The 55,702-nt window shown below is 69.7% G+C and carries 59 protein-coding genes, 1 other RNA gene and 2 pseudogenes (1 of these 62 cut by a window edge); 26 read left to right on the top strand and 36 right to left on the bottom strand.

Going from position 1 to position 55,702, the window contains the following annotated elements; translation table 11 throughout:
- On the bottom strand, positions 1-1,017 hold the 5' portion of the coding sequence (glnA, locus tag HC031_RS07925) for a type I glutamate--ammonia ligase (RefSeq protein WP_167924563.1). 336 nt of this gene lie to the left of the window's left edge; 1,017 of the gene's 1,353 nt are visible here — the first part of the coding sequence; its start codon is at positions 1,015-1,017; its stop codon lies beyond the left edge, outside the window.
- Positions 1,018-1,174: 157 nt separating this feature from the next.
- Here glnA and HC031_RS07920 point away from each other — a divergent pair, with 157 nt between their 5' ends.
- Complete coding sequence (locus HC031_RS07920) at positions 1,175-2,929, top strand: NAD+ synthase (protein WP_167924562.1); 1,755 nt, start codon at positions 1,175-1,177, stop codon at positions 2,927-2,929.
- 115 nt (positions 2,930-3,044) lie between these two features.
- The gene (panB, locus tag HC031_RS07915; RefSeq protein ID WP_167924561.1) at positions 3,045-3,884 is read left to right on the top strand and encodes a 3-methyl-2-oxobutanoate hydroxymethyltransferase; all 840 of its coding nucleotides are present in this window, start codon (positions 3,045-3,047) and stop codon (positions 3,882-3,884) included.
- Positions 3,885-3,945: 61 nt separating this feature from the next.
- Here panB and HC031_RS07910 read toward each other — a convergent pair whose 3' ends face one another.
- The 6 genes from HC031_RS07910 to HC031_RS32460 all read right to left on the bottom strand — a co-directional run bounded on the left by HC031_RS07910 (position 3,946) and on the right by HC031_RS32460 (position 10,996).
- Positions 3,946-5,139 (bottom strand): cytochrome P450, encoded by a 1,194-nt coding sequence (locus HC031_RS07910; RefSeq protein WP_167924560.1) that lies wholly within the window; start codon positions 5,137-5,139, stop codon positions 3,946-3,948.
- Positions 5,136-5,900, bottom strand: a complete 765-nt coding sequence (locus HC031_RS07905) for a helical backbone metal receptor (protein WP_167924559.1) — start codon at positions 5,898-5,900, stop codon at positions 5,136-5,138. Before HC031_RS07905 ends, HC031_RS07910 begins: the two co-directional genes overlap by 4 nt.
- On the bottom strand, positions 5,897-6,604 hold the full coding sequence (npdG, locus tag HC031_RS07900) for an NADPH-dependent F420 reductase (protein ID WP_167924558.1): 708 nt from the start codon (positions 6,602-6,604) through the stop codon (positions 5,897-5,899). The genes HC031_RS07905 and npdG overlap by 4 nt, the downstream gene beginning before the upstream one ends.
- Before the next feature lie 52 nt (positions 6,605-6,656).
- Positions 6,657-8,435 carry an AMP-binding protein gene (locus HC031_RS07895; protein WP_167924557.1) on the bottom strand — a complete coding sequence of 593 codons (1,779 nt, stop codon included), beginning with the start codon at positions 8,433-8,435 and terminating at the stop codon, positions 6,657-6,659.
- Positions 8,436-8,503: 68 nt separating this feature from the next.
- Positions 8,504-9,901, bottom strand: coding sequence for an RNB domain-containing ribonuclease (locus HC031_RS07890; RefSeq protein ID WP_167924556.1), 1,398 nt, complete (start codon positions 9,899-9,901; stop codon positions 8,504-8,506).
- Positions 9,902-9,970: 69 nt separating this feature from the next.
- Positions 9,971-10,996 carry a hypothetical protein gene (locus tag HC031_RS32460; RefSeq protein ID WP_205862445.1) on the bottom strand — a complete coding sequence of 342 codons (1,026 nt, stop codon included), beginning with the start codon at positions 10,994-10,996 and terminating at the stop codon, positions 9,971-9,973.
- Between HC031_RS32460 and HC031_RS32455 the strand changes: the two genes are divergently transcribed.
- Entirely contained in the window at positions 10,956-11,801 is an 846-nt protein-coding gene (locus HC031_RS32455; protein WP_205862444.1) for a hypothetical protein, read from the top strand. The genes HC031_RS32460 and HC031_RS32455 overlap by 41 nt on opposite strands.
- Positions 11,802-12,224: 423 nt before the next feature.
- Here HC031_RS32455 and HC031_RS07880 read toward each other — a convergent pair whose 3' ends face one another.
- The 9 genes from HC031_RS07880 to HC031_RS07840 all read right to left on the bottom strand — a co-directional run bounded on the left by HC031_RS07880 (position 12,225) and on the right by HC031_RS07840 (position 16,976).
- A complete protein-coding gene (locus tag HC031_RS07880; RefSeq protein WP_167924555.1) occupies positions 12,225-12,494 on the bottom strand; it encodes a DUF2795 domain-containing protein in 270 nt (89 codons plus the stop codon).
- Between the two features lie 84 nt (positions 12,495-12,578).
- Positions 12,579-13,037 (bottom strand): hypothetical protein, encoded by a 459-nt coding sequence (locus HC031_RS07875; protein ID WP_338090534.1) that lies wholly within the window; start codon positions 13,035-13,037, stop codon positions 12,579-12,581.
- Between the two features lie 15 nt (positions 13,038-13,052).
- The gene (locus tag HC031_RS34295) at positions 13,053-13,652 is read right to left on the bottom strand and encodes an HAD-IA family hydrolase (protein WP_205862443.1); all 600 of its coding nucleotides are present in this window, start codon (positions 13,650-13,652) and stop codon (positions 13,053-13,055) included.
- Between the two features lie 254 nt (positions 13,653-13,906).
- Complete coding sequence (gene trxA, locus HC031_RS07865) at positions 13,907-14,254, bottom strand: thioredoxin (RefSeq protein WP_167924553.1); 348 nt, start codon at positions 14,252-14,254, stop codon at positions 13,907-13,909.
- Complete coding sequence (locus HC031_RS07860; RefSeq protein WP_167924552.1) at positions 14,224-14,616, bottom strand: MerR family transcriptional regulator; 393 nt, start codon at positions 14,614-14,616, stop codon at positions 14,224-14,226. Before HC031_RS07860 ends, trxA begins: the two co-directional genes overlap by 31 nt.
- A 32-nt stretch (positions 14,617-14,648) precedes the next feature.
- Entirely contained in the window at positions 14,649-15,452 is an 804-nt protein-coding gene (locus HC031_RS34290) for a CPBP family glutamic-type intramembrane protease (RefSeq protein WP_167924551.1), read from the bottom strand.
- Between the two features lie 348 nt (positions 15,453-15,800).
- Positions 15,801-16,274, bottom strand: coding sequence for a DUF5946 family protein (locus HC031_RS07850; RefSeq protein WP_205862442.1), 474 nt, complete (start codon positions 16,272-16,274; stop codon positions 15,801-15,803).
- Between the two features lie 24 nt (positions 16,275-16,298).
- Entirely contained in the window at positions 16,299-16,442 is a 144-nt protein-coding gene (locus HC031_RS07845) for a hypothetical protein (protein WP_167924550.1), read from the bottom strand.
- 186 nt (positions 16,443-16,628) lie between these two features.
- Positions 16,629-16,976, bottom strand: a complete 348-nt coding sequence (locus HC031_RS07840; RefSeq protein WP_167924549.1) for a VOC family protein — start codon at positions 16,974-16,976, stop codon at positions 16,629-16,631.
- Between the two features lie 163 nt (positions 16,977-17,139).
- On the opposite strand from HC031_RS07840, the gene HC031_RS07835 reads away from it, so the two are divergent.
- Positions 17,140-17,382: a hypothetical protein gene (locus tag HC031_RS07835; RefSeq protein WP_167924548.1), complete on the top strand. Its 243-nt coding sequence runs from the start codon at positions 17,140-17,142 to the stop codon at positions 17,380-17,382.
- A 136-nt stretch (positions 17,383-17,518) separates the two neighbouring features.
- Here HC031_RS07835 and HC031_RS07830 read toward each other — a convergent pair whose 3' ends face one another.
- Both HC031_RS07830 and rnpB read right to left on the bottom strand, forming a co-directional pair.
- Positions 17,519-18,040: a pyridoxamine 5'-phosphate oxidase family protein gene (locus HC031_RS07830; protein WP_167924547.1), complete on the bottom strand. Its 522-nt coding sequence runs from the start codon at positions 18,038-18,040 to the stop codon at positions 17,519-17,521.
- Positions 18,041-18,107: 67 nt separating this feature from the next.
- Positions 18,108-18,514: RNase P RNA component class A (gene rnpB / locus HC031_RS07825), an RNA gene on the bottom strand.
- A gap of 104 nt (positions 18,515-18,618) precedes the next feature.
- On the opposite strand from rnpB, the gene HC031_RS07820 reads away from it, so the two are divergent.
- A complete protein-coding gene (locus HC031_RS07820) occupies positions 18,619-19,407 on the top strand; it encodes a sulfite exporter TauE/SafE family protein (RefSeq protein ID WP_167924546.1) in 789 nt (262 codons plus the stop codon).
- 81 nt (positions 19,408-19,488) lie between these two features.
- Here HC031_RS07820 and mctP read toward each other — a convergent pair whose 3' ends face one another.
- Together mctP and HC031_RS07810 are read right to left on the bottom strand one after the other, a co-directional pair.
- Positions 19,489-21,123, bottom strand: a complete 1,635-nt coding sequence (gene mctP / locus HC031_RS07815; RefSeq protein WP_167924545.1) for a monocarboxylate uptake permease MctP — start codon at positions 21,121-21,123, stop codon at positions 19,489-19,491.
- Positions 21,124-21,129: 6 nt separating this feature from the next.
- Positions 21,130-21,354 carry a DUF3311 domain-containing protein gene (locus HC031_RS07810; RefSeq protein WP_167924544.1) on the bottom strand — a complete coding sequence of 75 codons (225 nt, stop codon included), beginning with the start codon at positions 21,352-21,354 and terminating at the stop codon, positions 21,130-21,132.
- Positions 21,355-21,483: 129 nt separating this feature from the next.
- Between HC031_RS07810 and HC031_RS07805 the strand changes: the two genes are divergently transcribed.
- Complete coding sequence (locus HC031_RS07805; RefSeq protein WP_167924543.1) at positions 21,484-22,725, top strand: SLC13 family permease; 1,242 nt, start codon at positions 21,484-21,486, stop codon at positions 22,723-22,725.
- On the top strand, positions 22,722-23,363 hold the full coding sequence (locus HC031_RS07800; RefSeq protein WP_205862441.1) for a universal stress protein: 642 nt from the start codon (positions 22,722-22,724) through the stop codon (positions 23,361-23,363). Before HC031_RS07805 ends, HC031_RS07800 begins: the two co-directional genes overlap by 4 nt.
- 53 nt (positions 23,364-23,416) lie before the next feature.
- Here HC031_RS07800 and HC031_RS07795 read toward each other — a convergent pair whose 3' ends face one another.
- From HC031_RS07795 to HC031_RS07770, 6 genes are all read right to left on the bottom strand, one after another.
- Positions 23,417-24,508, bottom strand: coding sequence for a bifunctional RNase H/acid phosphatase (locus HC031_RS07795; RefSeq protein WP_420813611.1), 1,092 nt, complete (start codon positions 24,506-24,508; stop codon positions 23,417-23,419).
- A complete protein-coding gene (locus HC031_RS32935; RefSeq protein WP_167924542.1) occupies positions 24,505-25,242 on the bottom strand; it encodes a zinc ribbon domain-containing protein in 738 nt (245 codons plus the stop codon). Before HC031_RS32935 ends, HC031_RS07795 begins: the two co-directional genes overlap by 4 nt.
- Positions 25,239-26,087 carry a Nif3-like dinuclear metal center hexameric protein gene (locus HC031_RS07785; RefSeq protein ID WP_167924541.1) on the bottom strand — a complete coding sequence of 283 codons (849 nt, stop codon included), beginning with the start codon at positions 26,085-26,087 and terminating at the stop codon, positions 25,239-25,241. The genes HC031_RS32935 and HC031_RS07785 overlap by 4 nt, the downstream gene beginning before the upstream one ends.
- Positions 26,088-26,133: 46 nt before the next feature.
- Positions 26,134-27,363: a helix-turn-helix domain-containing protein gene (locus HC031_RS07780; protein WP_167924540.1), complete on the bottom strand. Its 1,230-nt coding sequence runs from the start codon at positions 27,361-27,363 to the stop codon at positions 26,134-26,136.
- A gap of 221 nt (positions 27,364-27,584) precedes the next feature.
- Positions 27,585-28,826, bottom strand: a complete 1,242-nt coding sequence (locus tag HC031_RS07775) for an AI-2E family transporter (RefSeq protein ID WP_167924539.1) — start codon at positions 28,824-28,826, stop codon at positions 27,585-27,587.
- A 67-nt stretch (positions 28,827-28,893) separates the two neighbouring features.
- The gene (locus tag HC031_RS07770) at positions 28,894-29,052 is read right to left on the bottom strand and encodes a hypothetical protein (RefSeq protein ID WP_167924538.1); all 159 of its coding nucleotides are present in this window, start codon (positions 29,050-29,052) and stop codon (positions 28,894-28,896) included.
- Positions 29,053-29,328: 276 nt separating this feature from the next.
- On the opposite strand from HC031_RS07770, the gene HC031_RS07765 reads away from it, so the two are divergent.
- The 4 genes and pseudogenes from HC031_RS07765 to HC031_RS34710 form a co-directional block, all read left to right on the top strand.
- The gene (locus HC031_RS07765) at positions 29,329-33,177 is read left to right on the top strand and encodes a SpoIIE family protein phosphatase (RefSeq protein ID WP_167924537.1); all 3,849 of its coding nucleotides are present in this window, start codon (positions 29,329-29,331) and stop codon (positions 33,175-33,177) included.
- 258 nt (positions 33,178-33,435) lie between these two features.
- The gene (locus HC031_RS07760; RefSeq protein WP_167924536.1) at positions 33,436-34,185 is read left to right on the top strand and encodes a SemiSWEET transporter; all 750 of its coding nucleotides are present in this window, start codon (positions 33,436-33,438) and stop codon (positions 34,183-34,185) included.
- Positions 34,186-34,241: 56 nt separating this feature from the next.
- Positions 34,242-35,627, top strand: a complete 1,386-nt coding sequence (locus tag HC031_RS07755; protein WP_167924535.1) for a histidine-type phosphatase — start codon at positions 34,242-34,244, stop codon at positions 35,625-35,627.
- 53 nt (positions 35,628-35,680) lie between these two features.
- Positions 35,681-36,430, top strand: a pseudogene (locus tag HC031_RS34710) (alpha/beta hydrolase-fold protein); the annotation flags it as partial.
- 285 nt (positions 36,431-36,715) lie between these two features.
- Here HC031_RS34710 and HC031_RS34705 read toward each other — a convergent pair.
- The 3 genes from HC031_RS34705 to HC031_RS33825 all read right to left on the bottom strand — a co-directional run bounded on the left by HC031_RS34705 (position 36,716) and on the right by HC031_RS33825 (position 38,669).
- Entirely contained in the window at positions 36,716-37,060 is a 345-nt protein-coding gene (locus HC031_RS34705) for a GNAT family N-acetyltransferase (RefSeq protein WP_420813623.1), read from the bottom strand.
- Between the two features lie 334 nt (positions 37,061-37,394).
- Positions 37,395-37,997, bottom strand: a complete 603-nt coding sequence (locus HC031_RS07745) for a hypothetical protein (protein ID WP_167924534.1) — start codon at positions 37,995-37,997, stop codon at positions 37,395-37,397.
- Between the two features lie 537 nt (positions 37,998-38,534).
- Positions 38,535-38,669 carry a hypothetical protein gene (locus HC031_RS33825; RefSeq protein WP_277349651.1) on the bottom strand — a complete coding sequence of 45 codons (135 nt, stop codon included), beginning with the start codon at positions 38,667-38,669 and terminating at the stop codon, positions 38,535-38,537.
- 426 nt (positions 38,670-39,095) lie between these two features.
- On the opposite strand from HC031_RS33825, the gene HC031_RS07740 reads away from it, so the two are divergent.
- From HC031_RS07740 to HC031_RS07700, 9 genes are all read left to right on the top strand, one after another.
- Positions 39,096-39,653, top strand: a complete 558-nt coding sequence (locus HC031_RS07740; protein WP_167924533.1) for a SigE family RNA polymerase sigma factor — start codon at positions 39,096-39,098, stop codon at positions 39,651-39,653.
- Positions 39,646-40,464, top strand: a complete 819-nt coding sequence (locus tag HC031_RS07735) for a DUF4232 domain-containing protein (protein ID WP_167924532.1) — start codon at positions 39,646-39,648, stop codon at positions 40,462-40,464. Before HC031_RS07740 ends, HC031_RS07735 begins: the two co-directional genes overlap by 8 nt.
- A 106-nt stretch (positions 40,465-40,570) precedes the next feature.
- Positions 40,571-41,521, top strand: a complete 951-nt coding sequence (locus HC031_RS07730) for a restriction endonuclease (RefSeq protein ID WP_205862439.1) — start codon at positions 40,571-40,573, stop codon at positions 41,519-41,521.
- Between the two features lie 285 nt (positions 41,522-41,806).
- On the top strand, positions 41,807-42,238 hold the full coding sequence (locus HC031_RS07725) for an uL11 family ribosomal protein (RefSeq protein WP_167924531.1): 432 nt from the start codon (positions 41,807-41,809) through the stop codon (positions 42,236-42,238).
- Between the two features lie 587 nt (positions 42,239-42,825).
- A complete protein-coding gene (locus HC031_RS07720; RefSeq protein ID WP_167924530.1) occupies positions 42,826-43,143 on the top strand; it encodes an SAV_915 family protein in 318 nt (105 codons plus the stop codon).
- A complete protein-coding gene (locus tag HC031_RS07715) occupies positions 43,140-43,439 on the top strand; it encodes a DUF6317 family protein (protein ID WP_167924529.1) in 300 nt (99 codons plus the stop codon). Before HC031_RS07720 ends, HC031_RS07715 begins: the two co-directional genes overlap by 4 nt.
- A gap of 23 nt (positions 43,440-43,462) precedes the next feature.
- Entirely contained in the window at positions 43,463-44,719 is a 1,257-nt protein-coding gene (locus HC031_RS07710) for a WXG100 family type VII secretion target (protein ID WP_167924528.1), read from the top strand.
- The gene (locus tag HC031_RS07705; protein ID WP_167924527.1) at positions 44,719-45,237 is read left to right on the top strand and encodes a hypothetical protein; all 519 of its coding nucleotides are present in this window, start codon (positions 44,719-44,721) and stop codon (positions 45,235-45,237) included. Before HC031_RS07710 ends, HC031_RS07705 begins: the two co-directional genes overlap by 1 nt.
- Positions 45,238-45,489: 252 nt before the next feature.
- Positions 45,490-45,810 (top strand): GYD domain-containing protein, encoded by a 321-nt coding sequence (locus HC031_RS07700; RefSeq protein WP_167924526.1) that lies wholly within the window; start codon positions 45,490-45,492, stop codon positions 45,808-45,810.
- Positions 45,811-46,082: 272 nt separating this feature from the next.
- Here the strand turns inward: HC031_RS07700 and HC031_RS07695 are convergent, their stop codons facing one another.
- A complete protein-coding gene (locus HC031_RS07695; protein WP_167924525.1) occupies positions 46,083-46,583 on the bottom strand; it encodes a hypothetical protein in 501 nt (166 codons plus the stop codon).
- A gap of 239 nt (positions 46,584-46,822) precedes the next feature.
- On the opposite strand from HC031_RS07695, the gene HC031_RS07690 reads away from it, so the two are divergent.
- Positions 46,823-47,062: a hypothetical protein gene (locus tag HC031_RS07690; protein WP_167924524.1), complete on the top strand. Its 240-nt coding sequence runs from the start codon at positions 46,823-46,825 to the stop codon at positions 47,060-47,062.
- A gap of 382 nt (positions 47,063-47,444) precedes the next feature.
- On the opposite strand, the gene HC031_RS07685 is transcribed toward HC031_RS07690, so the two are convergent.
- Positions 47,445-47,798, bottom strand: coding sequence for a VOC family protein (locus HC031_RS07685; protein WP_167924523.1), 354 nt, complete (start codon positions 47,796-47,798; stop codon positions 47,445-47,447).
- Positions 47,799-47,904: 106 nt separating this feature from the next.
- On the opposite strand from HC031_RS07685, the gene HC031_RS07680 reads away from it, so the two are divergent.
- The gene (locus tag HC031_RS07680) at positions 47,905-48,084 is read left to right on the top strand and encodes a hypothetical protein (protein WP_205862438.1); all 180 of its coding nucleotides are present in this window, start codon (positions 47,905-47,907) and stop codon (positions 48,082-48,084) included.
- A gap of 25 nt (positions 48,085-48,109) precedes the next feature.
- On the opposite strand, the gene HC031_RS07675 is transcribed toward HC031_RS07680, so the two are convergent.
- The 4 genes from HC031_RS07675 to HC031_RS07660 form a co-directional block, all read right to left on the bottom strand.
- Positions 48,110-48,490 (bottom strand): VOC family protein, encoded by a 381-nt coding sequence (locus HC031_RS07675; protein WP_167924522.1) that lies wholly within the window; start codon positions 48,488-48,490, stop codon positions 48,110-48,112.
- A 171-nt stretch (positions 48,491-48,661) separates the two neighbouring features.
- Entirely contained in the window at positions 48,662-49,081 is a 420-nt protein-coding gene (locus HC031_RS07670; RefSeq protein ID WP_205862437.1) for a hypothetical protein, read from the bottom strand.
- A 685-nt stretch (positions 49,082-49,766) separates the two neighbouring features.
- Positions 49,767-50,135: a hypothetical protein gene (locus tag HC031_RS07665; RefSeq protein WP_167924521.1), complete on the bottom strand. Its 369-nt coding sequence runs from the start codon at positions 50,133-50,135 to the stop codon at positions 49,767-49,769.
- A gap of 177 nt (positions 50,136-50,312) precedes the next feature.
- The gene (locus HC031_RS07660) at positions 50,313-50,660 is read right to left on the bottom strand and encodes a hypothetical protein (protein WP_167924520.1); all 348 of its coding nucleotides are present in this window, start codon (positions 50,658-50,660) and stop codon (positions 50,313-50,315) included.
- Positions 50,661-51,320: 660 nt separating this feature from the next.
- Here HC031_RS07660 and HC031_RS07655 point away from each other — a divergent pair.
- The 4 genes from HC031_RS07655 (at position 51,321) to HC031_RS07640 (ending at position 55,334) form a co-directional block, all read left to right on the top strand.
- Positions 51,321-51,659 (top strand): hypothetical protein, encoded by a 339-nt coding sequence (locus HC031_RS07655; protein WP_167924519.1) that lies wholly within the window; start codon positions 51,321-51,323, stop codon positions 51,657-51,659.
- Between the two features lie 744 nt (positions 51,660-52,403).
- Entirely contained in the window at positions 52,404-53,264 is an 861-nt protein-coding gene (locus tag HC031_RS07650; protein WP_167924518.1) for a PhzF family phenazine biosynthesis protein, read from the top strand.
- A 667-nt stretch (positions 53,265-53,931) separates the two neighbouring features.
- Positions 53,932-54,252 (top strand): GYD domain-containing protein, encoded by a 321-nt coding sequence (locus HC031_RS07645; protein ID WP_167924844.1) that lies wholly within the window; start codon positions 53,932-53,934, stop codon positions 54,250-54,252.
- A gap of 407 nt (positions 54,253-54,659) precedes the next feature.
- Positions 54,660-55,334, top strand: coding sequence for a class I SAM-dependent methyltransferase (locus HC031_RS07640; protein ID WP_205862436.1), 675 nt, complete (start codon positions 54,660-54,662; stop codon positions 55,332-55,334).
- Between the two features lie 179 nt (positions 55,335-55,513).
- Here the strand turns inward: HC031_RS07640 and HC031_RS32445 are convergent.
- Positions 55,514-55,702: pseudogene (locus HC031_RS32445) on the bottom strand (hypothetical protein); the annotation flags it as partial.

Raw genomic sequence — 55,702 nt, 5'->3', positions numbered from 1 at the left:
CTCGACCCGCGCGGAGTTGGGCTTGCCGTAGGCCGGCACCCGGACCAGGGCGCTGCGGTTGAGGTGCCCCCAGCACACGTACGCCGGCGACTCGGTGATCCGGTCGGGCAGGACCTGCGGGAACAGCCGCTTGTACGAGTTGACCCACTGGTTGGTGATCGCCGTGTACTCGCGGGCGTGTGTGAGCAGGCCGGCGATGAACCCCCGCCCCACCTTCGACAGCTTCATCGGGTCGCCCGGGTCGTGGAACACGTTCCGCTCGCCCTCGAACAGCGACAGGTGGGTGTGCATCCCGCTGCCCGGCTGGTCGGAGAACGGCTTGGGCATGAAGGTCGCGTGCACCCCGTGCGAGATCGCGACCTCTTTGATCACGTGGCGGAACGTCATGATGTTGTCGGCCGTGGCGAGGGCGTCGGCGTAGCGCAGGTCGATCTCCTGCTGACCGGGCGCGACCTCGTGGTGGCTGAACTCGACCGAGATGCCGATCCGCTCCAGCGACAGCACCGCCTGGCGGCGGAAGTCCCGCGCGGCGGCGTGGGTGGTGTTGTCGAAGTAGCCGCCGGTGTCGACCGGCCGCGGCACGCTGCCGTCGGCGGGCACGTTCTCCAGCAGGAAGAACTCGATCTCCGGGTGGGTGTAGAAGGTGAAGCCCTTCTCCGCGGCGCGCGACAGCGCCCGGCGCAGCACGTGCCGCGGGTCGGCCCACGCCGGCGAGCCGTCGGGGAGCAGGATGTCGCAGAACATCCGGGCGCTCTCGCCGCTGATCCCGCCCTCGAACGGGAAGACCTGGAACGTGGTTGGGTCGGGCATGGCCACCATGTCCGACTCGTGCACCCGGGCGAAGCCCTCGATGGCCGAGCCGTCGAAGCCGATCCCCTCCTCGAACGCCGCCTCGAGCTCGGCCGGCGCCACCGAGACGCTCTTGAGCGTGCCCAGCACGTCGGTAAACCACAGGCGCACGAACCGGATGTCGCGCTCCTCGAGGGTGCGCAAGACGAACTCCTGCTGACGGTCCATGGTGTTTCCCCTGGTCGAGTCGGCCATTCCGGGCAAAGTCTTGCCCGCCCTTGTTACGACCACGTTACGGCCACGCCTCGAGCCGCAGTATTCGCCCGGTATCGCCAGCGGGGAGGGGATCTCGCAGGCCCGTTACCGGCTGCGCGAAGATGGATAGATGCCGCAGCTCCGCATCGCTCTAGCCCAGGTGGACCCGACCGTCGGAGACTTCTCCGGAAACGCCGCGATCGTGCGGGAGCACACCCGCCGGGCCGCCGACACGGGCGCCCAGCTCGTCGCGTTCCCGGAGATGATGCTCACCGGGTACCCGGTCGAGGACCTGGTGTTCCGGGAGTCGTTCGTGGCCGCGTCCAGGACCGCCCTGCACCGGCTCGCCGCCGACCTCGCCGCCGACGGCCTCGGCGACGTCGCGGTGGTGGTCGGCTACCTCGACGCGGACGGGCCGGCGAAGCTCGGCGCCGACGCCGACCCCGGCCGGGGCCCGCGCAACGCGCTCGCCCTGCTGCACGGCGGGCAGGTCGTCACCACGTACTTCAAGCACCACCTGCCCAACTACGGCGTCTTCGACGAGGACCGGTACTTCATCCCCGGCGACACCCTGAAGATCGTGCGCATCGCCGGGGTGGACGTCGCGCTCACGGTCTGCGAAGACATCTGGCAGCCGGGCGGGCCGTTCGCGGTCGCCGGGCAGGCCGGCGTCGGGCTGGTCGTCAACATCAACAGCTCGCCGTACGAGCTGAACAAGGACGACGTCCGGCTGCCGCTGGTGCGGCGCCGGGCGGCCGAGGCGGACTCGGTCGTCGCGTACGTCAACGTGATCGGCGGCCAGGACGAGCTGGTCTTCGACGGCGACTCGATGGTCGTCGCGGCCGACGGCACGCTGCTGGCGCGGGCGCCCCAGTTCGCCGAGCACCTGCTCGTCCTCGATCTGGACCTGCCGGCGGCCACCAGCGACGCCGTGGGTGACTTCGGCGAGATGGCCGTCGAGCGCCTCGAACTGGCCGGCGACCTGCGGGCGCCGTCGGGCGCGCTGCTGCCGCCGACGGTCACCGAGCGACTGACCGACGAAGCCGAGGTGTGGCAGGCGCTCGTGCTCGGCCTGCGCGACTACGTCCGCAAGAACCGGTTCCCGTCGGTGGTGCTCGGGCTGTCCGGCGGCATCGACTCGTCGGTCGTCGCAGCGATCGCCTGCGACGCGATCGGCGCGGACAACGTCGCCGGAGTGTCGCTGCCCAGCACGTACTCCTCGGAGCACTCCCGCGACGACGCCGCCGACCTGGCCAAGCGCACCGGGCTGGACTACCGGGTCGTGCCGATCCAGCCGATGGTGGACGCGTTCAAGGCCAACATGTCGCTGTCGGGCGTGGCGGTGGAGAACCTCCAGGCGCGGGTACGCGGGGTGATCCTGATGGCGCTGTCCAACCAGGAAGGCCACCTGGTGCTCACCACCGGCAACAAGAGCGAGCTGGCGGTGGGGTACTCGACGCTCTACGGCGACTCGGTCGGCGGCTTCAACCCGATCAAGGACGTGTGGAAGACGATGGTGTGGCGGTTGGCGCAGTGGCGCAACGCCGAAGCGGCCCGGCGTGGCGAGACCCCGCCGATCCCGGAGAACTCCATCACCAAGCCGCCGAGCGCGGAGCTTCGCCCCGGCCAGCTCGACACCGACTCGCTGCCGGACTACGCCGTGCTCGACGCGATCCTGGCCGGCTACATCGACGGCGACCTCGGCCGTGACGGCCTGGTCCGGGCCGGCCACGACCCGGCGCTGGTCGACCGGGTCCTGCGCATGGTGGACCTGGCCGAGTACAAGCGCCGGCAGTCGGCGCCCGGACCGAAGATCAGCATCAAGGCGTTCGGCCGGGACCGGCGCCTGCCGATCACCAACCGCTTCCGGGAGGGAGCCAGCTGACGCCGCTGTGAAATTCCGCATCGGGCGTACGCGCGTGGACGGCATCGGTGCGACGATCGACCCGATAGCCCGGGGACCCGGCAAGCGGGCCTCGAGGAGCGTGAGGGAGACGACGATGTCCCAGCCTGAGGTGGCGTCGCTCTACGGCGGAGTCACCAACCGACGGGTACGCACGCGCGACCTGATCACCGCGAAGGACCGTGGCGAGAAGTGGGCCATGCTCACCAGCTACGACCAGTACACCGCTTCGATCTTCGACGAGGCCGGCATCCCGGTCCTGCTGGTCGGCGACTCCGCGGCCAACAACGTGTTCGGTTACGAGAGCACCCTGCCGATCACCGTCGACGAGATGCTCCCGCTCGTACGCGCGGTCGTCCGCGCCACGAAGCGCGCCCTCGTCGTCGCCGACCTGCCGTTCGGCTCGTACGAGGAGGGCCCGGCGCAGGCCCTGCGCACGGCGGTGCGGTTCATGAAGGAGGGCGGCGCCCACGCCGTCAAGCTCGAGGGCGGCCGCCGCTGCGCCGCGCAGATCGCCGCGCTGACCGGCGCGGGCATCCCGGTCATGGCGCACATCGGCTTCACCCCGCAGAGCGAGCACACCCTCGGCGGGTACCGGGTGCAGGGTCGCGGCGACGCCGGCGCCGACGTGCTGGCCGACGCGCACGCGGTGGCCGAGGCGGGCGCGTTCTCGGTGGTCCTGGAGATGGTGCCCGGCGAGGTCGCCAAGGAGATCACGCACGAGCTTCCCATCCCGACGATCGGGATCGGCGCCGGTCCGGACACCGATGCCCAGGTCCTGGTCTGGCAGGACATGGCGGGGCTGCGCACCGGCAAGGGTCCCCGCTTCGTCAAGCGGTACGCCGACCTGGCCGGGGTGCTGACCGACGCGGCCCGCCGCTACGCCGACGAGGTACGCGACGGCGCGTTCCCGGCGGCGGAGCACACGTTCCACTAGCTCTTCTGCGCGATCTTGGACACTTGTGCGAGCCATAGGTCGCACAAGTGTCCAAGATCGGCTAAATCTCGACCGGCAGAGCCTCGAGGCCCCGGATGATGTACCCGGGCTTCCACGCCGGCTCCTCGACCAGCTTCATCGCCGGCGCCTTCGCCAGCAGCGCGCCGAACGACGCCGTCAGCTCGATGCGCGCCAACGGAGCGCCCAGGCAGTAGTGGATGCCGGCGCCGAAGCTGATGTGCGGGTTGTCGGTACGGCCGAGGTCCAGGCGGGCCGGGTCGGTGAACACGGCCGGGTCGTGGTTCGCCGACCCGAACAGCAGCGCGACCTCGCTGCCGCGCGGGATGTCGACGCCCCGCACGGTGATGTCCTCGAGCACCCAGCGCTCGAACATCTGCGCCGGGGTGTCGTAGCGCATCAGCTCCTCGATCGCCGTCGGCAACAGGTCCGGCGAAGCCCGCAGCCGCGCCAGCTCACCAGGGTTGCGCAACAGCGCCCACCAGCCGTTGCCGGTCGTGTTCACGGTGGCCTCGTGGCCGGCGTTGAGCAGCAGGACGCAGGTGCCGATCAGCTCGTCCTCGGTCAGCCCCTCGACCTGCGTCAGGGCGGTGATGAGGTCGTCGCGCGGGTCGGCGCGGCGCGCCGCCGCCAGCCCCCGCAGGTACGCGGAGAACTCCTCGCAGGCGCGCACCGCCCGGTCGGCGACCTCCCGCGACGGGTTCAGCTCGTACATCCCGCAGATGTCCGCCGACCAGGGGCGCAGCAGGTGCCGGTCGGACTCCGGTACGCCGAGCATCTCGGCTATGACGGTCACCGGCAGCGGTTCGGCGACCCGTGCGATGAGGTCTCCCCCGCCGTCGGCGACGAACTCGTCGACGAGCCGGTCGGCGATGCGCTGCACGGTCGGCCGGAGCGCCTCCACCCGGCGCGGCGTGAACGCCTGCGACACCAGCCGCCGCAGCCGGGTGTGGTCCGGCGGCTCCATGTCGAGGATGCCCGCGCGTACGACCCGCCAGAACGGGTCGAGGTACGCCGGGTCATCGGGCCGGCCCATCTCGGCGTGGCTCGCCACATGCAGGTACGTGCGCCCCAGCCGGCGGTCGCGCAGCAGCGCGTTCACGTCGGCGTACCGGGAGATCAGCCACTGGCCGGTGGGCTCGAACCAGCTGACCGGCTCGTGGTCGCGCAGGTGGGCGTACACGTCGTACGGATGGGCCACGAACTCCGGTGACCAGGGATCGAATACGGGCGTCACGCGGTGCAGCGTACCCAGGCGTGCGGTGACAGCTGCCGGGAGAGGACGGCACGGGCCTCGGCGAGCGAGGGGCCGTACCAGGTGAGGTGCCGGCCGGAGACGAGCGCGCACGGTCGGCCGGGAAACGCCTCCGGACCGTCGGTGGCGGTGAACGCGTACGGCTCGTCGGGCAGGACGACCAGGTCGGACTCCCGGATGTCGGCCAGCTTCGGGCGCGGATAGCGCTCGGCGTCGTCGGCGTAGACGTTCACGAGGCCGAACCGGGCCAGCACGTCACCGGCGAAGGTCCGGCCACCGAGGACGATCCAGGGGCGACGCCAGACCGGTACGACGACCCGGAGGGCGTACTCCGGCGGCGCGGCCCAGGCCGCCCGCGCCGCGTCGAGCCAGGCCGGCCGGGCCACACCGAGCACCGCGAGCATCCGTTCCAGCGAACCGAACGCCTCGTCCACCGTCTGCGGGAACGTCACCCACACCGGCACCCCGGCGGCCCGCAGCGCGGCGACGTCCTCGGGCCGGTTCTCCTCGGCGTTGGCGAGCACCAGGTCCGGCGTCAGGGCGAGGACGGCCTCGACCGACGGGTACTTCGACCCGCCGACCCGCGCGACCGGAAGCGACGCCGGGTGCGTGCAGTAGTCGGTCGCGCCGACCAGCAGGCCCGGCGCGCTGACCGCGACGGCCTCGGTCAGCGACGGCACGAGCGAGACCACCCGCCGGGGTGGCCCCGCCAGCGACAGTGGCTCGCCGAGGTCGTCGTTCACACGTCGGTGATGCGTACGCCGGCGTGCGCCTTGTACCGCTTGTTGATGGCGATGAGGTTGGCCGTCATCCCCTCCACCTGGGAGGCGTTGCGCAGTCGGCCGGCGTGCAGGCCGCGCATGCCGTCGATACGGCCGGCGAGCGCCTGCACCACGGCCACGGCCTCCCGGTCGTCACCGAGGACGAGCACGTCCAGGTCCATCGCGGCGACCTCGGGGGCGATCAGCAGCACGGCGCTGACGTGGTGGAACGCCGCGCACACCCGCGAGTCCGGCAGCAGGGCCGCCGCCTGCTCGGCGGCGCTGCCCTCCGGTACCGGCAGCACGTACGGGCCCTGCTTGTCGAACCCGAGCGGGTTGACGCAGTCCACGACGATCTTCCCGGCCAGGTGCTCGGCGAGGCTGGACAGCAGTTCGCCGTGGCCTTCCCACGGCACCGCGACGATGACCACGTCGGCGCCGCAGGCGTACGCGTTGTCGCCGCCGGTCACGTGCTCGCCGTTGACCAGCCCGCTGACCACGCCGGGCATCTTGGCGAGCTCAGCGGCCGCCTGCGCGCCGCGCTCGCTCGACCGGGAACCGATGCGGACCTTCTGACCGGCGCGCGCGAACCGGTACGCCAGGCCGCGCCCCTGCGGGCCGGTGCCGCCCAGAATGCCAACCGTCAGCCCGGACACGTCCGGCAACGTCGTCGGGTCGAAGCTCATGCCGTCAGTCTCGCACCGGCAGCGGCGCCGTGGATCGCGAGCGTCGCGATCATCACATGTTCCTGAGTTCCGGGAAGTCGTCCTCCCAGTACTCGTGCTCGGCGCGGCGGGTGCGGCTGTTCTCCGCCCCGCGCAGCTCCACCCGACGGATCTTGCCGGAGATCGTCTTCGGCAGCTCGGCGAACTCGATCCGGCGCACCCGCTGGTACGGCGCCAGCCGGCCACGTGCGAACCGCAGAATCTCCCGCGCCATCTCGGGCCCCGGCTCGTAGCCGTCGGCGAGCATCACGTACGCCTTGACGACCGCCAGCCGCAACGGGTCGGGCGACGGCACGACGGCCGCCTCGACCACCGCCTCGTGCTCGATCAGCGCGCTCTCCACCTCGAACGGCGAGATGCGGTAGTCCGACGCCTTGAACACGTCGTCGGTGCGTCCGACGTAGGTGATGTACCCGTCCGCCTCGCGAACCGCGACGTCCCCGGTGTGGTAGAGCCCGTCCCGCATCACGTGCGCGGTGTGCTCATCGTCGAGGTAGCCCTTCATGAGACTGACCGGACGCTCGTCGAGGTCCAGGCAGATCTCGCCCTCCACCCCGTCCGGCACCCGCTCCCCCGTCAGCACGTCCGCCAGAACGATCCGGTATCCGGGCAGCGGCCGGCCCATCGAGCCGGGCTTCAGTGGCTGGCCGGGCGGGTTGCCGATCTGGGCCGTCGTCTCGGTCTGCCCGTACCCGTCGCGCACGGTGACACCCCACGCCGCGCGTACCTGCTCGATGACCTCGGGGTTGAGCGGCTCGCCGGCCGCGACGCACTCGCGCAGCGGCACCGTCCAGGCCCCCAGGTCGGCCTGGATGAGCATCCGCCACACCGTCGGCGGCGCGCAGAACGTGGTCGCGCCGCAGCGGACGATCGCGTCCAGCAGCGCGGGCGCGTTGAAACGGGCCTGGTTGACCACCAGCACGGTCGCGCCGGCGTTCCACGGCGCGAACAGGTTGCTCCAGGCGTGCTTGGCCCAGCCCGGCGAGGAGATGTTCAGGTGCACGTCGCCGGGGCGCAGGCCCTGCCAGTACATGGTGGACAGGTGCCCGACCGGGTACGACGTGTGGGTGTGCGCCACCAGCTTCGGCTGCGCCGTCGTACCGGAGGTGAAGTACAGCAGCATCGGGTCGTCGGCCCGGCTGCGGCCCTCGATCGCTTCGTCTCCGAGGAAGTCGTACGCCTGGTCGTAGCGCAGCCAGCCGGCGACCGGCGCACCGACCGCGACGCGGGTCCACGCGCCGCCGATGTCGGCGAACTTGGCCGCGTCGACGCTGCGGGCCACCACGTGGTCGACGTTGCCCCGCTCGATCCGGTCGGCCAGGTCGTCCGGGCCGAGGAGCGTCGACGCCGGGATGACCACCGCGCCGATCCGGATGGCGGCCAGCATCACCTCCCACAGTTCGACCTGGTTGCCGAGCATCAGCAGGATCCGGTCGTACCGTCGGACACCGACGCTGCGCAGCCACGCCGCGATCTGCCTGGCGGTGGCCGACATCTCCGCGAAGGTCCGCCTGGCCTCGCTGCCGTCCTCCTCCACGACCCACAGCGCGGTCTGGTCGGGCCGCTCCGTCGCCAGCACGCCGTCGAACCAGTCCACGGCCCAGTTGAACGTGTCGAGCTTCGGCCACCGGAAGTCGCGATAGGCCATCTCGTAGTCGTCGCGGTGGTCGAGCAGGAAGTCACGGGCGGCGCGGAAGGCGCTGCCGGCGGCGGGGTCCGGGACGGAACCGTCGACCGAGATGTCGTCGTACTGCGGATCGTCGGGCACGCGGTCACCCTCCTCGTGGGTCATCGACCGGATCTCTTGTCATATCCGGTCCGGCCGCGGTCTGTCCATGCCCGCGGCGTCACCCGACCGGGTCACGGCGCGGTGTGGAACCGGACCTTCCGCTTTACGGGGTCGGCCTCGACGAGGCGGACGGGTACCCGGGCGCCGGCCACCAGGCCGTCGCCGTCGCAGCGGGCCCGCACCGGCGGCTCGTCCAGCGCGACGAGAGCGGGGTCGACGTCGAGCACCGCCGCCTCGAACACCTCACCGACCCGGCCCTGCAGCAGTACCGCCTCCAGCAGGTCGACCGCGCCCCGCTCGGCGGCGTTCGCGACCCGGTCGGTCGACGACATCACCTCCGGTAGCCGGGGCAGGGCCTGCCGCGTCCACTCCGGCGCCTCGACCCCGGCGTGCAGCGCCAGGCACACCTCGGTGGCGTACCGGTCGGCCAGGCGGCGCAGCGGCGCGGTGACGTGCGCGTACGGGGCGGCGACCGCCCCGTGTCCGGCGTCCGCCGGGGCCTCGCCGGCGAACGCCCGGTACCCGGCGCCCCGCATCAGCTCGGCCGCCTGGTCGAGGAAGGCCGCCGCCCGCGGGTCGGCCGGGTCGAGCGTCGCGATGACCGCCCCCACCTGCACCCCGTGCGGCCAGAGGACACCGAGGGCGGGCGCGGCGGCGCGCAGCCTGGCCACCGCGTCCGGTAGGGGCGCCGGCATCGTGCGCAGTAGACCCATCCGCCCGTCGATCATGATTTTCGCCGCGGCCATCCCGGTGAGGAGCGAGATCTGGGCGTTGTACTCCTCCACCACCAGCGGCGCGCGTAACCGCAGCCGCCAGCCGGCACCGTCGCGTTCGACCTCCTGCTCGGGAATCGGCAGGTTGATGGCGCCCCGGGCCAGACCGCGCTCGATGAGCAGCTTGCCGACCTCGGGCAGCAGGGCCACCGGCTCGGCGGGCTGGCCGGCATCCACGTCGGACTGCACCTGCTCGTAGTCCAGCTTCGCCCGGCTTCGTACGAGCGCGCGCTCGACCTCGACGGCCACGGTCGCCCCGTAGGCGTCCAGATCGATCGTCCAGAGCACCGCCGGCCTGTCCTGGCCGGGCAGCAGGCTCGCGGCGCCTTCGCTCAGCAGCGCCGGATGCAGTGGCACCTTCCCGTCCGGGAAGTAGACCGTCTGCCCGCGTTTCCACGTCTCGACATCCACCGCGCCACCGGGCCGTACCCAGGACGCGACGTCCGCGATGGCGTAGTACACCCGGTAGCCGCCGCTTCGGCGCTGGAGGCACATCGCCTGGTCCAGGTCGAGCGAGCCGACCGGGTCGATCGTCGCGAACGGGATGTCCGTGCGATCGACCGGCGGTCTCGGAGGGTCGGCGGCAGCCTGCTCCGCCTCCTGCTGTGCCGCCGACGGGAACCCGTCCGGCAGGTTCAGCTCACGGCGCAGTGCGCCGAAATCGAGATGGGGCGCACGTACGCGTCGAAGAGCCACAGGGTATGTCCTATCACTCTCGCGTACGGCGCCCCACCCGTCGTTACCTCAGGGAGTCCCGCAGCCGTTCTACTTGCGGAGGCTCGCCGCCTTGACGGCGCTACCGGCGGTGGCCGGCTTGCGGGTCGCCCCGTTGCCGCCGTTGGCGCCCTTGCGCTGAGCCGGGATCTTGACGCCGGCGGCGCGCGTCGCCTTGGTGGCAGCCGTCATGGTCACCTCGGTGGCCTTCACCGCGGCTGCGGTGGCCACCTTCGCGGCGGCGGCCGACGCGGCCTTCGCGGCGAGGTTCGCCGCCGACTTCGCGGTGTTGGTGGCCTTCGAGACCGCCTTCTTCGCGGTGCCGGTCGCCGACTTCGCGGTGCCGGTCGCCTTCTTGGCGGTGTCGGTCGCCTTCTTGGCGGTGTCGGTCGCCTTCTTGGCGGTGGCAGCGGCCTTGACGGTGGCGGGCTTCGTGGCAGCCGGCTTCGCCGGGGTCGTCTTGGCCGAGGTCGCCTTGGCGGCCTTGGCCGTCGCCGGGGCGGCCTTGCGGGTCGCCGCCTTCTTGACCGGCACGGCCGTACCGGTCGCGGTACCCGACGCCGGCGCCCGCTTGACCGCGGCCGGCCGGACCGGCGCCTTCTTCGCAGGCGCCGCCTTCGTGGCGGGAGCGGTCTTCTTGGCCACGGTGGCCGTCTTCTTGGCGGGAGCGGTCTTCTTGGCGGGAGCCGTCTTCTTGGCGGGAGCCGTCTTCTTGGCCGCCGTCGTCGCCTTTTTCGTAGGCGCCGCCTTCTTCGTAGGCGCCGCCTTCTTCGCCGCCGTCGTCGCCTTCTTCGCCGCCGTCGTCGCCTTCTTCGCCGGCGCCTTCGACGCGGCCGCCTTGCGGGCGGGCGCAGCCTTGGTCGCGGCGGCGGTCTTGCGAGCCGGTGCGGCCTTGGTCGCGGCAGCCGTCTTGCGAGCCGGTGGAGCCTTGGTCGCGGCAGCCGTCTTGCGAGCCGGTGCGGCCTTCGCCACCGTGGTCTTCTTCGCCACCGTGGTCTTCTTCGGCGCGGCGGTCTTCTTCGCGGCGGTGGCCGCCTTGACCGAGGTCGCCTTCTTCGGCGCGGCAGTCTTCTTCACGGCGGTGGCCGCCTTGACCGAGGTCGCCTTCTTCGGCGCGGCGGTCTTCTTCACGGCGGTGGCCGCCTTGACCGAGGTCGCCTTCTTCGGCGCGGCGGTCTTCCTCGCCACGGTGGCCGGCTTGGTCGCCGTGGTCGCCTTGGCCGTGGTCTTCTTCGGCGCAGCGGTCTTCTTCGGCGCGGTCACCTTCTTGGCCGCGGTCGCACGCGTCGCGGTGCTCTTGGCAACGGTCTTCCTCGCCGGGGCCGTCTTGGCGGTCGACTTGCTCGCCGGAGCGGTCTTGGCGGTCGACTTGGTCGCCGGCGTCGACTTGCGGGCGCTGGCCGCGCCGCGCACCGCCGTAGCCGTCGCCGCACGGCGGGTGCCGGTGGCCGCAGCCGCGACCGGCCGCTTCGCCGCGGCGGTCTTCGCCGCAGTCGTCTTCGCGGCGGTCGTCTTCGCGGCGGTCGTCTTCGCGCCGGCGCTCTTCGCCGTCGCAGCCTTGCCAGCCGCGGTCCGGGTACCCGTGCTCTTGGTCGTGCTCGTGCCAGCCGCGCGTTTGGCAGCCGGTCTGGTGGTGGCCTTGTTCGCTACGGCCATCGTGTTTTCCCCCTCGTCGGGGACGTTCGCTGATCGGTCGACGCAAGCGTCACAACAAGAGCGCTTACTCGTCCTCTCCGTTCCAGCGGGCGTCCTCCGCATCCCAAGTCTCGTTTCGTTGTCTTACTCGGTCGAGCGCTTGCTCGGCTTGCTGAGCCGACGCGTACGGTCCGAGTCGGTCCACCGCGGCGCACATGTTGTCGTTGTTCTCGACGCGGTGATGTGAAAGGCACCAGTAGTACTGGTCATCTCCGTTGTTGCTCATGTCCTCACTGCGCTCCCACAATCGGCCGTCGGTTACCGAGCCTTATAAATTTGACCAAGGGATCCACAATAGACCCGATCGAGTGACAGTCGAACACCATGGTCATGCCCGTAATCCGGCTTGCGAAACGCCGAGTGGGATACGCGGCACGTGCGGTAATTGCTTTGCGGCGAACCTGAACGGCACCTACCTGACCGCGCTGGAACAGCTGACTTGATCTCGGCGACCACGTCGCCGATACGGTGCCCGAGGAGGTCCAGAAATCGCGCCGATCATCCGGCGGGACCGTCCTGCTCGCCGGTTGTCGCGGCGCATCCGCGTACCGGTACGCCGACGGCACCAGCGCGGTGCCATCGGCGTACCGGTACGGGGGTCGCGCGGAAGCTAGCTGCTTCGCAGATACTCGGCCACCCGCTGGTGTTTGTGGTCGCGTGCCTTGACCGCCTTCTCCGCGTCGGTCTCTTCCGCGATTTCGGTCTTCGCGGAGCGGAGCACCTCGTTCTTGTTGCGGTAGTCAACCGGCGGCATACCCCGCAACGCTTTCAGCACCTGCTCCGGCGCACCAAGCTTTTCGGCCTCGCGGACGATGTCCTCCTTCATCGCCGGGAAATCCACCGTGTTGAGGTACGGCAGCACCTCGTCCCTGGTCACCATGACGGTCGCGCCTCTCGCTTCTTGACTCCTACGGCACATTGAGCACATACCCCGGCGTCTCGGAGCGAATCGCACCGAAATGCGTCAGACCGTCCCCAGCCGGTCGGCAAGGCGATCCAGCGCGCCCCGGACCAGCCGCCCGTACCCGTCGTCGCCGAGAGCGTCGACGGCGGCCCGTCCCCGCTCGAGGTGGTGGCGTGCCCGCTCGAGGTCTCCGAGCTTGCGATACGCCTCGCCCAGGTTGAGATGCAGTGACGGGTAGAAGCCGCGTACGGAGCCCGCGACCCCGGCCTGCCGCGCCCGCTCCTCGGTGATCGAATCGGCCGCTTCCAGCGCCCGCAGGTCCCAGGCCAGCTCCTCGGTCACGTCGTCCTGGGTGTCTGCCATGTGATGCGCGAGCGCGCAGCGGTGCAACGGGTCGCCGTCGGGTCCGATCTCGTCCCAGATCCGCGCGAACAGCTCACGGGCGGCAGCTCGGTCACCACGCTGGCTCAGCTCGATCCCCCGGCCGATCCGGACCATCAGTTCGTCCGGTTCGCTCACGACCCCTCCCGACGGTCACAGGCTGACGTCGATGTCCGCGATCGCCTGCTCGTTGTTCTTGAACAAAATGGCCTGCATACCCGCCTGGCGTGCGGCGTCGACGAAGGGTTCCACGTCGTCCAGGAAGATCGCCTCTTCGGGCCGTACGCCGAGCCGCCCGCACGTCAACTCGTAGATGCGCGGATCCGGCTTCGACATCCCGACCTCGTGCGAGTACACGATCAGGTCGGTGATGTCGCCGAAACCGTAACGTTCATGCTCCCGCTCACGCGCGCCGACGAAGCTGTTGCTGAGGATGGCGGTGCGGTAACGGGGGCGCAGACCCCGGAAGTACTCGCTGAGCTCGACGTTGAGGCTGCCCAGGTACTCGGTCCACACGTCGCTCATCAGGGCGTCCACCTGTGTCTCGGCCAGTCCGAGGAGGTCGCCCAGGCGCCGGTGGACGTCCGCTTCGCAGATCGCGCCGATCGAGCCGGCCCGCCACACGGGGAACGTCCGCTCGTAGAACTCGGCCGGCGACAGGCCGAGCCGGTCCGCCCACACGGTGTCCCAGCCGAGCGCCGGCGTGATCTCGAGTACTCCGCCGATGTCGAAGACGACAGCCCGTACCACCACGCTCGTCGAGGTTAGCCGCCACCGTCCACCCGCCATACATTCATCCGGCGCCTCAGCAGGTAGCGGCGGGCAGATGAAGGTCACGCGGCACGGGGATGCCCGGATGCTGCTGCTCGCCGGCGGGTGCCCTCATGGCCGCGACGGCCGGGGTGGCGACGATCGACCGCAGGCGCGCCGATCTCCTGCGGTCGCCGGGCCGCGTGAGCGCCGAGCGCCGGCGGCCGCCGACGGTGTCACAACCACCGTCGACGGTGTCACAACCCGCCATGCGCGGCCAACGCCTGCCGCAGTGAAGCCTTCGGCCGGGCCCCGACGATCGAACCGACGACCTCTCCCCCACGGAAGACAAGCAGGGTCGGCAGCGACATGACGCCGTACGTCCGGGTGGCGTTCGGATTCTCGTCAGAGTTGAGCGTGGCCACGACCATCCGGTCGCCGAACTCCTCGGCAAGCTCGGCCAGGCTGTTGGCAATCATCTTGCAGGGTCGGCACCACTCCGCCCAGAAATCGACCACCACGGGCCGGTCGCTGGTCAGCACCGTCTCGGCGAAGGTCTCGTCGCTGACAGTGATCAGGGAGCCGGTCTTCGAAGCTTGAGGCACGTTTCCTCCCGGTGCGCGATGGCGTGGGTGAGCTGGGTCTGTAGCTGCTGCCGTACCGCGCCGAGCCGGTCGATGCAGGCGTCGACCTCGGCGAGCTTGCGCCGCAGTACGGCCACCGAGTCGGGGCAGACGTCGCCGGATGTGTTGCCGGCCCGGAGGCACGCGACGAAAGGGCGGATGTCGTCGAGGCCGAAGCCTACGGCGAGCAGGGCCCGGATCTCCTGTACGACCCTCAGCTCCGCCTCGTCGTAGACGCGGTAACCGTTGGCGGAGCGCTGTGCCCGCACCAACCCGTGTGCCTCGTAGTACCGCAGCGTCCGGGTGCTTGTGCCGGCCCGCTCGGCCAGTTCGCCGATCAGCATGCGACCTCCCTCACCCGCTCATGGCAGCGACGCTAGACCTTGTCACCGGCGTCAAGGCAACGTGCGCCGGTGACAGTGGCGGTCCCCGGATCGGTCGGCGCGCTGCGGGGCGCCGGTACGAGCAGGAGCGACCGGATGTCGATGACGACGTGCAACACGATCGGTAGCAGCAGGCTGCCGGAGGCCAGATACAGGCCGGTGAGCAAGGCGCCCACCAGCGCGGTACCGACCATGCCGCCAACGCCCTGGTAGAGGTGGGCGACACCGAACAGCACGATCAGCGCCGCCGCCGCGACGTACGGGGACACGCCGAACAGCGCGACACCGGTGGCGATGAGCAGCCCCCGGAAGGCCAGTTCCTCACTGACTCCGGCCCCTACCGCGACCGCGAGGGCGTGCCACCGTTCCGCACGGGTGCGGGGCAGCATCGCCGAGAACGCCGCCTGACCGGGCACCGACCGTCCGCGACGGGCCCGGACCCGCATCGCAAGCCCCATGACGAGGATGATCACGACGAGGTACGCGGTGAACCCGGTCGCCTGCCAGCGCAGCGGACCGGCCGGCCAGGCCAGGCCGAGATGCCGTGCGTGCAGTCCCGGAGCGAGCGCGAGGCAGGCGAGCGTGACCGCCACGAAGCCGGCCTGGAAGCCCATCGTCTGGCGGAGAAACCGCAGCAGCGCATTCGGGTCGCGGTCGCGCTGCTGCTGCAGGCGTCGGTACATCCGCCTGCCCAGCAACGGCTCGCCGACCAGCAGGTAGCAGGCCAGGGCGAGAGCCAGCACCGCGGCCGGGAGGTTGAGGGCCGGGTGCAGCCACGCGAGGTCGGGATGGGTCACGTACTGCGCTCCTCTGCCAGGACAACGATGACGGGCTGCCGCGAATCCGTCCCTGAAGATCGGCACCCGGCACGGAAGAACGACGAAAACCCGCGAGAGGTACGGGCACCAGTGCTTCGGTCGCGACGGGATCGCCGTGGGCGGCCAACCACCGCTCGGCCAGGCTCCTGGCGCTTCGCGACTGCCGGTCGGGAACAGCTCGGCAACCAGATTCCGCGCGTCCGCCATCGGATCGCGATTCATCCGCGCAGCGTCGCAGGTGCCGCCCTGCCGGCAGGCGGATTACGCGGCCGGCACGGCTCCGGGGAGCCTGCCTCGGCACTGTGAGGGCGCCACCGACACACATGGTCAGGGCGCGCACGATGTCCACATCGCGACGGTGTCTTCGGCCCAGCGGCGCACCCGTTGCTCGTAACCCGGCGCGGGGAAGCTCCCGTCTGCGGCCACATCCGCGATCGTCACCTTGAGCGCCCTGGGCGCCGGACGATCCGGCATCGGCGGGCTCGAATCGAATGGCGGTCGAGCCGCGCCGCCACGGCCCCGATGTCCGCGTGAATTGCTCCGGCGAGCGGCGTCGGTCACGGCGTCGAGTGCCTGCTGCCCTCCCGCGAGGTAAGCGTGCAGGATCGCCCACCCCGGATCGTTCCTGCCGAGCGGGGCGAGCGGGTGCGCAGGGTGCTGCAGGAAGAAGCAGGTGACGGCCACGGCGTGGAGCGGGCCCCACGGTGGCCGGCGGGAATGATCCAACGCCAGCAGGCGCTCGAACAGCTCCTCGCAGGTCACCGCCTCGGTCCGCGCGCCGCACTGCGGGCAGCCCGTCACCGGCTCAGCATCCCTGTCCCGCTGTCACTGTTGAGATGAGCGTTCACGCTTCGCCCGACGCTTCCACGCGTCCTCTATGCCGCCGCGCACGGCCGCGCGGATGACCATGTAGAGGGACAGCAGGCCGAGCGCCCACCACACGATGGCTAACGCAGCACCGTCATTCATGCCGGCACCGTACACGTGATCATGTTTCGCCGCTGCCCCGATCGTCGGTTCAAAAGCCCTGCGACCAGGGCGTATCCAGGCGCGGGCGCAGCGTCGGCGGACCTGGCCGCTCCGGGGAGGGTGGACCGCGCGTGGTCCCCACGCAAACCTGGTTGGCGCCGACTGAGCGAACGGGCGTCGCCGGCGTCAGTCAGCGGCGACCTGGATGAGCGCGATCGAATTGCCTTCGAGGTCGGTCACGGTGGCCTTGCGTCCGGCGTCGCCGACCGTCTCGATAGGGCCACTGCTGATGCCCCGCGTTTCCAGGTCGGCCACCGCCTCATCCAGATCCGGCACGGAGATGGTGACCAGACTCCGGCCAGCGCGTGCGGCGTCCTTTATGACGTACAGCCACCCGGTGCCGGCAACTCGCCACATGACCTCGTGGTCGGTCACAACGACATCGGCAGCCCGGCCGAACAACCGGCCGTACCACTCAACGGCGTCGGCAAAGGCCCCAACCGCCACTCCCGCGAAGAGCAGTTCCATTTCCATGTACGCACTCTGCCAGCGCGACCGCGAGGTTGTCGATCTACTCGGCCACCTCGCCCGTCCTCTGCGGTGACGGCTCATGGATCGTGCGCTGCGCACATCGCGGTGTCGAATCCCACCCGACGCATGACGCGCGTCGCGATTGTCCGCTGTCAGGATGTCCGCGATGGCAGAGCGAGTGATGTTCGTGCAGTTGAAGACGGGCCACGACACGGACAAGGGACCAGCCTGGATCAGCCGCGTACGCTTCACCAAGAGTTGGCAGACGGCGTACTGGCTGTCGGGGCCGCACCGAGATCGCGCTGACACCCGCTACAGCAACATCCGACCGCAGATCGACGACGACGTCCGTGACCTGTACGAGGCTTTCCTCAGTGGGGCAACCCTGCCAGGTCGAGAGCGCGGCTAACCGCAGCCGCGGTCGCGCAGCTCGTCCATCATCATGTGACCCGAAAACTGATGTGCGACGCGCTCTGGACCTCCGGCCCGCCGCGCACCCGCCGGCCGGCCGCACCAGACGCCGGGACCGACTTCACGGCACTGGATCAGGGTTGGTAGCTGAGGTCGATGGCGGTCAGGAACGTGGGGCGTAGCCGTAGCCAAGCGGTGCCGCGTTCGGCCGGGTCGTCGTGTAGGTAGTCGCGGAACCGGGCGTCCCAGCAGGTCTCGTCATGGCCGAGGTAGCGGCTCAGTTTGCGTTTGCCACGCGGAACGTCGAAGGGCAGAAGCTCGGCGCGGCCGCGGGCGATGACCTGTTGCACGAGGCCGGTGGTGAGATCGCAGACGTCCACGGTGAGGGCCACCGTCGGATCGGTCTTAACTCGGCTGAACAGCTTGGTCCACGGACCGGTCAGAATCCAGAACGCTTGGTCTTCCCAGAGGTACCAGGTGGGCCGGATGGTCGGGCCGTTCGTGGCGACACGGGCGGTGAGTGGGCGGGCGAGGAATGCGTCAATGTCGAAGTCGGCACGGGTCACTGCTTGATTGTGACCATTACATCGGGCGGGCGTCCCCCCGGTGCTCGACTCGCCACGCCACGTCAAACGCCGCCCGATGACGACCAACATCGGCCAGCGACAACCGGCTATCCACCCAGCTCAGGAGCGCCGGGAGCGGCGACGACCAGGAAGGCGACGGACGAGTCGACCTGTACGCCGGGTTCTGTGACCCGCTTTGCGGCGGGCCGGCGGCCATCCATCTCGGCCTGCCGTCGCCGGCAGGCTCTAGCGGCCTACCCGCAGGCATCGGGCGGGCAGCCCTCGAACGCCTGCGCAGGTCGCCGCCGTGGGGCGGTGACCCTCTTGGCCTTGCTCCGGGTGGGGTTTACCGAGCCACCCCGGTCACCCGGGGTGCTGGTGGGCTCTTACCCCACCGTTTCACCCTTACCGCGCGGCCGAAGCCGCGAGGCGGTCTGTTTTCTGTGGCACTGTCCCGCGGGTCGCCCCGGGTTGCCGTTAGCAACCACCCTGCCCTATGGAGCCCGGACGTTCCTCGGCAACGAGGCTGAAAAGCCGCGTTGACGCGGCCGCCCGGTCGACTCGTCCGTCGCACGTCCCATCGTACTAACCCTTGCGGCCCCGACGCCCTTCCCCATGAGCTACGCCTCATACCGCCACAAATGGATTGCGGCTAGCCTGGCGGCACCATGACTGCCGCACACATCGCGCTCCTGCTGGTAGCCGGGCTCGCCGCCGGCACCGTGAACGCCATCGCCGGCGGCGGCTCGCTGGTGACGTTCCCGGCGTTGGTGGCGACGGGCCTGCCCACGATCGCGGCCAACGTGACGAACTCGATCGCGGTCTTCCCCGGGTACATCAGCAGTGTCGTCGGCAGCCGGCACGACCTGGCGGACCTCGCCGCCGAGGACCCGAAGCAGGGCCGGCGGCGCCTGCTCGCCCTCGCGCCGACCGCGATCGTCGGCACGGCCGTCGGATGCGGCCTGCTGCTGGCCACCCCGGCGAGCGCGTTCGACAAGGTGGTGCCGTTCCTGGTGCTCGGCGCGGGCGCGGTGCTCGCGTTCCAGCCCCGGCTGCGGAACATCGTCGGCCACCCGCACGACCTGCCGCCGCGCCGCCGACTGCTGTACCTGCACGGCATGGCCCTGATCGGTTCGGTGTACGGCGGGTACTTCGGCGCCGCGCTCGGCGTCATGTTCGTCGCCGCGCTGGGGCTGGTCCTCGCCACCACCCTGGCCCGTGTCAGCGCCCTCAAGAACGCCCTGTCGGCCCTGGTCGGGTTTATCACGCTGCTGGTGTTCGCGCTGTTCGGCCCGGTCGACTGGGCCGACGTGGCGATCCTCGCGCCGGCGACCATCACCGGCGGCTACGTCGGCGCCCGCCTCGCGCGGCGCCTGCCTGCGCCGGTGCTGCGCGGCATGATCGTGACGTTCGCCGGCGTGATCGGCGTGTACCTGCTGATCCGCGCATACCGCTAGCACGCAGATCTTGGACACTTGGCGGGCCTATGGCACCGCCAAGTGTCCAAGATCGCGGAGAAGCCGATCGCGGAAGTGCCGTCAGACCGGCGCCGGCTCAGCCGGCGTCGGTGTGACGCCCGGGTCGCCCGCGTCGACGTGGTAGTCGTCCTCGACGGTCGCGTCGACGCCGTCGGGCGTCTTCATCGCCCGCAGCACCAGCGTCGCGAGCACCACCACCACGAGGTTGACCAGGACCGCGAGGAACCCGGTGTACATGGTCACCTTGGTGTCGAAGCCGAGGTGGCTCAGCGCGTACGCCGATCCGCCGAAGTGCTTGTGCCTGGTGGCCGCGTTCGGCGTCACCCACAGCATCCAGAACCCGACCACCATCCCCGCGGCCCACCCGGCGATGAGCGCCCCGCGGTGGAACCACCGCGAGTACAGGCCGAGGGCGACCGCCGGCAGCGTCTGCAGGATGATGATCCCGCCGATGAGCTGCAGGTCGATGGAGAACTGCGGGTCGAGGAAGACGATGAACGCCAGCGCGCCCACCTTCACCAGCAGCGAGGCGACCTTGCTGACCTTCGCCTCCTGCGCCGGCGTGGCGTCCGGCCGCAGATACTCCTTGTAGACGTTGCGGGTGAACAGGTTGGCCGCCGCGATCGACATGATCGCCGCCGGCACGAGCGCGCCGATGCCGATGGCCGCGAACGCGATACCGGCGAACCAGCCCGGGAACATGTGCTGGAACAGCAGCGGCACGACCGTGTTGGCGTCCTTCGAACCGGCCTTGGCGCCGGGCAGCGGCACGATCTTCGCCGCGATCGCCATGTACCCGAGCAGCGCGATGAGGCCGAGCAGGAACGAGTACGCCGGAAGCGCCGACATGTTCCGCTTGATCACACCGCGGTTGCGGCTGGCGAGCACACCGGTCACGTTGTGCGGGTACAGGAAGAGCGCGAGCGCCGACCCGAACGCGAGGGTGACGTACTGCCACTGGTTGGCACTGGTCAACAGGGTTCCGCCGGCCTTCGGGTTGGCGGCGAAGTGCGCGTCGGCCGCGCCGAAGATCTTGTCCCAGCCGCCGAGCCTGGCCGGGATGTACAGCACCGCCACGATGATCACGAGGTAGATGAGGGTGTCCTTGACGAACGCGATCAGCGCCGGCGCGCGCAGCCCCGACTGGTACGTGTAGGCGGCGAGGATCGCGAACGCGACGATGATCGGCAGGTGCCGGGCGAGCATGCTGCTGCCGGTCACCCCCATCGTCTTCAGGACCGCCTCGATCCCGACGAGCTGCAGCGCGATGTACGGCATCGTGGCGACGATGCCGGTGATCGCGATGACCAGCGCGAGCGTCGGCGAGCCGAACCGGGCCCGCACGAAGTCGGCCGGCGTGACGAAGCCGTGCCGGTGCGACACCGACCACAGGCGCACCAGGACCAGGAACGCCATCGGGTAGATGATGACCGTGTACGGCAGCGCGAAGAACCCGGTCGCGCCGGCGCCGAACATCAGCGCGGGTACGGCCACGAACGTGTACGCGGTGTACAGGTCACCGCCGAGCAGGAACCAGGTGATCCACCCGCCGAAGCTGCGCCCGCCCAGCCCCCACTCGTCGAGGTGCTCGAGCGTCGCGGGCCGGCGCCAGCGGGCGGCGACGAAGCCGAGGGCGCTGACGGCGAGGAACAGGATCGTGAAGATGATGATCTCGGTGAGATGGTCCTTCCACATGGACTCTCACCCCCGCCGCTTCGTCAGCTGGTAGACCAGCGTCGTCGTGCCGACGCCGAGGATGATGAACGCGAGCTGGAGCCAGTAGAAGCGCGGGAAGCCGAACAGCCGAGGGTCATCGGCGTTGAACAGCGGTACGAGAAGCGGCACCACGACCGGGACGAGCAGCAGCCAGTACAGCGGGCTGCGGTCACCACGCGGCGGTACCGGGTCGGTATGAGGCGATGTCATCGTGATCCTCCCTGACACACGGGGTGTGGCGGAGGTAACCAGATCGCACTCAACTGAGGACACTGCGCGACGGTCCTTTGCGCCCAACGGTTCCCGCCCTGCGCCCAGCGGTCGGCGGCGCCGATACCGTTGCGTTCGATGATCCCCGTCCTCTTCCTCGTCGCGGTCCTCGGCTTCGCCGTCGCGCGGCCGTGCGGCCTGCCCGAGGCGGTCGCAGCCGTACCCGCGGCCCTGGTGGTCCTCGCGCTCGGCCTGGTGACGTGGCCCGACGCGATCCACGAGATGGCCTCACTCGGCCCCACCGTCGGGTTCCTCGCGGCCATCCTCGTACTGGCCCACCTCGCCGACGTAGAAGGCGTGTTCCGGTACGCCGGCGGGTTCGCCGCCCGGCTCAGCGGCGGGTCGCCACGGCGGCTGCTGGCGGTGGTGTTCGCGGTCGCGGCCGCCGTCACCGCCGTGCTCAGCCTCGACGCGACGGTCGTGCTGCTCACCCCGGTCGTGTTCGCCACGGCCGCCACGGTGGGTGTCCGGCCGCGCCCGCACGTGTACGCGTGCACGCACCTGGCCAACTCGGCGTCGCTGCTGCTGCCCGTGTCGAACCTGACGAACCTGCTGGCGTTCGCGGCGAGCGGGCTGTCGTTCGGCCGGTTCACCGCGCTGATGGCGGTGCCGTGGCTGGCCGCCCTGGCCGTCGAGTACGTGGTGTTCCGCCGGTTCTTCGCCGCCGACCTGTCGACCCCGCGGCACGCCGTGGCACCCGAGCCGGTCGCGGTCCCCGCGTACGCGCTCACCGTGCTGGCCGTGGTGCTCGCCGGCTTCGTCGTCCTGGAGCCGCTGGGCGTGCACCCCGCCTTCGTGGCGCTGGCCGGCGTGCTGGCGTTGACGGTACGGCACGGCGCGCTGGCCGCCCTCGGCCGGACCGGCGACCTGGTACGGGCGGCCAACCCCGCGTTCCTGGCGTTCGTGCTGGCCCTCGGCATCGTGGTGCTCGCGGTACGCCGCAGCGGGCTGGGCGCGATCGTCGCGCACCTGGTGCCGCGGCACGGCGACCTCGCGGGTCTGTTCGTCATGGCGGCCCTGGCCGCGCTGCTGGCCAACCTGCTGAACAACCTGCCCGCCACCCTGATGCTGGTCCCCCTGGTGGCGCACTCCCCCGCCCTCGTGCTGGCCGCGCTCATCGGGGTGAACATCGGGCCCAATCTGACGTACGTCGGCTCGCTGGCCACCCTGCTGTGGCGTCAGGTCCTGCACGCGCGGAACGCGCCACCGTCGACCGTCGAGTTCCTGCGGCTCGGCGCGCTCACCGTTGCGCCCTGTCTCGCGGCCGCGGTCGCGGGACTGTGGGTGGGTCTGCGACTCTGGGGGTCGTGAGGACCGTCGTCTGGATCACCGAGGGCACCTGGGAGGCGTGCGTCGACGCGGCCCGGGACTCGGCGCCGGGCCAGGTCGTACTGGTGCACGCACCGGATCCGGCGCTGGACGCGGCCATGCGGGGCGCCCGGCTGGGACTGCTCGGACGATGGCGGCACACCTCCGATCCGGAGATCGTGCTCGAACGGGCCATCACCGACGCGGTGGACGCGATGTTCGCCGCCGCGGAGCGCCGGCTCGGCCGTCCGTGCGTACACAAGACCCTGCGGGGCCGCCCCGAACGGGAGGTCGTGGCCGCGTGTGCCGGCGCGGACCTGCTCATCCTGGCCCGCGACGGCGACCACAGCCGGCTCGGTCCGGCGAGCCTCGGGCGGGAGACCCGGTTCGTCGTCGACCATGCGCCGTGCCGCGTCCTGCTGGTCTGGCCCGACGAGCCGCCCGACCTGGCGACGCTGCCGCCGCAGCCGCCCGACCAGGCCGGTCCGCACCCACCCGACCAGGCCGGTCCGCACCCACCCGACCAGGCCGGTCCGCACCCGCCCGACCATCCCCATCCGCAGCCGCCGCATCCGCCGCCGCATCCACACCCGCACCCGCCGCATCCACCGCACCCGCCCGAGCCCCCGCCGCCAAGGTGAAGGCTGCCGCGGCGCCTACAGCGAAGCGCGGCGCCTACCGCGAAGCGCGGCACCTACAGCGAAGCGAGGTGGGCGGTCTCGTTGACGGCCCGTACGGCGATGCCGCCGTCCGGCCAGAAGTCCACCATGGAGATTCCGGCCGGGTCGAGGTAGCAGCGGTGCAGGAACTCCGGGCCGGCCGCGAGCGCATCGCGCAGTATCAGTTTGATCGGCGACACGTGGCTGACGACGGCGACCCGCTCGCCCGGGTACGCCGCGCGCACCCGCTGCACCGTCCGGCTCACCCGTGCGGCGACCTCGTCGAACGACTCACCGGCCGGCGGGGCGACGGCCGGCGACGCCAGCCAGGACCGCATCTCGTCGGGCCAGCGCTCCTCCACCTGGGCGAAGCTGAGCCCCTCCCACTTGCCGAAGTCGCACTCCACGAGGTCGTCGTCGATGCGTACCGGCACGCCGCCGGCGGCTTGCGCGATCATCTCGGCGGTGCGGACGCACCGGCTCAGGGGGGAGGTGACGACCGCCGCCACCGCACCGACCCGCGTCGCGGCCGCCCGGGCCTGGGCCAGACCGCGCGGGGTCAGCGCGGCGTCGCCACGGCCGGAGTACAGCCGGCGCACGGTGTACTCGGTCTCCCCGTGGCGGACCAGGATCATGCGGGTCGCCGGGGCGTCCGGCGGCGTCCAGGACGGAGCGGGCGCGGCCGTGGGACCGGTGGGGGTCGACAGGGCCGGTTCGTCCGGCGCCGACCTGCCGTCCATCGCCGCGTTCGCGAGCGCGTCGGCGCGCTTGTTGCGCTCCCGGGGGATCCAGGTGAACCGCACCGACCGGAACCGGCGGATCAGGTCGGCGGCCTGCGCGGCGAGCGGCCGCAGTCCGGGGTGCTTGATCTGCCAGCGCCCGGACATCTGCTCCACGACGAGCTTCGAGTCCATCCGGACCTCGACCTCGTCGGCGCCGAGCTCGGCCGCGGCGGTCAAGCCCGCGATGAGCCCCTCGTACTCGGCGACGTTGTTGGTGGTGATCCCCAGTGCCCCGAGCCGCTGCGCCAGCACCTCGCCGGTGTCCGCGTCGAGCACGACGGCCCCGTACCCCGCCGTACCCGGATTGCCTCGGGCGCCGCCGTCGGCTTCGACGATCACCTTCACAGGCCGGACTCCTCCGTACGGACCATGATGCGCCCGCACTCCTCGCACCGGACGACCTCGTCGGCCGGCGCGGCCTTCAGCCGGGTCCGCTCGCTGCCGGACAGCTCCAGCCGGCACGCGCCGCAGCGGCCGGAGCGCAGCAGCGCGGCGCCCATCCCGGTCTGCTCCCGGATGCGCTCGTACAGGGCGACGAGGTCGGCCGGCAGGTCGGACACGAGCGGGGTCCGCCCCGAGCGCCGGAACTCCTCCTCCCGGCCGATCTCCGCCAGCGTCTGGTCCCGGGTGCGTTCGACCTCGTCGCGCTTCTCCCGCAGCGCCGCCAGCCGCTGCTCCACCTCGTCGAGCGAGTTCTGCGCGGACTCGCGCTGCTCCATCAGCTCCAGCTCGGCGTCTTCCAGCTCGCCCTGGCGGCGGGCTAGCGTGCCCAGCTCGTGCTGGAGGGCCTCCAGCTCCCGCGCCGGACCGGTGCCCGCGTCCAGCCGCGCCTGGTCCTTGGCGGCGCGGGCGCGTACCTGGTCGATGTCGTTCTCCAGGCGGGAGATGTCCCGGTCGAGGTCGTCGACGCCGACCTGTACGCGTACCCGCTCGTCCTCCAGCGCGGACAGCTCACGCGCCAGCCGGTCGAGCTCCGCGTACTCGGGCAGGTTCTTGCGCTTGTGCGCGAGCTGCGCCAAGGAGGTGTCGACGGCCTGCAGGTCGAGCATGCGTCGTTGGGCTTGCGGGTCGGCCTTCATCGGCTCTGCTCCTCGCTAGTAGAGGTGGCGTGCAGCGTCCACGGGTCGGTGTCGAGGTCGGAGACGACCGCCTCGACGCCGAGGGTGCCGCCCAGGTGGGCGGCGAGGTCGTCGAGCCACGGCCGCTCGGTGGCCCAGTGGGCGGCGTCCAGCAGCGCCGGGCCGCCCTCGGCCACGAACTCGCTGGCCGGGTGGTGGCGCAGGTCAGCGGTGAGGTACACGTCGACGCCGGCCGCCACCGCATCGGCGAGGAAGCTGTCACCCGCACCGCCGCTGACCGCCACGGTGGTTATCTTCCGCCCCGGCGTTCCCGCGACGCGCACCCCCCACACGGTCGGCGGCAGCACCCGGGCGGCCAGCCCGGTGAACTCGGCCAGCGTGGTCGACTGCGGCAGGCGGCCGATCCGGCCGTGGCCGCGCCCCCCGCCGGCCGCGGCACCGACCGCCGGGCGCAGCGGACGGACGTCGACCAGGCCGAAGCGGGCGGCGAGGGCGTCGGAGACACCGGGGTTGGCGACGTCGGCGTTGGTGTGGGCGACGTACAGCCCGATGCCGGCGCGGATGAGCCGGTGGACGATGCGCCCCTTGTACGTGGTCGGCGCCACCGACGAGACCCCGCGCAACAGCAGCGGATGGTGCGAAACGATCAGGTCGGCGCCGACGGCGACGGCCTCGTCGACCGTCTCGGGCACGCAGTCGACGACGCAGAGGATCTTCCGTACGCCCGCCTCCGGCTCGCCGAGCACGAGGCCGACCCGGTCCCAGTCCTCCGCCCAGGCCGGCGGGTAGCGGTCCTCGATCACGGCCACGACATCGGTGAGGGTGGGCGGCTGGGCGACTGTCACGGGCGCGAGGCTACCGCAATCCGGGTGACCGGTCAGCGCGCCGTCGTCACGCCGCTACCCCCATGTTCTCGGCCAGCTCGGCGATGGGTGGGGGCGGGGTGCCGCGGCTGCGGCGCAGCACGTCGGTCAGCACCTCGCGGGCGATCGGCCGGCAGCGGATCTCGGACGGGGCGAGCCGGTCGCCCTCCAGCAGCATCTCGCTGGCGCCCTCGACGTCGCCGATCTGCGCGTATCCGCGGGCGATGTCGAGGAAGTGGTGGGCCCGCCGCTCGGGCAGCAGCGCCCCGAAGCCCTCCGGGTCGAGCCGGTGGTGGGTCTGCACCGCCAGCTTGCCCTCGCCCAGTTCGACGGCGGCGGCCGCGCGGTGCAGCTCGACGTTGGTCGGCCCGAACGACGTCCAGTAGTGGTTCTGGTCGCCGCCGAGGGCGCGGGCCGCCTCGCCCGCGCCGGCGAGCAGGTCGCGTACGGAGGCCGTGTCGCCGATCCGCGCGGCGGCGATGGCTCCTTGCAGCAGCAGCATCCCGTACACCGACAGCCGCTCCGGTGTGGTCGGCTCGCTGCCGCCGGGCGCCAGCCGGTTGGCAACGTTGACATTGACCTCGAGCGCCGGTCGGGCCCGGCCGAGCGCCAGCAGGGAGAGGGCCACCCGGTAGGTACCCACGCCCGCCAGCAGCGGGTCGCCGGAGCGCTGCGCGGTCGCGATGGCGCGGTCGGCCGCGAGCCAGGACAGCTCGTGTTCGCCGAGCTTGCGCAGCGTCGACGAGGCCAGCTGGTACACCTGGGACAAAAGGTGCGCGGCGGTCCGGGCGTCGTCGGTGCCGGCGTACGCCGTTTCGGCCGCCTGGGCGTCGCGCAGCAGTTTCGGCAGCGCCCGGGTGAGCATGCTGCACTTGGCGTGCTGGTAGGTCAGCCACGCGTGGTTGACGGCCTTACGGAGCTGCCCGAGTGGTGGCGGTTCGGGCGGCGCGTTGAAGAACGCGCTGATCTGGTCGTACCGCTCCAGCGCGGCGCGGATCTCCTCCACCTCGACCTGATCGACGCCGTTGACGACGTCCGGCCGCCGCTCCGGCTCCTTGCCCAGCAGAAGCTGCACGTCGACCTGGAGGACATCGGCAATCTCGTAGACGACCGAGAACTTGTCGAGCCGGCGGACCCCGCGCTCCACCTTGTCGACCCAGCTCTTGGACTTGCCGAGCCGGTCGGCGAAGACCTGCTGCGACATCTTGCGCCGGCTGCGCCAGTACGCCACGCGGCGCCCGATCGGCAGCTCCTCCATGTCTGTCGCGCTCCCTCCCTGTCCGGCGGCTCGCCGCCGGACTCCGGTCGGGTTCCTGCCACGCCTTCGGCGGGCGGCCAGTCCCGGCAGTCAGAGCGTTTCTTCAATGAAAAAACGATCTAGGTACGCCACCGGTGACGCGCGATGTACCGTACGTCACGGCTGCCCGGGCCAACTGTAAACCGAGGCTGACTCACATGTGTTGACATGTGAACGAACGCTCACCCGCCGCGGCTCCCAGGCTGTCCCACCTGCGGCGCGGCCTCCCGGCCTGGCGGCTGCGCGCCCTCCGCGACAGGTCGCGCCTCCCCATCCCCCGGCGGCGGCTCCGAGCCCGCCGACGGCGCCGACTCCGAGCCCGCCGACGGCGCCGGCTCCGAACCCGCCGACGGCGCCGGGGCACCCGACGGCTGCGCGGCGCGCCGCTGCCGGCGCACGCTCCACACCTCCCGGGCGATGATCTGGATCATCCCCGCGATCGGGATCGCCAGCAGGGCGCCCAGGATGCCCGCCAGCTCGGTGAAGATCAGGATGCTGATCAGCACCGTCAGCGGGTCGAGCCGCACCGTCCGGGCCAGGATCACCGGCTGCAGCAGATGGTTCTCCACCTGCTGGTAGACGATGAAGAACACGACGACGACGATCCCGGCGGTCAGCGAGTAGAAGAACCCGGCGAGGGCCGCCACGACCGCGCCGAGGGTCGCGCCGACCAGCGGTATCAGATCCGCGATCGCCACGAACAGGGCGATCAGGCCGGCGAAGGGCACGTGCAGCAGCGCCAGGACGGCGTACGTGAGCGCCCCGCAGATCACGCTGATGAGCAGGTTGCCGGTGATGTAGCCGGTGATCGTACGGGCGCAGTCGCGGCCGACGCGGTGGATGCGCTCGGCCCGGCGCGGCTCGAGCAGCCCGAGGACTCCGTCGACCACGCGCGGACCTTCCAGCACCATCAGGTACGCGAGCACGAAGACCGTGATCGCCCCGACCACGGCGGTCACGGCGCCCCGGATCAACGCCAGCGTCGGCGCGCCGAGATTGCTCAGGTACGCACGGATCTGCCCGCTGTGCTGCTCGGCGTACTGGCGCAGGTGGAACCGGTTGACCAGCGCGCCGAGCGGGCCACGACCGGCGCGAGTGTCGTGGACGAGGGCCGGCACCTGATCGGCGAACCGGGTGACGTCGTTGACCAGCGGCAACACGAACAGCGCCGTCAGCCCGGCGAGGATCACGAAGACCAGCAGGAAAACCAGCAGCGTCGACAACCATCGCCGGCACCAACCGACGTGCCGGTCGATCCAGTTCACGGCCGGGTACAGCGCGACGGCGAAGAACGCGGCGATGACGAGCCAGGTCAGGACGCGGCGGGCCTCGTACACCAGGCCGAGCACGAAGGCCGTGAGCAGGACCAGTCCGATGACGGTCAGGGTGGTCCGGGCAGGGCTGCGGGCGCTCGATGTCGTCATCCGGGCACGGTCCCCGGACAACGGTTCGACAAACGCCACCGGAGCAGGGCGGGCACGCCGCCGGGGTTCAGCGGTGGCGCGCCTCGGCGGCGCGCCGACCGCGACGCTTCGGCGCGGGTTCCACCCCGCCCCGGCTCACCGACCACAACGCCGCGCCGATTCCCCCGCCCAGGATCATCAGGATCACCAGGAGCAGAGCAAGCTGCCAAGGCTTCAGAGTGAGCATGGCCGAATGGTATCCGTCTATCTTTTCTGTGGCGGTCTGGCAGCCCCCGGCGATGTCGCATCCTCGGCGATAATGCCCATTTGCGAACTTCACGATCACTGCCGACCCTCAGTTCCCCTCGCCGCCGGTGAGCCTCGATCACGACGGGTCGTCATCGTCTGCTGATCGATGACGGCCGGATACGCTTTGTACTCTTGTTGCGCGACTCTTGTCGCGCGACTCTCGTCCGGCGACCAGTTGGTGCAAGAGCAGGACGGACTGACAGGGGGCGGCCGGATGGCAGGCGGGGACGGCGACGACGCGCCCGCGAGCGCGGTCCACGACGCACAGGTCCGTGCGATGTTCCTCGCCGGCGGCGAGGTCGGCCGGCACCTGATGACGGTCGACTGGGCGGCCACGCCGCTCGGGCCACCCGCGTCGTGGCCGCAGAGCCTGCGCACCGTGGTGCGGATGCTGCTGACCTCGCGCTTCGCCATGTGGATGGCCTGGGGCCCGGAGCTGACCTTCTTCTGCAACGACGCCTACCGCCGGGACACGCTGGGCAAGAAGTACCCGTGGGCGCTGGGCCGGCCGACCCCCGAGGTGTGGGCCGAGATCTGGCCTGAGATCGCTCCCCGCGTGGAGACGGTGCTGCGCACCGGCACGGCCACCTGGGACGAGGCGCTCATGCTGTTCCTCGAGCGCAGCGGCTACGTGGAGGAGACCTACCACACCTTCTCCTACAGCCCGCTCACCGACGACGCCGGCGAGGTCGCGGGGATGCTGTGCGTGGTCAGCGAGGACACCCTGCGGGTCATCAGCGAGCGCCGGATGACCACACTGCGTGACCTGGGGTCGGAGCTGGCGACCGTACGCACCGAGCCGGAGGTGTTCGCCGCGGCCGAGCGGCATCTCGGCGCCGCCGACCACTCCCTCCCCTTCACCCTGCTGTACCTGTTCGACGACGGCGCCACGACAGCCCGGCTGGTGTGCTCCACCGGGATGCCGGACGGGCATCCGGCCGCGCCGGTCACCATCGACCCGGCCGCACCCGACGAGGTCTGGCCGGCCTCGGTGCTCGCCGACGGGAAAGCCATCACCGTCACCGACCTCGACGAACGGTTCCCGAAGCTGCCCACGGGCGCCTGGCAGGCGCCGCCGACGCAGGCCCGACTCGTGCCGCTCACCCAGCAGGGCAGGGCCGAACCGTACGGCTTCCTGGTCGTCGGCCTCAACCGGTACCGGGTGTTCGACGAGGCCTACCAGGGCTACCTCGACCTGATCGCCGGTCAGCTCGCCGCCGGCATCGCCAGCGCCCGCGCCTACGCGGCCGAGCGACGGCGCGCGGAGGCCCTCGCGGAGCTCGACCGGACGAAGACGGCCTTCTTCACCAACATCAGCCATGAGTTCCGCACCCCGCTCACGCTGCTGCTCGGGCCCGCCGAGGACGCGCTCGCCGACCTCGCCAACCCGCTGCTCGCCCCACACCAGTCCCGATTCGAGATCATCCACCGGAACGCGAAGCGGCTGCTCGGACTGGTCAACACGCTGCTCGACTTCTCCCGGCTGGAGTCCGGGACGGCCACCGCCCACTACGAGCCGCTCGATCTCGCCGGGTACACCGTCGAGCTGGCCGAGACGTTCCGGCCCGCCGTCGAGCGGGCCGGTCTCACCCTGACCGTCGACTGTCCACCGCTGGGCGAGCCGGTCCACGCCGACCGCGAGATGTGGGCGAAGATCGTCCTCAACCTGCTGTCCAACGCGCTGAAGTTCACCTTCAGCGGCGGCATCACCGTCCGGCTCCGGCCGCTGGACGGCATGGTCGAGCTCGCCGTGACCGACACCGGCGTGGGGATCGAGCCCGCCGACCAGGCGAAGATCTTCGAACGCTTCCATCGCGTCACCGGGGTCCGGTCGCGTACGCATGAAGGGTCGGGAATCGGGCTCGCACTGGTCGCCGAGCTGGCCCGGCTGCACGGCGGGACCGCCGCGGTGCACAGCACGCTGGGCGAAGGCAGCACCTTCACCGTACGCGTCCGGCCCGACGGCGGTCGGCGCTCCTCCGACCCGGTCGTCTCCGCCGGGCTCGCCGACGCGGTGGCCACGGAGCTGCAGTCCGAGCCGTACGTGCGCGAGGCGATGCGGTGGCTGGACCCGGTGGAGCCGGCGATCCCGAACGCCGCCGGGGCGCCGTCGTCGCATGCGGACGGTGACCGGCCGCGGGTGCTCGTCGTCGACGACAACGCCGACATGCGCACCTACATCACCACGCTGCTCGCCGTGTACTACACCGTGGAGACCGCGCCGGACGGCGAGGCCGCCCTGGAAAAGGCCCGCGCCAACCCGCCGGACCTCGTGCTCACCGACGTGACGATGCCCAATCTCGACGGGTTCGGGCTGCTCGCGGCGCTGCGCGCCGACCCGGCCACCACGTTCATCCCCGTGGTGATGCTGTCGGCCCGGGCGGGCGACGAGGCGACGGTCGAAGGGCTCGAGGCCGGCGCCGACGACTACCTCGTCAAGCCGTTCTCCGCACGCGAGCTGCTCGCCCGGGTCCGGGCCAACCTCGAGCTCGACCGGGCCCGGCGGGCCCGTACCGAGCTGGAGCACAGCCGGAAACTGCTCGACCAGGCGCAGCGCCTGGCCGCGGTCGGCAGCTGGGAGCTGGACCTCGCGACCGGCGCGATCGTGGGCTCCGACGAGTACGTCCGCCAGCTGGGCCTCAGCCCCGAGGACCTGCGTACCGGCGGGTTCGACGAAGCCGTCCGGCGCGTGCACCCCGACGACGCGGCCCCGCTGCGGGCCGCGCTCGAAGCGGCGGCGCGGGGCGAGCCGCTCGACATCGAGATCCGGCTGGTCAACCCGGACGGGACGGTGCGCCTGCACCGCGCGATCGGCGAGCTCGAACGCCACGCCGACGGCAGCCCGGCGCGGCTGCGCGGCAGTATCCAGGACATCACCGAGCAGCGCCGGGCCGAGCAGGCCATGGCCGCGGCGGCCGCCGCGCAGGAGGCCGCCAGCCGCGAGCACCGCATCGCCGACGAACTGCAGCGCAGTCTGCTCCCGGCGGACAGCTTCGACCCCGACCAGCTGCACGTGGCCTCCTACTACCAGGCCGGTGTGGAGGGTACCCAGGTCGGCGGCGACTGGTACGACGTCATCGAGCTGGGCGCCGACCGCACCGCGCTGGTGATGGGCGACGTGATGGGCCGCGGGGTGCGCGCCGCCGCCGTCATGGGGCAGTTGCGGGCCGCCGTCCGCGCGTACGCCCGGCTCGACCTCCCGCCCGCCGACGTCCTGGAGTTCCTCGACGGCGTCGTCCGCGACCTGGGCAACGACCAGATCGTCACCTGCGTGTACGCCGTGTACGACCCGGGCGACGCCCGCCTCACCTACGCCAACGCCGGCCACCTGCCGCCGGTCCTCGTCAGCCCCGACGGGTCGGTGCGCCGGCTGACCGGGGCGGCCGGCCCGCCGCTGGGCACCGGCCCGGTCACCCTCTCCGAGGAGCAGGTGGTCCTGCCGCAGGGCGCGATCCTCGCGCTCTACACCGACGGGCTGGTGGAACGGCGCGGCAGCGACCTCGACGCCGGGATCGACAAGCTCACCGCACAGCTCACCAGGATCACCGCACCGCTGGCCGAGGTGCCGCACGCCCTCGTCGACGCGCTGCTACCGGACGGCCCGAACGACGACATCGCGGTGCTCCTCGCCCAGGCGACGGCGCAGCCGCAGCAGACGACCTCGGCGGTGCGCCACATCGAGGCGGAAGAGCGCGCGGTGCACGACGCCCGCCGGTTCGCCACCACCACCCTGTCCGGCTGGGGTGTCCCGGAGACCCGGACCAGGGAGATCGTGCTGCTGGTCAGCGAGCTCGTCACCAACGCCGTCCTCTATGGCGCGTCACCCATCGAGCTGCGGATGCGCCGGACCAGCGGGCACGTCGTCCTCGAGGTGCACGACGCCGCCCCGTTCCTGCCCCGCAAGCTGCGGCCCGCTCCCGACGACGAGCACGGGCGCGGCCTCCACCTCGTCGCGCATCTGGCGGACCGGTGGGGCACCCGGCCCACGCCGCACGGCAAGGCGGTCTGGTGTGTGTTCTCCACACCACACCCCGACGGGGAGTCGTCGTCGCGGGCCGGCTGAAGCGTCCACTGTCGGGTTCGGACGCGGGTCGGCGTCGGCGGCGCTGACCTGCGCAAGATCCGCCGTTCGTTGACGGCCGTCGCCCCGAACGGCGCGAGCGGGTCGATGCCGGGAGGGCCGGACGGCCGTAACGGGTGTCACGGGTCACTATCCGTTACCAGCCGCGGTGGCGTGCCGATACCACCTATGGCCTCTGCCCGCCGGGCCTCCCCCGGCCGCGTGCCGGCCGTCCCGTTGTACCCGACTCGGAATTGGATCATGACCACCGCTGTTTTCGGCTGGCTCGCCGCCGCCGCGTCCATGTCCCTGCTCTGGCCCCAGGTGTGGGTGTCCTGCGCCCGTAGACGGACCGAAGGTCTGTCGCCAACGGCCACCTGGCTCGCGGCGGCCCTGCCGGTCGGCTGGCTGGCCTACGGCGCGCTGATCGGCGACGGGGTGCAGGTGGTCGCGAACACGGTCACCGGTACCGCGGCGATCGCGATCCTGGTCGCACTGCTGGCCACCCAGCCGATCGTCCGCAGCCGCAAGGCGCTCGCCGCGTTCGGGTGGCCGGCGGTGGCGCTGATCGTGGTCACCGGCGGCGTGGCGGTGGCAGCGGCGGCCGTTCCGGGCCTCCACCCGCAAGCCGCGGCGGGGGCGCTGGGGAGCATCCTCGCCGTCGTCGCCGTGCTGTCGGCGGTTCCGCAACCGTTGTCGCTGCTGCGCGACCGGGGGTGCGACGTGTCGGGACTCTCGCCGGCGCGGTGGTGGCTCGGGCTGTGCTCCGGAACACTGTGGACGGTGTACGGGCTGTCCACCGGCCAGCCTGCTGTCTGGGCGTCGTCCGGCTTCGGCCTGATCTGCACCTCGACGGTGTGCGCGTTCATCATCCGAGGACGACGGACCGCCCCGGCGACGGCGGCGCCCATCGCGTACGCCGTGCCGGCGACCGCCGGTCGGCCCCCGGTTCCCGCGCTGCACGTGGTGACCGCGGACTACCGTCGGCCGGCGCTCCGGGTGGCTGCCTGACAACCACCTTTTGAACCCTCACCGGCGCGCGCTCCGTACTCTCCCGGGGAGGACGGATGGTCACAAAGCGACGGTACCGAGTGGGCCTGGCGGCTGTCGTCTGCGCCGCCGTGGTGGCGCTGGTCGGTGTTCGCTTCGCGGCGTCCGCCACGCACCACGCCAAGGCGGCGTCGACGTCGAGCGTGGATGGTCTACAGAGGAACTTCACCACGAATACGCCGTACGCGCCGGGCCAGGATCCCGGCGCGTACGAGCCGTCCCCGGCCGGGTTCGCCCCGGTCTTCACGGAGATGGTCGCCAGGCACGGCGCCCGCGCGCTCGACGACGCTGACGACATCGCACTCCTCCAGCAGGTCATCGCGGACGCGAAAGCCGAGGGCAAGCTGAAGCCGCTGGGTGGTCAGCTGTCGGCCGAACTGCAGACCCTGGCCAGCGCGCACGAAAAGCTGGGGTTCGGCGCGCTCAGCGGGCTCGGCCGGCGCGAGCACGCGGATCTCGCCAAGCGGCTGCTGCGCCGGCTGCCGAACCTGTTTGACGCCGCCGCCACCGGCCGGCACATCCGGGTGCTCAACTCGGGGATTCCCCGCGCCGCGGACAGCGGTGCCGCGTTCGCCGACGCGCTGAAGAGCGCGGAACCGGACCTCGCACCGCTCGTCGACCCGCCCGTCGTCGACACGAAGACCCTGTACTTCCACAAGGAGAAGACGAACGCGGACTACGCGAACTGGCTCAAGAGCGATCCGACCCTGAAAGCCAAGCTCGACGAGATCACGTACAGCAAGGAGTCCGCGCGCGACGCGATGACGTGTCTGGACCGGCTCTTCGCGCACGACTTCGTGGACCGGCTGGCGTCCGGCACGTACCGCGTCGGCAACGCTGTCGACGCCGCCATGGCATTGTTCAACGTGTACGCGATCGCGCCCGGCCTCAGCGCCGAAGGCACCTGGCACTTCGACCGGTACCTCGACCGCGGGGCCGCCGAGCACTTCGCATACGTCGACGACGCGACGACCTTCTACCGGAAGGGTCCGAGCTTCGCGGGCAACACAATCACCTACGCGATGGCCGAGCCCCTCGAGGACGACTTCTTCCAGGCGGTGGAGGCGTACCGGAACGGGACCAGTACGGACGTCGCCCGACTGCGCTTCGCCCACGCGGAGACGGTGATCCCGCTCGCCGCCCTGATGCGGCTACCCGGCAGCGAGGTGCAGGTTCCCACCAGCGACACGTTCAGCTACCGGCACAACCCGTGGCGCGGGGCGGACGTGGCGCCCTACGCGGCGAACATGCAGTGGGACGCGTACCGGAACGCAGCCGGCCGGATGCTGATCAGGATGCTCTACAACGAGAAGGAGACGCATTTCAAGGCCGACTGCAAGCCGTACGCACCGGGCAGCTACTACTACGACCTCGACGAGCTGAAGCGGTGCTACCAGCGCTGACCGGTCGTAATTCGGCTTGCTCGCCGATCTCGCGCCATGAGAGTTTGCCGGACATGGAAAGCAGCCTCACGCGTGACGTCACCGGCGACCCGCTCGTCGGGGACGGCGTCGCCTATGCCGTGCTCACACCGAGTGGATGGACGCCCGACGAGCGGCTGCCGTTGGTCCTGATCCTGCACGGCGCGAACTCGTCGAGCGAGGTGCTCGCCGCGCTCCACCCGGTCATCGACGCCCTGTGGAACGACGGGTCGCTGCCCCGGTCGGTCATCGCCAGCGCGTCGACGCCCACAGCCGGGGGCTTCTACCTCGACCATCCCGGTGGCGGCTCCTGGGAGACCTTCATGGCGGCTGCCTTTCCCCAACTGATCGAGCGGCGCTACGGCATCGACCCGGACCGTATCTCGCTGATGGGCTCCTCGATGGGCGGCTACGGTGCGCTGAAAATCGCCTTCGCCGAACCGACGCGCTGGCAGGCGGTCGCCGCGATCGCCCCCGCGCTCCTGCCCGCGAACACGCCGCAGGAGCTACGACCGCGCAACACGCTCGGGGTGCTCGCCCAACTCGGCACGGAGATGGCCGGCGACGGCACCGACCCCCGGCGGTTCGCGGACAACAGTGTCCTGCACCGGCTGCGGGCCAACGCCGACACGATCCGCGCGAGCGCGCTACCCATCTTCCTGCGCTGCGGCGACCGGGACGTGTTCAAGCTGCACGACGGCACCGAGCAGCTCCACCGGACACTGTGGAGCCTCGACATCGGCCACGAGTACCATCTGGTCTTCAACGCCGACCACATCGGGCCCGAAGGCATGGCCGCGCAGCGCGCCGCGCTCACGTTCATCGGTGCCGCGCAGCGGGCACAGGCGGGCGAAGACAGGACGGACGCCGACCGGAAACTCGAAGCCGCGTGGCGCGAATGGGCAGCCGGCGGACGCCACGGAACCCCGCCTGCGCTCGACGCGTACGGCGTCACCGGCCCCACCGCCCTGCGCGTACTGATGGAGCCGGAGCTGGCCGAGGCGGCGCGCCGCGATCCGACAGCGGAGCGCCGATTCGGCCGTAGCGACCCGGCACGTTCCACGCATCCGCTACGGCGTGACGGCTTTCCGGAAGAACACGCGCCGGAAGCCGTCCTGCTCTGCCCGATGGGTCTCGACGTACCCGCGTCGGGCGTAGTAGGCGAGGTTCTCGGTCATCGCCTCATTGGTGTAGAGCCGCACCTCGCTCACACCCTGCCGGCGTGCGTGGTCCTCGGCCAGGGCCAACAGTCGGGTACCGATACCCCGCCCCTGCGTGCCCGGCGAGACGGCGACGTTCTCCAGGAGCAGGTGATCCGGCTGCGGGACGAGCACGGCGAAGCCGACGGGCTCGCCGTTCTCCACCGCCACCCAGACCCGGCCCTCGCGTACGGCCTGCGCGTAGTCGGCGGTCATCGGTGCCGGGGGCCGGCCGATGCGGGGCACGTAAACCTCGTACGCGGCGACCGCCACCGCCCGAACTCCGGTGACGTCGTCGGCTACTGCTGGGCGCACGCTGAACACCGACCCAGGATAGGAACCTGCCTCAAGGCGTCAAGACACGTCGTTGCCGTCGACGAACCCGAGCCGGGGCGCGTCAACCGACGCCGGCCCGGGACGGTCCGCGATCGACCGGCAGGTCGTACCGGAGGTCCATGCGGCGCCTTGTCCGTGTCCGACCTGGTTGAGGTCACCGTAGCCGTCAGCCGGAGCGCCACCATGACGGACCCGCCTCCGGCAGGGATGTGGTCTAACCTCGCTCCAACCATGAGCGCAACAGCACGATTGCCTCGTCCTGGTCGGCGGCCCGGAAGGTGAAGCCGCTGTAGTTGACCGTCGCCATAGGCAACGGTATCGGCGGCAGGAGCCGGCGCGAATAGCTCCAAACAGCGTTGCTGTACAAGCTGAAACGAGCTGCGGGGAATCGTCGGGGATGGGCGAACCGCACGGCTACGGTGGCCCGCTCACGAAATGGACTGAGGCGACAGGAGAGCAGCTTCTCTCCCCAATCGCCGTCGAACCGCCGAACATAGCGAATATCCGCACGGCTGATGGGTTCGTCGCGTCGAAACAGCGCTGGGTCATGGAGAACGAGACAGTCCCCGTCGAGCCAGATACGGGGCTGCGTGATCATCGCCCGGAGATGAGTCGGCACCCACAGGGCCGCGAACACCGCAATAGCCACAAGGACGGCCACCATGGCAACACTGGCCGCATCCACCCGGAACGCGGGGTCGATCACGATCAGGACCGGCACCGCGACGATCGCTCCGGTCGCGGCCACATTGACCGCGAGTAGGCCCCGTCGCCAGGGCGACCGTGCCACGCGAATGTACTGCCGGGTTGCTTGCATGATCAGATGGTCGCAGACCGAAGGTTGCGCACTCCGGCACCGACCATCGTTTTGCATGAGGACGGCGTCGTCGGCACCGCTGAGGGGTCATCGTGCAAGCCCGCCACGGTCAGCGTGTCCACGGCGGCGTCAACATACCTGTCGACCTACCGCGTTGCTGAGCACCTGATCGGCTCGACGAGGCGTTGGTGTCGAGGTCGGAAATCCGAAGCGGACCTCCGCCCCTGCCCCTCACACCCGGCCCGAGGAGTCGTCCCGTCGCCTGTGCCGCGCAACGCCGGGCCAGCGCCCGACTGGCGGCCCTTCAGCAGGCGCCAGGATGACTCCGGCCCCCACAGGTCAAGGGGCACCCGCTTACCCGCGTCGCGCCAGTCGCCGCCATGCCCAACGAATGCTGCGCCCGGTCGACGAGCACGTCGAGCACCACCTGCGCCACGAACCCGACCAGGAAATCCAGCATCGCCGCAGCCTAGATGTCGATCAGTGCCCGCAACCGCACAACGCCGAATCAGCTACTGGCCGCCCCTGAGCCGCAACCTACGGGCGCCTGCGCCTGCGCGCCTCGTGCTGCTCCAACCGTCGCTGCCGGTACCGCCGTGCCGCCGGTAGCCGCGCCAGCAGCAGTGCGACGAGAAACGCTGCCGTGAACACGATCCCGCCCCAGCCATGCATACCCGACAACGTATGACTATTCATCAATCACTACTATCGCCGGCCACATCCCGAATAGTGCAGCTAGCCAAGCTCCGATGCGCGGCAGCCGTCCGCCAACTGAGCTGCGAAATCCGAGCGTGGACCGCGGCAAGACAGTGCGTCATGGCCACGGCACCCTGGCAATCGATCGCTGGTGTGACTGGCCTGACCTGCCCGTCTACAACCGAAGAGTCGGGATCACCGGGGACCTGGACGGCGGGCGGCCGTACGTTTAGGACATCTCGGCTCGTCAAGGCACCCCGCTGGCGCGTCGCGTGCTCTGGCCGGCGCCCCTCCGTTGGCGGCGCACCCGCTGCGGCGAAACCGGCTGTAACACTCTCCTACGCCGGCGCGTGTAGTCCACAAGCGGCCGGCGTGCGGCCGTAGTCGGGGAAGGCAGGCTCAGTGATCGCTCACCGCGACCCACCCGCAAACGCGTCACCACCTCGCCGGGACGCCTCCGCCAGCACGACGACGGCTGGCGACATCGAGGAGTTCTACGCCGCCAACGTCAACACGCTGACGCTGCAGCTCTACGCGTATACCGGCGACCTTGCCGCCGCCCAGGACGTCGTCCAGGAAGCGTTCTGCAGGGCCCTGCCCCGATGGGACCGAATCAGCAGGTACGACGACCCGGCCGCGTGGGTGCGCCGGGTGGCCTGGAACCTAGCCACCAGTCGGTGGCGGCGGCTGCGCTCGGGCGTGGACTTCGTCCGCCGCTACCGCGAGGCGCCGGTACCGGGGCCGGGCCCCGATCGGGTCGCGCTGACCGCCGCGCTGGCCAAGCTGCCCGAGACCCAACGCCGGGCGCTGGTCCTGCACTACCTCGCTGACCTGACCACCAGGGACATCGCCCAACAGGAGGGCGTCGCCGAAAGCACCGTGCGGGTCTGGCTGCACCGCGGCCGCACTGCTCTCGCCGCACTGTTGGCCGAGACTGGAATGGAGTACCGGCATGGGTGAACTCGAGTACGACTCGATCAGCGCCGCGTTCGCTGACTTCCGTCACCGCGAGGCCGCATCGGTACGGCCAGCGGGCATGGCCGCGGTACGCGCCACGGTTCGTCATCGCCGCCGCGTCCGCGTGCTCGCCGCCTCGGCACTCACCGCTCTCGCGATCGCCGTCCCGGCAGCCGGGTACGCCTACGTCTCCGGCGGCCGCCACACGCCGACGCCGGTTGGCGTCACCCCGAACCCGACCGCCAGCGCAAGCGTCCAGCCCACAGCGGGTCCGCCGTCCCCGGCACCCGATCCGTCCACACCGTCGTCGGCGTCGCCGGGGGGCACGGCGACCACCAGCACACCACCTCAGGTCACTGCGTGCCGGGCAGATCAGCTAACCGGTGCAGTCACCAAGCAAGGTTCGATGGCCTCCCAGCCGTTCGTCATCATCGCGCTGACCAACACCGCGGGATCACCCTGCCAGCTGACCGACTACCCGAAAGTCACCGCCACCGGACACCCACAATCGGCGCCCACGGCCACGGGCACCCTACCGACCACGGTCACCGATGGCTCGATCTACGAACGCACCGACCCCGGGCCACAGCGCATCGAACTGCCACCACACGGAGCGGCGTCCTTCGCCCTCGGCACCACGACCGCGTACGAAGGAGGCGCGCACCTCTACATGATCACCCAGGTGCGGGTCGTCGTGCCGGGCAACCAAACCGGCATCCCGGTGACGGTCGACATCCCCGCCTCCACACCGACCGGCCAGCCGATCCCGATCACCGTCACCGCGTTCGTCGCCGGCACCGCGGGACCTCCGTAGCGGCTCACAGCACGGCCGGGCGGCTCCGAAACCGTTCCCTCGCCCGTCCATCGTGTGAGCCGTCGCGCCAGTAATCGGCGACGATCTCGCCTGCGATACTTCGAGCGTGAGTAGCACCGCGAACGGATCGCCCCTGGGGGCAAGGCCGGAACCGCGCCTGATCCGGTCCTGGCAGGATGCCGAGCACAACGCCGCCGCGTGGATGCGGTACTGGGGATATCGGGATGCCGCGGCCAAGCCGGGTGGCGCGGACGGCGGTGTCGACATCCGCGCGGCCCGTGCGCTTGGTCAGGTGAAGTATCAGGCCTCCCACGTGGGACGGCCGGAACTGCAGAAACTCTTCGGTGCGCGCGGCCACGCATCCGAGAAGCAGCTGATCTTTTTTACCGGCAGCGATTACGCCTCCACGGCAGTCGCCTACGCCGACGAGCACGGCATCGCCCTGTTCCGATACGAGCTCGACGGGTCGATGGTGGCCGTAAACGCACCCGCTCGGCTCATCAGCGCTGAGACCCCTGGCACTCACGCCACCGCGGTCTCAGGCCGGCAAAGGATAGGCGCGCCCCAGCCGCGCACGATTGGTTCGCCGAAGACGGGCGAGCCCGGGCTTTGGGGACGCCACTGGCGGTTGTTGGCTGGGCTGGGTTTTCTGTACCTTCCGATCTCCCACCTCAGCCAAGGTGCCATCGGAAGCCGGTTCGAGTTCGCGTTCAGCTTCACTGTCTTCTGGGCGATCGGTGCGCTGCTGGTCCGATGGTGGTGGGTAAGACGGCGTACCGGCGCATCTCTGTCGCTTGCGATCCGACTCTTTGGCCCAAGCCGGTTCGGCCCGGCGCTGGCCGCCATCTTCGGCGTCGCACCGTTCGTGTCGATCGGAGACGACCTGGTGTACCGGGGACCGTGGTGGCTTGACCTAGCAAAGTTTGCCGGGATCTTGATCGGATATTGGATTCCTGGTGTGGCCTTGCTGGCATGGGGGCGGTCGTGGCGCGAGGACGACGCCAAAGACCGGGCCCTGTTGTTGAGGAGCAAACCGGAATGGAACGGGCGTAAGTAGACTGACAGGCCTGAAGGCGTCGACTTGACGAAGCGGCTTGCGGATCGCGCCAGCTGAGGGTGTGCGGCTGTTGCGGTGGCGTTGCCGCCAGCGGACTCCTTGCCCCCAGGCAACCATCACCATCAGCTGGCCTGCGGCTTCACATCCGCTGGTTGGATGTGAAGCCGCATCCTCACCGGCTTCGCGCCGTTCCCCGGTCGGACGCCGCTGTGTGGCTGATTCGTCGAGGTTCTCCGCGCCGCACAGGTTGACCTTCTCGTTACGGCAGTCCCTAGCGTCGCCGGCATGGCAATCCAGAAGAAGATCTCACGCACAGTCACTCTGGAGCTTGAGGCCGGCAACGCGGCCATGGTCGACATCGGCAAGATGCTCGGCCCTACCGGCATAAACACCCGGCAGCTGAAGCTCGACTACGACGCGGCCACCGCCACCCAGCGCGGGGATGTCGTGCCCGTCGTGGTGACCGTCTTCGAAGATCGTTCATTCGCGCTGCGGTACAAGACGCCGCCGACGGCGTACCTCATCCGTAAGATGCTGGGGCTGTCCGGCGGGTCGGCACAACCCGGCTCGCAAACGGTGGCGAAGATGTCCCGCCGGCAGTTACGCGAAATCGCCGAGCGCAAGCTGCCCGACCTCAATACCGACGATGTGGAGGCGGCCATGAGACAGGTCGCCGGCACGGCAAGGTCGATGGGTGTGCTCATTGCCGAGGAGTGACGGCCTCTGGCGTGGGGTGATGCCGCCGTACCGGATGCTTGATCCCGGCCTGTGCAACGCTGAGGCACTACTGTCAACCGCCCTCGCCGACGTCTGCTCGGTACTGCCAGACGAGCCAGCCGCCGCTCACCGGCTCAACCGAGCGCTGATGTTGACGGGTGCCACACCGCAGCTCGTCGGCCGTCATGGACGATGGCACATCGTCGTCATCAGCCGTGACCCGCTCGCCGAGGCGGTCACCGCGTTGGCCATCCTGGTCGTTTCCGGCGGTTGGCACCGCCTCAAGCGGTGTACCCGCTGCGGGCGCCCTTTCATCGATCGCACTAACGGCGTGACCCGGCTCGGTTGCGCAGAGCACCTGGCTCGGATGCAGCGGTAACGCGGTGCGGCTTGCCGGCCCGGCCGTCCTCAACCTCGAATCGGCGCTTCACGGCATTACACGCGTCGTGGTTCGACCCAACCGGTCTTGGCTACAGGTTTGGATACGCCTCGGCCCGCCGCCGGCCAGTCTATTTCAGTCCGCAGGGACAGTCCGGCATGGACGGTTGTTGGTAGCCTCCCCGCAGGTAGGAACGGGGAGGCATGCTATGGATCTGCCAGCGGACGGTGATCTGGTGTACGTGCCGGCGCGGCCGTTACGCGACGGCTCTGAGCGCGAGCCCGCGATCGAGCTGCGCCGACTCCGTGACAGTGACGAGCGGGTCGGGTTGGCGTTCACCAGCCCACAGGCGCTGGTCGACACGCTCGGTGAGTACCAGCCGTGGATCAGCATGCCGATGTACTCCTACGTCACGTGGCTGCGCGTGCAGGGCGTCTACCGGGTACAGGTCGATCCCCGCTACGCCGACGACGTATCGCAGTGGTCGGCCGACCGGCTCGCCGACGCGGCGCAGGTGATGTCATGAGCGCCGGGTACCAGGTGGTGCTGGGCGACCTGGCCGCGATGGCGGAAGCGTTCGCCACCGAGTCAACCGACTTCGCCAAGCTGCGCCGGCGAATGTCCCCGGACCCGGTCGACGGCGGCGACGACACGCTCAACGCGGGGATCACCGCGGTACTCGCCCTGCTCGGCGCGGGTAACGCGGCGCTGACCAAGGCGATGGGCGAGCACGCCGACAAGCTCAGGAAGTGCCACGACGGCTACAAGGAGGACGACTCCGACGTGGTGGCGCTCTACAACAAGTTGATCGCCCAGGCGTAACCGACCACCGACGGAGGACATCAGTGCGCATCGGTGGTGACATCGGCGGCCTGCGGGCCGTCGCCGCCTCCCTGACCGGCGTCGTCGGCGAAGTCAGCGACACCGGCGAGTACCTGAGCAAGCGGGTCGACCAGCTCGTCGGCGACGCCGGGTGGAGCGGCGCGGCCGCCGAGGAGTTCAAGGGTGCCTGGGAGCAGGACGCCGCCGCGCTGGTGGAGATAGCCAGCTGCACCCGCATCGCCGGCCGCTGCCTCGCCGAGCTGGCCGACGCCCTGGACACCGCACAGCGCCAACTCGACCACGCGGTCGCAGCGGCCAAGGCCGCCGGCATGCCGTTCACAGCCGACGACCAGCCGATCAACGGCCCCTACGTCGGACCGGCCGCCGACGCCGCCACGCAGTTCTCGGTCGCGGCCCAAGCGGCGTTCGAGGCCGCGAAACAGGCGCGCGAAACCGCCATCGAGGAGCTGCACGACATCGCCGCAGCGATTCACGGAGACGGGACCTCGTTCCTCAAGGCCGCCGACGCCGCCGCCCTCGCCGCTGCGCTGAAGGGCTACTACGCCCTGCCCAACGAGCTGTCCGAGATCGCCCAGGGCGAGCTCGACGAGTTCAACCGCAGGTACAAGGCCACCCAGTACGAGCGCAAGCACTCCACCGCCGGCAGCAAGGCCAAGGCCGAGCTGACCGAACAACTCAAGCAGATGCGCGCCGAGCGCAAGCTGCTGCAGACCGACGCCGAGGTCGCCGAGAAGTTCGCCGACCGGTTCAAGGCCGGTCGGCTACTGGGCAGCTCGGTCGGCGACATCGCCGACAGCATGGGTGTGCTCTCCGACGGCAGCAAGCTCTCCCGCGTGCTCGACGGGCTACCTGCCGTCGACATCGTCGTCGGCGCCTTCGCGACCTGGGCGCAGGCCAAGGAGGACCACGAAAAAGGCTGGTCCTGGACGCACGCGATCATCGCCGACGGCGGCTCCAACGCCGCGGCGATCGGCGCCGGCCTGGCCACCGACTGCATTCCTGGGGCCGGGCCGTTCCTGGCTCCGGCAGTCAGCTACGGCGTGGGCGCCTGGACCTACGAGGCCGCCCATGAGGGGCACTGGACCGAGCACATCCACGAGGACGGCGTCGCCGTCGGTACCGCCGAGGGGCTGTGGGACACCACCAAGGCGACCTGGGAAAACGACGGATACGGCATGTTCAAGAAAGTCGAAAGCGACGTGCAGCACCCAGTGGACGCGGCCAAGAGTCTCTGGCACGGCGTGAAGAACCTGTTCTGATGGAGCGAACCGTGAGCAAGCAACCACGCCGGGGAACAGCCGAGGATGATCCTCAACTGCTGCGCCTGCGTGCTCAGGCACAGATGAACGGCGGCGTCGTACCAGTACCGTTCCTGGGCACGACGTGGCAGCAGCGAGGCCCGGCCTACTGGCGTCGCCGAATTGGCGCGGTCGTTCTGTTTGTGTTCCTCACCATCTTCGTTGGCGCCTTCGCCGTCGCGTTCACGCTCGGCATCCTGGAGGGCACCGGGCACGGCCCGCTCGGTGTCGTCCTGGCCGTACTCTACGACCTGACCGCGGTGCTCGGGTTCGGCTACGGCCTACGGGCAGTCGCCAAGGCTCCCGTCATCGGTCGAGCTTGGATGCCCCGGGTCGTCGTTCCGATCGGCTGCCTCGCGTTCGTCCTCATGCCCTTCGATACCGGGCTCTGCCTCGCCATGCTGCTGTCCATGTTCGGCCGCGACTTCATGGGCGAGGCACGCGCCCGCCAGATAACCGCGAGCATCCGGCGCGCATAGCCGGGTCCAGCGACCTCTTCCGTGTCGATTACCGGCAGGCAGATCGCTGCGCTTCGGTGGTGTACAGCCACTGCCCGGCCCCGTCGTAGTGCCGCGGTTACGGATGACAGTGGATTTGTCGCTGCCACGGTGAGCCACTACCACTCGTTCCCGCCGTCGACATCACCTCATTGAGGGGATCCTGCCGCACGTCGAGACATGGTGTCGGGCACGTCTCCCGCAACTACGCTTGATTGGAAGGAGGTGATCTCCATGCCAAGATTCCTCATCCAGGGTACGTTCACGCTCGACGGACTCCGCGGGCTGCTCAAGGACGGGGGCAGCGGGCGCGTCGAGGCGCTCCGGCGGATGGCCGAAAGCGTCGGCGGGCGTCTTGAGTCATACGACTTCGCGTTCGGCGAGCCCGACACGTACGTGATCTGCGAACTGCCCGACAACAAAGCCGCCGCCGCCGTCGCTCTCGCGATCGGCGCATCCGGCGGAGTCACCACCAAGACCGTGGCCTTGCTGACCCCGGCAGAGGTCGACCAGGCCGTCCAGCAGCGCGTCGACTACCGCGCACCCGGTGCTTGATCCTGCGATGGTCAGTCGCTGACCCGGCCGACGCTCTGGACCTCCGGCCCGCCTCGCACGCGCCGGCCGGCCGCACCCGTCCCCCGATGGTCAATCTCCACGCCTCTCGGCCGGCGTGCCGTCGGCGTGCCAGTAATCGTGTCCGCCCCTGGTCATGAACGCTCACGAGCGGTCAGTTCGACCGAGCCAGCGAGCAGGCGTTCCGGCATCTCGGGGCAATGATCTCCGGTCTTCCCTAACTGACGGTACGCGCGCTTGGCTGACATACCGGCTCAGACGGAGTCGCTCGCATCCATGATTCGCTTCAATGCCGCCTGGACGCGAACTGCTGTCGGCGCGGCCAGGACTGCGACTTCACCGTCGTGGGGCAACTGCACCGCAATTGCCACGTCCAGGCCGATGAACGCAGCTCGGCGAGCCTTGCCCTGCTTGTCGCTGAGGCTGGCGTGTTGAGGCACTTGGTCGCGGTAGGTCTGCCAGAACTCAAGGCCCGCCACCCTCGTGCCTTCCAGCCTCGGAGCGAGCTGCGCGAACTCGCTGGGCGACAGCAGCAGATCGAGGCTCATGCGGCGCACCGTGAGCTGCTGCAGCTCGTCACCTGGGATTCCGAAGAACGGCAGACGCAACTTGGTCCAGCCGGAGCCCGCGGCGAGATAGCCCTCGACCACCACAGGGCCGGCAGCGGGATCGGGTGCCTGCGCGAGCATTGCCGCCGAGGCGGGCCATATTGACACCGCGTACAGTCCGTCGGCCGTCTCGCTGACGTCGCCCACCTGTATCGAAGTCACACCGGATGCTAACTTGCCTGCTTGCACGCCGTATGGCAGTCAGCAGAACGTCAGCGGCAGCGCTGACAGCCGTTCGCAACCAATAACGCCGAACAGCTCCTGACATGCAGAGATGACGGCAGAACGATCTCGGTCGGCAATGGCTGACGGCATTCTTCCGCCTCACCCGACCGGGATCATCTCTTCTGCGGTCCGCCCACCGCACGGTACGTAGACTGCCGGACGTGGATCAAGACGAGCTCGTAGTCAGGCTCAGCCGCGACGAGGCGCTGGTTCTGTTCGAATGGTTGTCCCGCACCGACGAGGCGACCAACGACTTCGGCGACCTGGTCGTGGACCAGGCCGAGCAGCGAGCGCTGTGGAACCTCACTTGCCTTCTCGAACGGGCGCTCGTCGAGCCGCTCTCCCCCGAGCACCAGGAGCTGGTCAACCAAGCGCGATCGCGGCTCCGAGACGGGAACTGATCCGCTCACCGCGTCGTCCGTGCGCTCCGCGTGCGACATCCTCCGGCGAACCACGGTCAACCGGGGCGTCGGAGGTCAACGACAGATGATGGCAAAGATCGCGGAATACAAACGATGACCTGGGGAGATACCCAGGCCATCAGGTGTGGGCGCGGCTGGGTTCGAACCAGCGACCCCCGCTTGCAAGTTCCGGACAACTGTCCCTGCGGCCCCACTCTCCGTTCATGGGCTCGCTACAACGGCCCGTGCCGCCCATGTGGATCCGTGATCGTCCACTGCCGTCGCTACAGCCGCCGCTACACGCTGGCGGGTCGACGGCACCGGCTGGTCACGCTAGCCAACCGTGGCCGCCCCGCCCCTGACCGCACGCCGCGGCGCTATCTCAGTCGCGGTGGCGCACGACGTTGATCACGGTGCCGTCCGGCGCGCGGACGAAGAACCGACGCACACCCCATGGCTCCGTGGTCAGCGGGTGCACGATCTCGTAGCCGAGTTCCTGCGCCTCTGCATAGGCACCGTCCACGTCCTCCGTGAGCACGGAGATGACCGGATCCTCGGGAGCCGCAGCATCGCGCGTCACGAGCTGGACATTCGCACCGGTATCCGGGGAGGTGTAGCGCGCCACCCAGCCCATGTTGAACTCCTCCGTGCTCAGGCCGAGGTAGTGGGTGTAGAAGCTCTTCGCCGCCTCGACGTCCGCCACCCGAAGGTCGGCGATGATGCGTGTGACGCGCATACGGTCCTCCCGCCTGAACGAGTATGCGTGATGATCGCACGCGGGCTGAGGCTCCGAGTTCCCCGATGAAGACTCGCTTGCCCGCAATGGTGTCTGGTACTGCGACATGACCACCAGCCCAGTTGGCCTGCCGGTGACCTTCGACGCACGCCTAGTCGAGATCCGGGAACGTTACGGCCAAGACCACAACGTCTCTCGGGCGATCACCGCCGCTTCGAACGAGATCCGAGCCGCGATCGATCGCGTACTGAATCGGGCGCACGCGTTCGGCAGGACCTTCGACTAGGGCCGCACCGGGGGACACAGAGCCGTCAGAGCGGGTTGAGGCGGGCCTTGAGCAGGCAGAACTCATTGCCCTCGGGGTCGGCAAGAACGTGCCAGGGCTCCTCGCCGGTCTGACCGATGTCGGCCGGGCGCGCCCCGAGCTTCAGGAGGCGTTCGAGCTCGGCGTCCTGATCGCGGTCGGTGGCGTTGACGTCGATGTGCAGCCGGGGCTTCCCCTGCTCCGGCTTGTCCCTGCGGCTGAGGATGATCGTCGGCTGCGGGCCACCGAACCCTTCGCGCGGCCCGATCTCGAGACTGCCGTCCGCTTCGCGATCGAGCACTACGAAGTCCAGGACCTCGCACCAGAACCGCGCCAGCACCTCGGGGTCGCGGCAACCGAGCACGAGCTCACTGATACGACATGCCATTGACGAAACCTACTCTCATGATCTCGTGGGCGTACATCTCGGCCAGGTTGTTCTCACCGAGCAGGCGGTAGCAGTCCGTAGCGTAGAAGCCGAACTTCGAGGATCGACCATGAAGTGACCATCCAAATCGTCCGGGTGGGGCAGGCCCTCAAGGAGCTTTCGTTCCCCGGTTTAGCGCGACTTCGACTTCTCGACGGTCGCACATCCGGGCGCGGCCCTGTCCCACTCCGCCAGGTACTCGGCCGGTAGCGGGCTAACTGGAACGTGGCTCAACGCCCATCGAGTGAGCTGCACCAAGCGTTCCTCAGGCAGATTTGGCAGTTGCTCGAAGTCGTCGGGCAGCACATCGAGCAGGAAGTTCTCGATCCCGTCGCCGCTGCGCCTGATCACGATCTGGCACCGGTAACACCGCTGTGGATGGCTTTCTTGAAGGATCGCCCAGAGCGCTCCGTTCGAGGATTCTGCAACATACTCAGTCAACCAATCGGCACGCCGACCAACGCCCAGATGCAGCGCACGCGCCTTCTCGCTCAGCGCAACAAGATCAGACTTGGCAACAAGCTTGATCACCTTCGGCACGTCGGGCCCCATGGTCGCACATTAGCCGTGCCTCGACGGGCCGCCCACCCATAACGCCGGCAGGCCACCGAACCGGGGCCAGAGTCGACCAGTCACACATCGCTATCAATTTCTTCAATCCGCCCCGTCGTCGTCGCCCGCTCGGCGACCATCTCCGCCTACTGTGGCCAGCTACGACCGTCACGGCCAGGGCACGGCGCGCCTCTCGCCTTCCGCTGCGGCGCGCCGGCCCGGGCCGCGCGGAACACGACCGAGCACCACTACACCCAGTTCCCTTGTGGCTCGAACGGGCGCTCGTCGAGCCGCTCTCCCCCGAGCACCAGGAGCTGGTCAACCAAGCGCGATCGCGGCTCCGAGACGGGAACTGACCCGCTCACCGCGTCGTCCGTGCGCTCCGCGTGCGACATCCTCCGGCGAACCACGGTCAACCGGGGCGTCGGAGGTCAACGACAGACGATGGCAAAGATCGCGGAAAACAAACGATGACCCGGGGAGATACCCAGGCCATCAGGTATGGGCGCGGCTGGGTTCGAACCAGCGACCCCCGCTTGTAAGTTCCGGGCACCTGTCCTCGTCGGCACTGCGCATGTCCGTGGGTTCGCGCCGATCGCTTAGCCGGTCCACCGCTTTCTGTGGCGGTCCGCCGTCGTTGCTACAGGCGCTGCTACAGGTGCGGGCCCTGATGCCTAGGCAACGATCACGGCTTGCTGGCGTGCGCTGCGTCATCTCCCGTACCCATAACCTCGCTGCATGTAACGGCGATCTCGCCCGAGCGAACCAGCTCCTGGACAGCGTCAAGCATCGCTTGCACCCCCGGCCTCGGAACGATCACCAGGTCGGAACACCAGAAGTACCGACCACCTCCACCCTCCCCCGTATCGGCCCACCGTTGAAGAACGCGAGCGATCTCGTTCGTGGTCATGAACGTGGCGTACCGGTGCGTGCTGTCGCGGAGATAGATGTGCGCGTCGGTGTTCTCCACAGTTTCCGGGTCATTGTCTTTCCCCGGCATGAACTGGACCGTCGCGCCATCCAACTCATGCGTCCACCTGGAGTCGTTACTCACGAGGCGATGATGGCACGACGACCGTAGTCAGGCGCTGCGATGACCGCGGCCAACGACCCCTGGACCCGAGGCAACGATCACGGTCGCTAGGCCTGCGGCTCCCTGCAGCTCGACCTGCGACAAAGGTCCACCAAGGTCCGTGGCCGTCCGCCGATGTCCGTCCCCGTCGTCACCCAGTTAGTCACCCACCGCTCGACGTCGCCTGAGGGCGTCTACTTCAGAATGCGGCTGGGGATCCTGGTAAAACCAGGCAGTTGCGTGAGGAAGCTCTTCAGCGACCCGCGCCGCCAGTAGGCGGCCCTCGTTGGCGAAGGCTTCCCACTCGGCCTCGGTGACAGGCCTGCTGTCGTTAGGGTCGGCGACGTTGACCATGGATTCGTGCCATTGCTGCCACGCCGCCAACCGTCCGATGAGGCTGGCGCCCAGCCCGAGCGTGGCAGGATCACGCGGGTAGAAGACCCCGTCGTCTTCGTCGCGAATCCACAAGGGCCAGCAGCTGTAATCGCCCATCAACTTGATCAGCACGGTGTCAGGCTACGCGGACCCACGACAGCCCTTCTGGATACTTTCAGCGTCCCCGCGCCCGACGGACTCGTACGCCCGATGCCGGCCCCGAGGTGCGGCGAACCGCCCGATCAGGACTGCGCCGACCGAGGTTGACCACCTCGGTTACAGCCAGCGTTGCTGTCACCCCGAGCAACTGATCGCTTCGGCAGGTGTGAACCGAGCGACCCCGGCCACCACCTCGAAGATCCTGGCTGCAGACCCTGATCTCCTGCCACCCATCACACAAGTCGGTGTGAGCTACGGGCAATCTGGTCCCATGAGGTCCCGTCGGAGGCCAGACGGGCTGTTGCGGTTCCTCATGGTCTCGTGCGGTGCCGTCGGTTGCTGTACTTCGCTGCTGTACGGGCTGCGCTTCAGACGACTCCTCGGTGTGGGCGTCATGTGTCGGCAGCGGTTTCTGGACCTGCGTGGTCGTAATCGTCGTCGACGCCTAACGGACTTCGCTGATGTCCACCGTCGTCCAGCGACTTGGCTGCCCGGTTGGCCGCGGCGGACCTTCGCTCTGGCTACAGCCGGGCGAAGGTGCTATTAAGATCATCGTTCTGGTGACATGCGTTGCCGGGACGCCGTCGGGGCGCCACCAGCTCGGCGGGAATTATCTGCGGCATCGGAGGAGCCGTGGCGACAGCCGACCACGATTTGTCGGAACGGATTCGCGGGCACCGTTGCTATCCGTCCCTCGTGCGAGGTGAGCGGCTGTCGCTCGCCGGGTTTGCCGTCGGATTATTGGCAGTCGCGATCGGCGGCGTCCGCATGATGACGACCAACCAGAACCCGACTTTCCTCAACCACGCCAGCTTGGTACCAGCATGGATCCTCATGTTCGCTGGCTGGAAGATTGGGAGATCAGCAGTCAAGTCTCTGAAAGTAGATATCCCGGACGCAACTACCGCTATTCTCACCCGACTTGCCAGGCATGACTCCATCCGCCGGCTGCGCCAGTTGGACCCGAAGTAGAGGCGACGCATGCCGGGCACCTTACGACACGAGCAGGCGCCGTCCTGCTCGCCGCACTGCTCCCCGTCCCCCGGATAGGTGCCAAGATCCTCGACGCCCGGCCGGGGTCCAGGGTGGCCGCAGGCCATCGGCGCAGCCGACGCGACGCGTCCTGGAGGCCGGGCAGGTGGCGTGGACGATCAGGCACCGTGGGACGCCCACGCCGACCACCCGCCCACTGCGGACCATGACCCGCGCTACGGCGCGGCGTGGCTGCCCGCCGCGCGCCCAGCTCGCCGTCGGGCCGGCCCGCCCCGATCAGGTGCCCTCGGCGCTGTCGTACGTCGGCGGCCCGCTTGCTGTCTGCTGTCTGCGACGTGCCGCTGGGCGTTGGCGTGATCTCCCGGCCAGCCGTCGGCCGGGCGATCACGACGCCCAAGCGGCGGAGCTTGCGCGGCCCGGCAGGGCAGCCTTGACGACCACCTCGACTGAGCTGCCATTGCTACAGGCGCTGCTACAGATGATCTCCGTTGCGGTCTTCCCCGGAGTGAAAGACCTGCTGAACCGTGGTGGGCGCGGCTGAGTTCGAACCAGCGACCCCCGCTTGTAAGGCTCTTCTGACGTGATCCGCAGCGTCCGCCGAGATCCCTCACGTCCAAGCTGACGGCTCCATCAGTCCAGGCTGGTCCGCGATCAACCGCCACGGTTGATGTCAGCCGTAGATGTCAGCTAAATCCGCTCTCTTGTTGCTAGCCTCCCGTATTCATGAGTCTCCACGTTACGATCGTCCACGCCTGCCAGCGCGCTGGGCGAGGCGGGAGTCCAACTGCAGTGGTCGATGAGACGGCTTTGAGCGATGCCGAGCGTCGTGCAGTGCCGGTCGCGGCCGGCACATCGCATGTCGTGTTTATCTCGACCGAGGAACACGGGCCCGACCGTCCGACCGTGTCGCTGCGTTTCTTCACCGCCACCGGAGAGTTGCCCGCCTGCGGACACGGCACTGTGGCCGCGCTAGCGGTGCTCGCCGCACGTGCCCGGATGCGGGAGTACAAGGCTGTTCTGCGGTCTGGTGGCCGGACCTTCCTCGGCGAGGCCACCGCCCGTGATGGCGGATACAACGCTGTTTTCGATCCCGGGCCCGTCGAACTACGCGCCCCCACCACGGCAGAGCGCGAACCCGTCCTATCCGCATTGAACATTGATGCTGGGGAGGCGTCGGCACGGTGCCACATCGCTTCAGTGGGACGGCCCCGGATGCTGGTGCAAGTCTCTGATCGTGGGATCCTGGCGGATCTGACGCCCAACATGCTCCGCTTACGGGAGGCTTGCGACCGGTCGGGATTGCTGGGCTGCTACGTCTACAGCACACCGTCACCAGATGGACGCGCAGCGGCCCGTATGTTCGCCCCCTCGATCGGTGTCCCCGAAGACATTGCCAACGCCAACAGCACCGCCTGCCTGGCCGCACATCTCGCCGACCGCGGTTTCTCGACGCTGGACGTCGACATGGGCGACTCGCTCGGCGAACCTGCCACCATCGCTGCCAACACCCGTTCCGGCCTTGCAGGCTCAGTGGTCCTGGTCGGCGGTACCGCGACGATCACCAGGGGACTCTTCCTCATCTGATCCGCTGTTAGCTGCGCACGCCGGTAGATGTGGTACCGCTCAAGCGCCCCGTCGAGGAGTCATCCCGTCGCCTGTGCTGCGCAATGCCGGGCCGTCCCCCGCACATCGCCATGCGATCGCCGGCCACAGCCACATTAATGTCACCATGACGATCTACGCGCTCGGCCATGGAGGAGCAGACGAAGGCGCTGCGGTCCCTCGGCGAGGCGTTCGGCGGGGCCGGCTGATGTCAGAACTGGATGTCAGGCCCCTGGCCGGGGCCACGATCCGGAGAGTACTACCTGGTGGGCGCGGCTGGGTTCGAACCAGCGACCCCCGCTTGTAAGTTCCGGGCAACTGTCGCTGTGGCCGCGCTTTCCGTCCGTGGAGTCGGAACAACGCCCCGTGCCGACCGCGCGGATCCGTGATCGTCCACTGCCGTTGCTACAGCCGGTGCTACACGCCGGCCGGCCGTTCTCGCGCTTCGTGGCGACCCGGAGTCGGCCCGCTGCCCGCAGGTCGGGTCGACGGTCCCGCCCCTCAGCGCTCGACTCTTCACGCCTCTCGGCCGGCGCCATAAGACCCCTTCCCCGTCGTCGGAATCTCAAATGGTGCGGGTCTGTCACAGCTTGGACGTTTCGGCCGGAATGCCTCCGGCGGCTACGCTCGGCTGGAGGGGGTGATCGCGATGCCAAGATTCCTCATCCAGTCGACCTACACGCTCGACGGACTCCGCGGACTGCGCAAGGACGGGGGCAGCGGGCGAGTCGAGGCGGTCCGGAAGGCGGCCGAGAGTGTCGGCGGGCGACTTGAGTCGTTCGACTTCGGATTCGGCGAGCCCGACGTGTATCTGATTTGCGAACTGCCCGACAACAAAGCCGCCGCCGCCGTCGCTTTCGCAGTAGGCGCAGCCGGTGGAGCCACCACCAAGACGGTGGTGCTGCTGACCCCGGCAGAAGTCGACCAAGCGGTGAAGCAGACCGTCGACTACCGCGCGCCCGGCGCCTGATCCGACTGGCCGTCGCTGGACCCGCGCCTCGACCGCTACCCGACAACGACTGAGCCCACCGCGCCTGGCCTCTGGCGGTGCCGTGGTGACCTGGCCACCGCCGGCACGGACAGGCGCGGCCTTCAGTACTCGAAGATCAATTTGTGCGACGCGAAGTCCGTACACCTCGCCCCCGGCACCCCGCCAGTGACCCCTTCCGTGCCAAATATCGGCAGTAAGGCCAACTACGGTCGTACACGAGGTGAGCCGCCGTCTTCGGTCCGACTCCAGCCACCTTCGGCCGGCACGGTTGCTGTACTTCTCAGCTGTACCGCCGCCAGGACTCGATCTCGAAGTCGGCCTCCCCATCGGCACGGGCCGCGTCACCGATTCTCGCGGTCCTTGCGCACCTCTGACACGATTCGGCTATGTGCGCCATGGAGGCCGCGAGGCGTCAACCGGGCGACGGCGCAGCTGACGTTCCCGCCATCGATGACCAAGTCGGCCAGCGTTCGCGCTGGAACCACAACATCCACTATCACCCGGTGATCCTTCAGGCTGTCCCGGATGGGTGCCAACAAGCACTCGATGTCGGCTGCGGCGAAGGCACCCTGACCCGTCAGCTGCGCGAACTCGTCCCGCACGTAACCGGTATCGACCTCGACCGGACCAGCATCGACCACGCCCGCAAGCAGGATCCGAACGGCCGGATCACCTACCTCCTCGGCGATGTCCTCACCCATGACTTTGAGCCCAACGCCTTCGACCTCGTCACCGCGGTAGCCACGCTGCACCACATGGACGCCACCACCGCATTGAACCGGATGGCGATGCTGCTTCGCCCCGGCGGCACGCTCGCCATCATCGGACTGGCACGCGGGCAACTACCAGCGAGCCTGCCCCTCGACCTGGCGGCCACCATCGCGTCCCGTGCCTACCGCCTCGGCAAGACCCACTGGCAACATCCGTCGCCCATGGTCTGGCCGCCGCCAGTGACCTTCGGCCAGATGCGACGGGTCGCCCGCCGCCAACTCCCCGGTGTCCGCTACCGCCGGCATCTGTTGTGGCGCTACTCCCTGGTCTGGAGGAAGCATGGCCCGTAGACCTTCACCATGCTCGGAACTCACCCTCGGCCGGTCGGGGCGACACGCAACCGACGACTCCTTGACCCCCAAGCAACGATCAACGCTCGTTGAACTGCGCTTCCTTACCCGCTGAGCTGCTCGAACGGTCCGTTGACGTCCGTGGGTGTCCACCGGCGTCCTTCCCCGTTGTCACCCAGCTAGTCACTCAGCCCCGCCGCATCATCGGTCGGGCCGACAACCTCACTGCACACGACATCGATCTCACCCGACCGGACCAACTCTTCGACAGCGTCGAGCATTGCTTGCACGCCAGGCGCGGGCACGATCACCAGGTCGGAACACCAGAAGTACCGGCCGCCTTCGCACTCCCCTGTACCGGCCGACCG

This window comes from Planosporangium thailandense, from assembly GCF_011947195.1.
GTDB classification, from domain to species: Bacteria; Actinomycetota; Actinomycetes; order Mycobacteriales; family Micromonosporaceae; genus Planosporangium; species Planosporangium thailandense.
The sequence above is the reverse complement of the archived record's forward strand: the minus strand, read 5'-3'. Positions and strand labels throughout refer to the sequence as shown.

Bases quoted from the DNA above. Each gene is read 5' to 3' on its own strand.
- HC031_RS07920 (WP_167924562.1), top strand. From the start codon at position 1,175: ATGCCGCAGCTCCGCATCGCTCTAGCCCAGGTGGACCCGACCGTCGGA.
- panB (WP_167924561.1), top strand. From the start codon at position 3,045: ATGTCCCAGCCTGAGGTGGCGTCGCTCTACGGCGGAGTCACCAACCGA.
- npdG (WP_167924558.1), bottom strand. From the start codon at position 6,604: ATGAGCTTCGACCCGACGACGTTGCCGGACGTGTCCGGGCTGACGGTT.
- HC031_RS07895 (WP_167924557.1), bottom strand. From the start codon at position 8,435: ATGACCCACGAGGAGGGTGACCGCGTGCCCGACGATCCGCAGTACGAC.
- HC031_RS07880 (WP_167924555.1), bottom strand. From the start codon at position 12,494: ATGGTGACCAGGGACGAGGTGCTGCCGTACCTCAACACGGTGGATTTC.
- HC031_RS07860 (WP_167924552.1), bottom strand. From the start codon at position 14,616: ATGCTGATCGGCGAACTGGCCGAGCGGGCCGGCACAAGCACCCGGACG.
- HC031_RS07845 (WP_167924550.1), bottom strand. From the start codon at position 16,442: ATGAATGACGGTGCTGCGTTAGCCATCGTGTGGTGGGCGCTCGGCCTG.
- HC031_RS07840 (WP_167924549.1), bottom strand. From the start codon at position 16,976: ATGGAAATGGAACTGCTCTTCGCGGGAGTGGCGGTTGGGGCCTTTGCC.
- HC031_RS07835 (WP_167924548.1), top strand. From the start codon at position 17,140: ATGGCAGAGCGAGTGATGTTCGTGCAGTTGAAGACGGGCCACGACACG.
- HC031_RS07830 (WP_167924547.1), bottom strand. From the start codon at position 18,040: ATGTTGGTCGTCATCGGGCGGCGTTTGACGTGGCGTGGCGAGTCGAGC.
- HC031_RS07820 (WP_167924546.1), top strand. From the start codon at position 18,619: ATGACTGCCGCACACATCGCGCTCCTGCTGGTAGCCGGGCTCGCCGCC.
- mctP (WP_167924545.1), bottom strand. From the start codon at position 21,123: ATGTGGAAGGACCATCTCACCGAGATCATCATCTTCACGATCCTGTTC.
- HC031_RS07810 (WP_167924544.1), bottom strand. From the start codon at position 21,354: ATGACATCGCCTCATACCGACCCGGTACCGCCGCGTGGTGACCGCAGC.
- HC031_RS32935 (WP_167924542.1), bottom strand. From the start codon at position 25,242: ATGAAGGCCGACCCGCAAGCCCAACGACGCATGCTCGACCTGCAGGCC.
- HC031_RS07780 (WP_167924540.1), bottom strand. From the start codon at position 27,363: ATGGAGGAGCTGCCGATCGGGCGCCGCGTGGCGTACTGGCGCAGCCGG.
- HC031_RS07775 (WP_167924539.1), bottom strand. From the start codon at position 28,826: ATGACGACATCGAGCGCCCGCAGCCCTGCCCGGACCACCCTGACCGTC.
- HC031_RS07770 (WP_167924538.1), bottom strand. From the start codon at position 29,052: ATGCTCACTCTGAAGCCTTGGCAGCTTGCTCTGCTCCTGGTGATCCTG.
- HC031_RS07765 (WP_167924537.1), top strand. From the start codon at position 29,329: ATGGCAGGCGGGGACGGCGACGACGCGCCCGCGAGCGCGGTCCACGAC.
- HC031_RS07760 (WP_167924536.1), top strand. From the start codon at position 33,436: ATGACCACCGCTGTTTTCGGCTGGCTCGCCGCCGCCGCGTCCATGTCC.
- HC031_RS07755 (WP_167924535.1), top strand. From the start codon at position 34,242: ATGGTCACAAAGCGACGGTACCGAGTGGGCCTGGCGGCTGTCGTCTGC.
- HC031_RS34705 (WP_420813623.1), bottom strand. From the start codon at position 37,060: ATGACCGCCGACTACGCGCAGGCCGTACGCGAGGGCCGGGTCTGGGTG.
- HC031_RS07745 (WP_167924534.1), bottom strand. From the start codon at position 37,997: ATGCAAGCAACCCGGCAGTACATTCGCGTGGCACGGTCGCCCTGGCGA.
- HC031_RS33825 (WP_277349651.1), bottom strand. From the start codon at position 38,669: ATGCATGGCTGGGGCGGGATCGTGTTCACGGCAGCGTTTCTCGTCGCA.
- HC031_RS07735 (WP_167924532.1), top strand. From the start codon at position 39,646: ATGGGTGAACTCGAGTACGACTCGATCAGCGCCGCGTTCGCTGACTTC.
- HC031_RS07725 (WP_167924531.1), top strand. From the start codon at position 41,807: ATGGCAATCCAGAAGAAGATCTCACGCACAGTCACTCTGGAGCTTGAG.
- HC031_RS07720 (WP_167924530.1), top strand. From the start codon at position 42,826: ATGGATCTGCCAGCGGACGGTGATCTGGTGTACGTGCCGGCGCGGCCG.
- HC031_RS07715 (WP_167924529.1), top strand. From the start codon at position 43,140: ATGAGCGCCGGGTACCAGGTGGTGCTGGGCGACCTGGCCGCGATGGCG.
- HC031_RS07705 (WP_167924527.1), top strand. From the start codon at position 44,719: ATGGAGCGAACCGTGAGCAAGCAACCACGCCGGGGAACAGCCGAGGAT.
- HC031_RS07700 (WP_167924526.1), top strand. From the start codon at position 45,490: ATGCCAAGATTCCTCATCCAGGGTACGTTCACGCTCGACGGACTCCGC.
- HC031_RS07685 (WP_167924523.1), bottom strand. From the start codon at position 47,798: ATGCGCGTCACACGCATCATCGCCGACCTTCGGGTGGCGGACGTCGAG.
- HC031_RS07680 (WP_205862438.1), top strand. From the start codon at position 47,905: ATGACCACCAGCCCAGTTGGCCTGCCGGTGACCTTCGACGCACGCCTA.
- HC031_RS07675 (WP_167924522.1), bottom strand. From the start codon at position 48,490: ATGGCATGTCGTATCAGTGAGCTCGTGCTCGGTTGCCGCGACCCCGAG.
- HC031_RS07670 (WP_205862437.1), bottom strand. From the start codon at position 49,081: ATGGGGCCCGACGTGCCGAAGGTGATCAAGCTTGTTGCCAAGTCTGAT.
- HC031_RS07650 (WP_167924518.1), top strand. From the start codon at position 52,404: ATGAGTCTCCACGTTACGATCGTCCACGCCTGCCAGCGCGCTGGGCGA.
- HC031_RS07645 (WP_167924844.1), top strand. From the start codon at position 53,932: ATGCCAAGATTCCTCATCCAGTCGACCTACACGCTCGACGGACTCCGC.
- HC031_RS07640 (WP_205862436.1), top strand. From the start codon at position 54,660: ATGTGCGCCATGGAGGCCGCGAGGCGTCAACCGGGCGACGGCGCAGCT.